The sequence below is a fragment of the Rhodobacter sp. SY28-1 genome, assembly GCF_005222785.1.
GTDB lineage: Bacteria > Pseudomonadota > Alphaproteobacteria > Rhodobacterales > Rhodobacteraceae > Tabrizicola.
In genome coordinates this window covers 553406-609489 of record NZ_STGH01000002.1, presented here as the reverse complement: position 1 = coordinate 609489, position 56084 = coordinate 553406, and the positions used below count along the sequence as shown (strand labels likewise).

49 protein-coding genes, 1 tRNA gene and 3 pseudogenes (1 of these 53 cut by a window edge) are annotated in these 56084 nt (G+C 61.2%); 29 read left to right on the top strand and 24 right to left on the bottom strand.

Going from position 1 to position 56084, the window contains the following annotated elements; genetic code table 11:
• Nucleotides 1-36: 36 nt before the first annotated feature.
• From E8M84_RS12005 to E8M84_RS11995, 3 genes are read right to left on the bottom strand one after another with little or no spacing between them, the layout of a single operon-like run.
• Nucleotides 37-921, bottom strand: coding sequence for an MBL fold metallo-hydrolase (locus E8M84_RS12005; protein WP_137111418.1), 885 nt, complete (start codon nt 919-921; stop codon nt 37-39).
• A gap of 15 nt (nt 922-936) precedes the next feature.
• Nucleotides 937-1368 carry a DUF6691 family protein gene (locus E8M84_RS12000; RefSeq protein ID WP_137111417.1) on the bottom strand — a complete coding sequence of 144 codons (432 nt, stop codon included), beginning with the start codon at nt 1366-1368 and terminating at the stop codon, nt 937-939.
• A 1-nt stretch (nt 1369) separates the two neighbouring features.
• Nucleotides 1370-1801 carry a YeeE/YedE family protein gene (locus tag E8M84_RS11995; RefSeq protein ID WP_394347422.1) on the bottom strand — a complete coding sequence of 144 codons (432 nt, stop codon included), beginning with the start codon at nt 1799-1801 and terminating at the stop codon, nt 1370-1372.
• A 240-nt stretch (nt 1802-2041) separates the two neighbouring features.
• Here E8M84_RS11995 and E8M84_RS11990 point away from each other — a divergent pair, with 240 nt between their 5' ends.
• Complete coding sequence (locus E8M84_RS11990) at nt 2042-2812, top strand: hypothetical protein (RefSeq protein ID WP_137111415.1); 771 nt, start codon at nt 2042-2044, stop codon at nt 2810-2812.
• 63 nt (nt 2813-2875) lie between these two features.
• Here E8M84_RS11990 and E8M84_RS11985 read toward each other — a convergent pair whose 3' ends face one another.
• A complete protein-coding gene (locus E8M84_RS11985) occupies nt 2876-5308 on the bottom strand; it encodes an FAD-dependent oxidoreductase (protein ID WP_137111414.1) in 2433 nt (810 codons plus the stop codon).
• A gap of 166 nt (nt 5309-5474) precedes the next feature.
• Between E8M84_RS11985 and E8M84_RS11980 the strand changes: the two genes are divergently transcribed.
• Nucleotides 5475-5565 (top strand) — tRNA-Ser (locus E8M84_RS11980).
• Between the two features lie 630 nt (nt 5566-6195).
• Here the strand turns inward: E8M84_RS11980 and E8M84_RS11970 are convergent.
• Both E8M84_RS11970 and E8M84_RS11965 read right to left on the bottom strand, forming a co-directional pair.
• Nucleotides 6196-6675 carry a helix-turn-helix transcriptional regulator gene (locus E8M84_RS11970; protein ID WP_346763691.1) on the bottom strand — a complete coding sequence of 160 codons (480 nt, stop codon included), beginning with the start codon at nt 6673-6675 and terminating at the stop codon, nt 6196-6198.
• 232 nt (nt 6676-6907) lie between these two features.
• Complete coding sequence (locus E8M84_RS11965; RefSeq protein ID WP_137111412.1) at nt 6908-7930, bottom strand: LacI family DNA-binding transcriptional regulator; 1023 nt, start codon at nt 7928-7930, stop codon at nt 6908-6910.
• Between the two features lie 277 nt (nt 7931-8207).
• On the opposite strand from E8M84_RS11965, the gene E8M84_RS11960 reads away from it, so the two are divergent.
• The 8 genes from E8M84_RS11960 (at nt 8208) to iolG (ending at nt 15228) form a co-directional block, all read left to right on the top strand.
• Nucleotides 8208-9224, top strand: coding sequence for a sterol desaturase family protein (locus tag E8M84_RS11960; RefSeq protein WP_137111411.1), 1017 nt, complete (start codon nt 8208-8210; stop codon nt 9222-9224).
• 103 nt (nt 9225-9327) lie between these two features.
• Nucleotides 9328-10299, top strand: coding sequence for a substrate-binding domain-containing protein (locus E8M84_RS11955; protein WP_170971919.1), 972 nt, complete (start codon nt 9328-9330; stop codon nt 10297-10299).
• Nucleotides 10300-10376: 77 nt separating this feature from the next.
• Entirely contained in the window at nt 10377-11381 is a 1005-nt protein-coding gene (locus E8M84_RS11950) for an ABC transporter permease (protein WP_137111410.1), read from the top strand.
• A complete protein-coding gene (locus E8M84_RS11945) occupies nt 11381-12196 on the top strand; it encodes an ATP-binding cassette domain-containing protein (protein WP_137111409.1) in 816 nt (271 codons plus the stop codon). Before E8M84_RS11950 ends, E8M84_RS11945 begins: the two co-directional genes overlap by 1 nt.
• Nucleotides 12197-12297: 101 nt before the next feature.
• Entirely contained in the window at nt 12298-12609 is a 312-nt protein-coding gene (locus tag E8M84_RS11940) for a MocE family 2Fe-2S type ferredoxin (protein ID WP_137111408.1), read from the top strand.
• A 1-nt stretch (nt 12610) separates the two neighbouring features.
• Nucleotides 12611-13384, top strand: coding sequence for a TIM barrel protein (locus E8M84_RS11935; protein WP_137111407.1), 774 nt, complete (start codon nt 12611-12613; stop codon nt 13382-13384).
• A 2-nt stretch (nt 13385-13386) separates the two neighbouring features.
• Nucleotides 13387-14196, top strand: a complete 810-nt coding sequence (locus E8M84_RS11930) for a 3-methyl-2-oxobutanoate hydroxymethyltransferase (RefSeq protein WP_137111406.1) — start codon at nt 13387-13389, stop codon at nt 14194-14196.
• Nucleotides 14197-14226: 30 nt separating this feature from the next.
• Nucleotides 14227-15228, top strand: coding sequence for an inositol 2-dehydrogenase (iolG, locus tag E8M84_RS11925; protein ID WP_137111405.1), 1002 nt, complete (start codon nt 14227-14229; stop codon nt 15226-15228).
• Nucleotides 15229-16656: 1428 nt separating this feature from the next.
• Here the strand turns inward: iolG and E8M84_RS11920 are convergent.
• Nucleotides 16657-17688: a GlxA family transcriptional regulator gene (locus tag E8M84_RS11920; RefSeq protein WP_240790364.1), complete on the bottom strand. Its 1032-nt coding sequence runs from the start codon at nt 17686-17688 to the stop codon at nt 16657-16659.
• A gap of 112 nt (nt 17689-17800) precedes the next feature.
• Between E8M84_RS11920 and E8M84_RS11915 the strand changes: the two genes are divergently transcribed.
• From E8M84_RS11915 to E8M84_RS11905, 3 genes are all read left to right on the top strand, one after another.
• The gene (locus tag E8M84_RS11915) at nt 17801-18010 is read left to right on the top strand and encodes a hypothetical protein (RefSeq protein ID WP_137111404.1); all 210 of its coding nucleotides are present in this window, start codon (nt 17801-17803) and stop codon (nt 18008-18010) included.
• Nucleotides 18011-18022: 12 nt separating this feature from the next.
• The gene (locus E8M84_RS11910; protein WP_205914602.1) at nt 18023-19417 is read left to right on the top strand and encodes a hypothetical protein; all 1395 of its coding nucleotides are present in this window, start codon (nt 18023-18025) and stop codon (nt 19415-19417) included.
• Between the two features lie 106 nt (nt 19418-19523).
• Nucleotides 19524-20912, top strand: a complete 1389-nt coding sequence (locus tag E8M84_RS11905) for an MATE family efflux transporter (RefSeq protein ID WP_137111403.1) — start codon at nt 19524-19526, stop codon at nt 20910-20912.
• A gap of 43 nt (nt 20913-20955) precedes the next feature.
• On the opposite strand, the gene E8M84_RS11900 is transcribed toward E8M84_RS11905, so the two are convergent.
• Nucleotides 20956-21459 (bottom strand): cytochrome c, encoded by a 504-nt coding sequence (locus E8M84_RS11900; protein ID WP_170971918.1) that lies wholly within the window; start codon nt 21457-21459, stop codon nt 20956-20958.
• Between the two features lie 768 nt (nt 21460-22227).
• On the opposite strand from E8M84_RS11900, the gene E8M84_RS21955 reads away from it, so the two are divergent.
• Nucleotides 22228-22341, top strand: coding sequence for a hypothetical protein (locus E8M84_RS21955; RefSeq protein WP_394347421.1), 114 nt, complete (start codon nt 22228-22230; stop codon nt 22339-22341).
• A 79-nt stretch (nt 22342-22420) separates the two neighbouring features.
• Here the strand turns inward: E8M84_RS21955 and E8M84_RS21950 are convergent.
• Nucleotides 22421-22927: pseudogene (locus tag E8M84_RS21950) on the bottom strand (FAD-dependent oxidoreductase); the annotation flags it as partial.
• Between E8M84_RS21950 and E8M84_RS21455 the strand changes: the two are divergent.
• On the top strand, nt 22926-23180 hold the full coding sequence (locus E8M84_RS21455; protein ID WP_170971916.1) for a hypothetical protein: 255 nt from the start codon (nt 22926-22928) through the stop codon (nt 23178-23180). The pseudogene E8M84_RS21950 and the gene E8M84_RS21455 sit on opposite strands and share 2 nt — an antisense overlap.
• Nucleotides 23181-23293: 113 nt before the next feature.
• On the opposite strand, the gene E8M84_RS11890 is transcribed toward E8M84_RS21455, so the two are convergent.
• Entirely contained in the window at nt 23294-24661 is a 1368-nt protein-coding gene (locus E8M84_RS11890; RefSeq protein WP_205914601.1) for a GAF domain-containing protein, read from the bottom strand.
• A complete protein-coding gene (locus tag E8M84_RS11885; protein WP_170971915.1) occupies nt 24661-25191 on the bottom strand; it encodes a hypothetical protein in 531 nt (176 codons plus the stop codon). Before E8M84_RS11885 ends, E8M84_RS11890 begins: the two co-directional genes overlap by 1 nt.
• A gap of 11 nt (nt 25192-25202) precedes the next feature.
• On the opposite strand from E8M84_RS11885, the gene E8M84_RS11880 reads away from it, so the two are divergent.
• Nucleotides 25203-26426, top strand: a complete 1224-nt coding sequence (locus tag E8M84_RS11880) for an NAD(P)-dependent alcohol dehydrogenase (protein WP_205914600.1) — start codon at nt 25203-25205, stop codon at nt 26424-26426.
• Nucleotides 26427-26551: 125 nt separating this feature from the next.
• Complete coding sequence (locus E8M84_RS11875) at nt 26552-27433, top strand: alpha/beta fold hydrolase (RefSeq protein ID WP_170971914.1); 882 nt, start codon at nt 26552-26554, stop codon at nt 27431-27433.
• 98 nt (nt 27434-27531) lie between these two features.
• On the opposite strand, the gene E8M84_RS11870 is transcribed toward E8M84_RS11875, so the two are convergent.
• The 6 genes from E8M84_RS11870 to E8M84_RS11845 all read right to left on the bottom strand — a co-directional run bounded on the left by E8M84_RS11870 (nt 27532) and on the right by E8M84_RS11845 (nt 32651).
• On the bottom strand, nt 27532-28287 hold the full coding sequence (locus E8M84_RS11870) for a hypothetical protein (RefSeq protein WP_137111398.1): 756 nt from the start codon (nt 28285-28287) through the stop codon (nt 27532-27534).
• Nucleotides 28284-29513 (bottom strand): cytochrome-c peroxidase, encoded by a 1230-nt coding sequence (locus E8M84_RS11865; protein WP_137111397.1) that lies wholly within the window; start codon nt 29511-29513, stop codon nt 28284-28286. Before E8M84_RS11865 ends, E8M84_RS11870 begins: the two co-directional genes overlap by 4 nt.
• Nucleotides 29514-29524: 11 nt before the next feature.
• Nucleotides 29525-29971, bottom strand: coding sequence for a FixH family protein (locus E8M84_RS11860; protein WP_205914599.1), 447 nt, complete (start codon nt 29969-29971; stop codon nt 29525-29527).
• Nucleotides 29972-30053: 82 nt separating this feature from the next.
• Entirely contained in the window at nt 30054-30842 is a 789-nt protein-coding gene (locus tag E8M84_RS11855; RefSeq protein WP_137111396.1) for an AraC family transcriptional regulator, read from the bottom strand.
• A gap of 178 nt (nt 30843-31020) precedes the next feature.
• On the bottom strand, nt 31021-32412 hold the full coding sequence (locus tag E8M84_RS11850; protein ID WP_170971913.1) for an MFS transporter: 1392 nt from the start codon (nt 32410-32412) through the stop codon (nt 31021-31023).
• Nucleotides 32412-32651, bottom strand: coding sequence for a DUF2798 domain-containing protein (locus E8M84_RS11845; protein ID WP_137111394.1), 240 nt, complete (start codon nt 32649-32651; stop codon nt 32412-32414). Before E8M84_RS11845 ends, E8M84_RS11850 begins: the two co-directional genes overlap by 1 nt.
• A 112-nt stretch (nt 32652-32763) precedes the next feature.
• Here E8M84_RS11845 and E8M84_RS11840 point away from each other — a divergent pair, with 112 nt between their 5' ends.
• The 3 genes from E8M84_RS11840 to E8M84_RS11830 all read left to right on the top strand — a co-directional run bounded on the left by E8M84_RS11840 (nt 32764) and on the right by E8M84_RS11830 (nt 36690).
• The gene (locus E8M84_RS11840; RefSeq protein WP_205914598.1) at nt 32764-33666 is read left to right on the top strand and encodes a LysR family transcriptional regulator; all 903 of its coding nucleotides are present in this window, start codon (nt 32764-32766) and stop codon (nt 33664-33666) included.
• Nucleotides 33667-33781: 115 nt separating this feature from the next.
• A complete protein-coding gene (locus E8M84_RS11835; protein ID WP_205914597.1) occupies nt 33782-34552 on the top strand; it encodes a DUF4386 domain-containing protein in 771 nt (256 codons plus the stop codon).
• A gap of 1211 nt (nt 34553-35763) precedes the next feature.
• Entirely contained in the window at nt 35764-36690 is a 927-nt protein-coding gene (locus E8M84_RS11830) for a recombinase family protein (protein WP_137111393.1), read from the top strand.
• Between the two features lie 137 nt (nt 36691-36827).
• On the opposite strand, the gene E8M84_RS11825 is transcribed toward E8M84_RS11830, so the two are convergent.
• Nucleotides 36828-37355, bottom strand: a complete 528-nt coding sequence (locus tag E8M84_RS11825; protein ID WP_137111392.1) for a hypothetical protein — start codon at nt 37353-37355, stop codon at nt 36828-36830.
• 605 nt (nt 37356-37960) lie between these two features.
• Here E8M84_RS11825 and E8M84_RS11820 point away from each other — a divergent pair.
• Genes E8M84_RS11820 through E8M84_RS11805 form a run of 4 tightly spaced genes read left to right on the top strand, consistent with a single transcriptional unit; the run spans nt 37961 to nt 45194 of the window.
• Complete coding sequence (locus E8M84_RS11820; RefSeq protein WP_137111391.1) at nt 37961-39436, top strand: ATP-binding protein; 1476 nt, start codon at nt 37961-37963, stop codon at nt 39434-39436.
• Between the two features lie 4 nt (nt 39437-39440).
• On the top strand, nt 39441-42170 hold the full coding sequence (locus E8M84_RS11815) for a Z1 domain-containing protein (protein WP_137111390.1): 2730 nt from the start codon (nt 39441-39443) through the stop codon (nt 42168-42170).
• Nucleotides 42163-43110, top strand: coding sequence for a PD-(D/E)XK motif protein (locus E8M84_RS11810; RefSeq protein ID WP_205914596.1), 948 nt, complete (start codon nt 42163-42165; stop codon nt 43108-43110). Before E8M84_RS11815 ends, E8M84_RS11810 begins: the two co-directional genes overlap by 8 nt.
• Nucleotides 43110-45194 (top strand): AIPR family protein, encoded by a 2085-nt coding sequence (locus tag E8M84_RS11805; RefSeq protein ID WP_137111389.1) that lies wholly within the window; start codon nt 43110-43112, stop codon nt 45192-45194. Before E8M84_RS11810 ends, E8M84_RS11805 begins: the two co-directional genes overlap by 1 nt.
• A 3-nt stretch (nt 45195-45197) precedes the next feature.
• Here the strand turns inward: E8M84_RS11805 and E8M84_RS11800 are convergent, their stop codons facing one another.
• Nucleotides 45198-46688: a DNA cytosine methyltransferase gene (locus E8M84_RS11800; protein WP_137111388.1), complete on the bottom strand. Its 1491-nt coding sequence runs from the start codon at nt 46686-46688 to the stop codon at nt 45198-45200.
• Here E8M84_RS11800 and E8M84_RS11795 point away from each other — a divergent pair.
• Complete coding sequence (locus E8M84_RS11795; RefSeq protein WP_346763690.1) at nt 46687-47244, top strand: DNA mismatch endonuclease Vsr; 558 nt, start codon at nt 46687-46689, stop codon at nt 47242-47244. The two genes, E8M84_RS11800 and E8M84_RS11795, sit on opposite strands and share 2 nt — an antisense overlap.
• Nucleotides 47245-48160: 916 nt before the next feature.
• On the opposite strand, the gene E8M84_RS11785 is transcribed toward E8M84_RS11795, so the two are convergent.
• Nucleotides 48161-49405, bottom strand: coding sequence for a site-specific integrase (locus tag E8M84_RS11785; RefSeq protein WP_137111386.1), 1245 nt, complete (start codon nt 49403-49405; stop codon nt 48161-48163).
• An 816-nt stretch (nt 49406-50221) separates the two neighbouring features.
• On the opposite strand from E8M84_RS11785, the gene E8M84_RS21450 reads away from it, so the two are divergent.
• Nucleotides 50222-50374: a hypothetical protein gene (locus E8M84_RS21450; RefSeq protein ID WP_170971911.1), complete on the top strand. Its 153-nt coding sequence runs from the start codon at nt 50222-50224 to the stop codon at nt 50372-50374.
• Nucleotides 50375-51039: 665 nt separating this feature from the next.
• On the opposite strand, the gene E8M84_RS11775 is transcribed toward E8M84_RS21450, so the two are convergent.
• Genes E8M84_RS11775 through E8M84_RS11765 form a run of 4 tightly spaced genes read right to left on the bottom strand, consistent with a single transcriptional unit; the run spans nt 51040 to nt 54631 of the window.
• On the bottom strand, nt 51040-52143 hold the full coding sequence (locus E8M84_RS11775; protein ID WP_137111385.1) for an SGNH/GDSL hydrolase family protein: 1104 nt from the start codon (nt 52141-52143) through the stop codon (nt 51040-51042).
• A gap of 41 nt (nt 52144-52184) precedes the next feature.
• On the bottom strand, nt 52185-54029 hold the full coding sequence (locus tag E8M84_RS11770) for a carbamoyltransferase (RefSeq protein ID WP_137111384.1): 1845 nt from the start codon (nt 54027-54029) through the stop codon (nt 52185-52187).
• A 1-nt stretch (nt 54030) separates the two neighbouring features.
• Nucleotides 54031-54180: a DUF5989 family protein gene (locus E8M84_RS21445; protein ID WP_170971910.1), complete on the bottom strand. Its 150-nt coding sequence runs from the start codon at nt 54178-54180 to the stop codon at nt 54031-54033.
• Between the two features lie 43 nt (nt 54181-54223).
• Nucleotides 54224-54631 carry an SxtJ family membrane protein gene (locus E8M84_RS11765; RefSeq protein ID WP_137111383.1) on the bottom strand — a complete coding sequence of 136 codons (408 nt, stop codon included), beginning with the start codon at nt 54629-54631 and terminating at the stop codon, nt 54224-54226.
• Nucleotides 54632-54904: 273 nt separating this feature from the next.
• Between E8M84_RS11765 and E8M84_RS11760 the strand changes: the two genes are divergently transcribed.
• From E8M84_RS11760 to E8M84_RS21940, 3 genes and pseudogenes are all read left to right on the top strand, one after another.
• A complete protein-coding gene (locus E8M84_RS11760) occupies nt 54905-55600 on the top strand; it encodes an IS6 family transposase (RefSeq protein WP_137111382.1) in 696 nt (231 codons plus the stop codon).
• A 179-nt stretch (nt 55601-55779) separates the two neighbouring features.
• A pseudogene (locus E8M84_RS21945) lies at nt 55780-55930 on the top strand (IS5/IS1182 family transposase); the annotation flags it as partial.
• Between the two features lie 136 nt (nt 55931-56066).
• A pseudogene (locus E8M84_RS21940) lies at nt 56067-56084 on the top strand (transposase) (its annotated part continues 246 nt past the right edge of the window); the annotation flags it as partial.

Below are 56084 nucleotides of genomic sequence, written 5' to 3'. Positions count from 1 at the left end.
GGCCAGCCGCGCCAACCGGGTCCGGACGGCGGGCTGTCAGAGCCCGTTGATCGGCACCTTCAGATACCGGTTTCCGTCCTTGTCGGCCGGAGGCAGATCGCCGCCGCGCATGTTCACTTGCAGCGACGGGATGATAAGCTTGGGCATGGCAAGCGTCTTGTCCCGGGCGGTGCGCATGGCGACGAACTCTTCGCGCGTCTTGCCCGCGCCAACGTGGATGTTGTGGGCCCGCTCATCGGCCACAGTGGTTTCCCAGCGAATGTCGCGACCGTTCGGGCCGTAGTCGTGGCACATGAAAAGCCGCATCTCGCCCGGCAGGGACAGCACTTTCTGGATGCTGTCATACAGCTGGCCTGCGTCCCCGCCCGGGAAATCCGCACGCGCCGAGCCGCCGTCGGGCATGAAGAGCGTGTCGCCGACAAAGGCCGCATTGCCCATCAGATGGGTCATGCAGGCCGGCGTGTGCCCCGGAGTGTGCAGGGCCGTGCAGACCATCGCGCCGACCGTATAGGTATCGCCGTCGTCGAACAGCCGGTCGAACTGTGATCCATCGCGCTGGAATTCGGTCCCTTCGTTGAAGACCTTGCCGAAGGTGTCCTGCACAACGGTGATGTTGCGCCCGATGCCGACCTTGCCGCCAAGCTGCCGCTGGATATAGGGCGCGGCCGAAAGGTGATCGGCATGGACATGCGTCTCGATCAGCCATTCGACCTTGAGGCCATTCTCGCGGACATAGGAGATGATCTCGTCCGCGTGGTCATAGGTGATGCGACCAGCGGCGTAATCGATGTCCATCACCGAATCGACGATGGCGCAGGCAGTCGAGGCCGGGTCTTTCACCACATAGCTGATGGTGTTGGTCGCCGGGTCGAAGAAGCCCTTTACCTCGGGTTTCACGGAGAGATCGGGCGTGACGGTCATGGTGTCCTCCATCGCTCAGGCCGGTTTGCGGGAAAGGCCTCGCCGTTGCATGTGACGCGCGATCAGGAGGCCAAGGATCAGGGAAAGAATGAAGACGAAGACGTCGAGGCTGCCGGTACCAAGGGCGGGCAGGGCGCCGCCCGGGCAGAAGCCCGCGATGCCCCAGCCCACGCCGAAGGTGGCCGAGCCGAGCACCAGACGGCCGTCGATGATGCGGGTGTCGGGAAGCTGGAAGCGGGTGTCGAGGGCCGGGGCGGGCTGGCGCAGGACGAGCCGGTAGCCGGGGATGGCGACGGCCAGCGCGCCCCCCATCACAAAGGCGAGGCTGGGGTCCCAGGTTCCGGCAAGGTCGAAGAAATTCAGCACCTTGGCGGGATTGATCATGCCCGAGACAGCAATCCCCAGGCCGAAGATCAGGCCGATGGCAAAGGCGGACAAGAGGCGCATCTCAGGCCCCCAGCAGGTGACGGGTGACGAAGACCGTGGCGAAGGCCGTGGCCATGAAGGTCACGGTGGCCACCATCGACCGGCGCGCGAAGCGGGCATTGCCGCAGACGCCGTGGCCCGAGGTGCAGCCGCCGCCGTAGCTGACACCGATCCCGACGATCACGCCGCCAAGGATGACTTCGGCCAGCGAGACGGGCAGGTCGATCGCAGGCATCGCGCCGGTTACCAGAAGGAAGACCAGCGGCCCCGCGGCCATGCCCGCAACCAGGGCTGCGCGCAGACTCCAGTCAGCCGGATCGTCAAGGCGCAAGAGGCCGCTCAGGATCCCGGTCGCCCCTAGGATGCGCCCATGCAGGCCCATCAGCAGCACCGCTGCAAGTCCAATCAAGACGCCCCCGCCAAGCGAGGCCCAGGGCGTGAAGTCCGTTTCCATCATGTGATCCCAGAAAGCATTCCACCCGCATCATGACATCATCCGGCACGGCTGCCCAGAGGCCGCCGGGCCCACTTGAGGGAACCGGCTTCTGCCTGCGGCGGGAACCCGGCAACAGAATGCCGCGAGCCTTTCAAAGAATGGCCACATTGCCCGGTGCAGAGCTTACGCAGCTGCAGTACAGCGCCACGCCCATATCCTGTTCGATCCCGCGGGGTCGAATGACGACCGGAGTTCAAAATGATGCATTTCACCACCCGACCCGCAACCCGGATCAGCCGTCTGTCCGGCATCGTTGCCCTGTCCGCCACCTTGTCCATGATGGCTGCGCCGTCGGTGCAGGCCCAGGCGTTCCGGACTGAAGCCCTGCGCGTGCCACAGGTAACGGCGATCAAGATCGAGGCTACGAACCCCGATATTGTGCGCGTTCTTGCCAAGATCGCCGCGATCCGCGCCGACCTGCAGCTTGGACTTCTGTTCGCCGCCGATGGACTGAGCCATCCGGAGGGGTCGCACTTCACGCATCCCCGCAAGGAGGCGTGGCCGGAGATCAAGGATGCGTTTGTCGCCGCGGGTGGGGCGGACCTCGCCCCCTTGCTTGAGACGCTGGAAAAGGCGTCGACGGGCGATGAGATCAACGCCGCCTTCAAGGCAGTGGAGGCGGAACTTGCCAAGACCCGCGTCGCCTTGAACCCGACCGCCGAAGATTCTGTGATGTCGCTGCTGGCCATGGCGCGATCCGCTGCCGACGAGATCAACCCCTCGGGTCCGACCGAAGTCTTTGCCTATCAGAATGCCTGGGCGATTCTGATGGTGGCGCGCGGCGAGCTTGATCTGCTGGCGCGGAACGAGGACCCGGCCATCGCCAAGTGGGCGGCCGAAGCGGCCCTGGCTTTCGACGATCTGATCCTGTCGATGCCCGACCCCAATCTGGCCGGACCGGTCGAATACGACGTCGCCCCGATCAACGATCTGATCTCGCGGCTGGAAAACCTGAGCGAGTCGGCCTGAGGCGTTTCGCCTGAGCGCCCCCGTGCAGGCAAGTTCTGCATCGGGGGCGTGAGAGCGGAGACCTTACGCCCGGATCCTTGCGCCTTCGGCATCATAGAGCGGCGCAAGAGCCGGATCTGCTGGCGTTTCCTCACCGGCGACAACCAGGGCGTAGTGCCCTTGGCTAAGCCAGTTGTCGGTGACCCCTGCCTCGTTGCGCACATAGCCTAGGCCGATGCTTGCCCCGACGGTGTAGCCATAGCCGCCCGAGGTCAGATAGCCAACGGACTTGCCATCGCGCAGGATGGTTTCGCGCCCGACCAGAACGGCATCCGGGGCGGAAACGACAAAACTGACCAGACGCTTGGTCAGCGGTTGGCTGGCCTTCGCCTCCAGCGCCGCGCGGCCGAGGAAGGGCATGCCGGATTTCATCTTCACCGCCCAGCCGAGGCCCGCCTCGAAGGGCGTGTCATTGGGCGTGATGTCCGAAGACCAGGCGCGATAACCTTTCTCCAGGCGCAGGGATTCAAGTGCGCGGTAGCCGACTGGTTTCAGCTGGGGGTCGGCGGCCATCAGCGCATCGTAGACGAGCCCGAGCGCCGCGATGGGGATGTGCAATTCCCAACCCAGCTCGCCCACATAGGTGACGCGCAGGGCCCGGACCGGGACGCCCGCCACGGTGATCTCGCCGGCCGATCCGAAGGGCAGGGCGCTGTTCGACACATCCGCGTCGGTGACCTTGGCCAGAATGTCCCGCGCGCGCGGCCCCATCAGCGACAGGGTGCCCCAGTCTTCGGTCACGTCGGTGAAGGTCACGCCCTGGGCGGGCAAGTGGTCGGCGATCCAGCCGAAGTCATGGGTGCGAAAGCCGGTGCCGGTGACGATGTAGAAGTGGTCGTCAGCCAGCCGGGCGACGGTAAGGTCGCATTCGATCCCCCCGCGGGTGTTGAGGAGTTGGGTGTAGGTCAGGCGGCCCACGTCGCGCGCGACCCGGTTCGCGCAGATCGCTTCCAATGCTTCGGCGGCCTTGGGGCCGGAGAGTTCATACTTGGCGAAGGAGGACTGGTCGAAGACCCCGGCATCGGCGCGGACGTGGAGGTGTTCCTGGCCCACGGCGTCGAACCAGTTCTGGCGGCCCATCGAGTAGACGTCCTTGGCCTCGGTTCCGGGGGGCGCGAACCAGTTCGGGCGTTCCCAGCCGAGTTTCGACCCGAAGACCGCGCCTGCGGCCTTGAGCCGGTCATAGAGCGGCGAGACGATGCGGGGGCGGCCGGAGGTGTATTCCTCATGCGGGAAGGCGACGGTGTAATGCTTGCCGTAAGCCTCCAGCGTGCGTTCAGCCACCCAGTCGCGGTCGCGGTGAAGCCCGGAAAACCGCCGGATGTCGACAGCCCAGAGGTCAAGCGGTGCCTCGCCCCGCATCACCCAGTCGGCCAGGACCCAGCCCGCGCCGCCACCGGAGGCGATGCCGAAGGCGTTGAAGCCCGCGCCGACGTACATGTTCGCGCATTCCGGGGCGGGGCCGAGGATGAAGTTGCCGTCCGGCGTGAAGCTTTCCGCGCCGTTGATCATCTGCTTGACACCGACTTCGGCCAAAGCGGGGACACGGGCGATGGCCTGCTCAAGGTGCTGTCCGAAGTGGTCGTAGTCGTCGTCGAACAGCCGGAACTCCCAGTTCTCGGGAATGTCGCCGGTGACCCAGCCCTGCGGGTTCGGCTCGTAGCCGCCCATGACCAGGCCGCCGACTTCCTCCTTGAAGTATGTCCGCCGATCCGGGTCGCGCAGGGTGGCGGCGTCGTGGGAGAGGCCGGGGATCCTTTCCGTGACGATATACTGGTGCTTCACGGGGTGCAGCGGCACCGCGACGCCCGCCATGGCCCCCACCTGCCGCGCCCACATGCCGCCGCAGTTCACGACCTTGTCGCAAGCGATCACGCCCTGGTCGGTCTCGACATGGGTGATCCGGCGGCCGTCCATGCGGAAGCCGGTGACCTTGACACCCTCGACGATCCTTGCCCCATGCATCCGCGCGCCTTTGGCAAGGCTTTGCGTGATATCCGAAGGGCTCGCCTGTCCATCCGTCGGAAGCCAGGAGGCGCCGATCAGGTCCGAGGTCTCCATCAGCGGCCACATCCGCTTGACCTCCTCGGGTCCGATCAACTCCATCTCCATCCCGAAGCTGCGCGCGGTGGTGGCGAGGCGCTTGAACTCAATCCAGCGGTCGGGGGTGGTTGCCAGGCGCAGGCAGCCGGTCATCTTCCAGCCGGTGTCGAGCCCGGTCTCGGCGGCGATGCCCTTGTAAAGATCGACCGAGTACTTGAGCACCTTGGTGATCGAGGCCGAAGAACGCAGCTGCCCGACCAGCCCCGCAGCGTGCCAGGTGGAACCGGAGGTGATCTTGCCCTGCTCCAGCAACAAGACGTCGGCCTTGTGGTCGCGGGCCAGGTGATAGGCCGTCGAACAGCCGATGATGCCGCCCCCGATGACGATGATCTGGGCGTGGGTTGGCACGGTCATTTCGAGTGGTTCCTGCTGTTCCTGCGCCCGGGTTCGGGCCGTTCTTTCGCCAAACCTAATGCGGGCTGCGTGGGACCGGAAGGATTCTCTGCCCTCTTGTCCCGTCGCGGACAGGGCCGCAGCTTTCCGCTTGCCCCCGCTGCCTTGCCCCGATAAACGGGCAAGCGGAGACGTGGCCGAGTGGTCGAAGGCACGCCCCTGCTAAGGGCGCAGACCTCTAAAGGGTCTCGAGGGTTCGAATCCCTTCGTCTCCGCCACCCATCCTCTCAAGCTGTTGATTTTAAGGCATCTTATCGGATGCGTGTCGACAACACCAACATAAATACCAACAATCGCAAAACGCTGGGCGAAGTGTCTGTCGCGATGCTTCAGCTTTTCGAACTTCTCGTCGATCCCATGCCACGGACTATGACCTGCTGCGTATGTGAATTCATACGGCGCTAATTTCTTGCGCTCTTCATCAGGAATCACTGAAAGCATGAACCAAGTTGTCCCGCTCGAAAACCTCTTCCTCACGGACAAACAAGTCGCTGAGAGATACGGTGTCTCCACCGACAGTATCTGGCGTTGGAAGCGGCAAGGGAATTTCCCCGCCCCGGTCCGGGTCGGGCCGAACTGCACGCGCTGGCGCATGGCTGACCTCCTGGAGCATGAGAGCCACCTTCAAGCATGCTTCGTTATGCGCCTCGACGAGCGGTGGGCAGCCTGATGCTGCCAGGATCGGCTGCCCTCCCGTGGGGTTGGGGAACGGCGGACAGTTCCTCCGTTCCCGTTTCACGTTGTGTCGAGCAACAGCCGCAGCGCCCGAACGCGCGCAGGTGTTGCCCTTGGGTCCGAACCGTTCGAGATAACGCGGTTGAACTCGATCCAAGTCAGCTCGTTCTGGGTCAGGTGGTCCCACAGTCCCGCTTCTGGGGCCGTAGGCAGCGCGAAGATCGGATCGACTTCTGAGCCGGTCGTTTACCGAACATCGCGCGAAGTGCTGCGCGTGACCGTGCGGTGATGCGCGGATCGGAATTGTCCGACGCGTCGCGCAACTCGTTCAGCCAGCCCCGCTCGTTCTCGGTAGCGGGCGTGCCGAAGATGTCGGTGATCGCCTTGGCAGCAGTCGCGCCGACAGCCTGGTCGAGAGCAAGTCGCATGAGATACGCCGGGTCGACCTCGAGTGCCTTCGCGAGCGAGGGCACTCGATCCAGAGGAACCTTGTTCCGACCGTTCTTCAGGAAGGTCATCATGTTCGCGTTCGGGAAGCCGGCCTCGCTGGCGATTTCTGCTTGGGTCTTCTTGTGCGCGAGGTAGCGAATGCGGTCAGCGATCAGTCGCGCGGTTGCGGTATTCTGATATGGGTTAGTCATGTTGTCTCTCATGTGGTTGGTCACATGAGATACTTACCTGCGTGCATCAGCTCGATCGGGTGGGGACTGCGTGGTCAGCCTTGGGACTTCTGCGAAACCGAAGTCCTAGAGAAGCGTTCTTTCTTCGATGGGGATGCTTCTAGCCGCAGCCGGTCGGGGATGACTGAACTTTCCACTCCCGCTTCGCTGGCGCCGTTCTCGAACCAAAGCTGTGGTTCATACGCAGAACAGAAGCGTCTCCTGATCAAATGTTCTCCCGCGTGTAGATATCGAAAGGCACGATACTGGTCTGATTGCTACCTGGATGCGCACAGGCACGGACCATGCCGTCGATCGCCTCGCGGGCAAGTCGTTCCAGAGGGTGCGAGATGACGAGGGTCATCGCTCCATCAAGAAGCGCGGCGCGGGTGACGTCCATCAGGTCGTAGCCGACGACGACCATTGAGCCTGCCCTGCCGCTCGCTCGCAGGGCGGTGAGCGCCCCGCTGATCCCGCCGCCGGAGATGTATAGACCAGCGAGGTCGGAGTGATCGGCAAGGAGCTTTTCGGTCATCTCCTGAGCCACGGCCGCAGACTCAAAGGTGGACAGGGGCTCCAGCAGAACAAAATCGGGCGCAGATTCGCGGAAGTAGGACCGGAAGCCGGTCTCGTTCATCTCCTGGTTCCGGTAGCGCGGGTTGCCCATTAGGATACCGATCTTGCCGGGCGCCTTGCAGATGTTGGCAAAGGCCCAGGCGGATGTGCGCCCGACCTTCCAGTTGTCGAGCCCGACGTAGGACATTTGTCCAGTCACCGAAATCTGCGAGATGAGCGCGAAGACCGGGATGCCCTTCGCCTGGACCTGTTCCAGCGCCTCGGTGACCACCGGATGGACGGCTGTCGTCACGCAGATGGCATGGCAGTCCTGCGCAAGGGCCAAGGCACGGGAGGCGACGTTGTGCGGGGAGAGGTCCTCGAGAAACTCGATCCGAAGTTCGACATCGGCCCCGGTGGCTGTCGCGGCGGCCTGCTCCAGACCTCGGGCGACGTTCTTGTAGAAGGGGCGGTGCGGTTGCAGCAGCAGAACCCCGAACCGCAAGTGCGGGCGCGCGGCGGCAACGCGGGCTTGGATGCTGCCAAGACCGTAGAAGCCGATCTGTTCGGCGGCCATCTGGACCCGTTCTCGCGTGGCCTGCCGCACGTTGGCAGCGCCGGAAAGCACCCGGTTGATCGTTGCAACCGAAACTCCAGCCGCCTCGGCGAGGTCTGGGATCGTGGGGCGGCGCATCGAGTTCCTGATATCTTTCGTATCAAAAAACTGGTGACCTGATACGAATGCGACATTTTAGTGTATCCGCTATCATGGCGGGTTGATTTGATTTCCGTCAAGGCGCTTATTTTCCCGCATCAAGACCGGGTGAGAAACTGAGTCTCTCGCCCTGCGGAGGAAGACAGCACAAGAGCGAAAAACGCGGTCCCAAGTGGCCCGCAGCCAAGGGACATTTCCCTGGGTGGAAGCGCTTGTGCCGCCTGATCCAGCACCGGAACGCGAAGGGAGGACCAGGATGGACGATCTGCAATTCGGCACCCGCAACAAGCGCGGCGACTGGGCACCCACGGCCCATTTGGAGTTGCCGCCCTTCTGGCGCCGTCCATTCAGCCTGCCGAAAGTTCTGGCCTGGATTCCCGAATACCTGTTCCCGTGGAACGCCTTCCACATGGCGACGGCACTGGTCTGGTGGTTCTTCGTCGTGCCGGATGTGGCCACGATGCAGACCCTGTCCTGGGGTTGGGCGCTTTGGCTTTACGCCGTGAACGCCACCGCCATCTTTGTCTTCTACGGTTCGGTTGAGCTCTTCTGGTATGTCCGCCGCAAGCAGGGCACGCGGTTCAAATACAATGGCAAGTTCCCGTCGGATCAGCCCTCGGATGTCTTCTGGTTCAAAAGCCAGAACATCGACAACTTCCTGCGGTCGTTCTTCGTGTCGATCCCGCTGTGGACTCTGGTCGAGGTGCTGTTCCTCTGGGTCTTTGCCAACAGCTGGGCTGTCTGGCTGCCGTGGGAGACGCATTGGCCTTGGCTGGTGGTGCTGGCGCTGATCAGCCCGGCGATCCACGAGGTGCATTTCTTCTGCATCCACCGGCTGATCCATGTGCCGATCCTGTATAAATGGATCCACTCGGTCCACCACAACTCGGTCAACCCGTCGCCTTGGTCGTCGCTTTCGATGCACCCGGTGGAAGGGTTCCTCTATCATGCGGTCGCCTTCTGGCACCTGATAATCCCGTCGAACCCGCTGCTTGCGATGTATCAGTTGCACCTTGCGGGTTTTGGTGCGGTGAACGGCCATATCGGTTTCGACAAGCTGGAAGTGACCGAAAGCACCCCGCTCGATAGCCACGCCTACGCCCATTACCTGCACCACAAGTATTTCGAGGTGAACTACGGCGGCGACGGACTGATCCCATTGGATAAGTGGTTCGGCTACTGGCACGACGGCTCGAAAGAGGGCGAGGCGCGGATGAACGCGCGCTTCCAGAAGAAGAAAGAGCGGTTGAACGCCAAGGCGGCCCGCACCTAACCCATCACAGCATTCCACCGGCCGGTCGAGGAGGCAGGCCAGGTGGTGAACACCCAGGATCAACAACCCGCCAAAGCGGCGGACCAAGGGAGGAGACAGACCAATGAGCTTCATGAAAACCATCGCCAAGGTTCTGGCGACCACGGCGCTGGTGTCGGCGGGATCGGCTGCGATGTCGGCGGAAATTGCTGTCATCGGCGGATCGAACGACGACGCCTTCTGGAACATCATCAAGAAAGGCATCGACGACGCCACCCCGGCGGTCGAAGCCAATGGCGGCAAGGTGACTTACCTGCGTCTCGTGAACTACGACAACTTCGCGCCTGACGTGGTTCAGTTGATCCGCACCGCGATTTCCATGGAAGTCGATGGCCTGGTCATTCCGAACTGGGTGCCCGAAGCCGAAGATCCGGCGATCAAGGAAGCCATCGCGGCAGGGATCACCGTGATCCTGATGAACGCAGGCGGCGCCGACAAGGCCACCGAACTGGGCGCGATCAACTATGTCGGGTCGGATGAATATGTCGCCGGTCTGGCGGGCGGCGAATATTTCGGCAAGGCCGGCAAGAAGAACGTGATCTGCGTGAACACCCTGCCAGGTGCGGCCAATACCGAAGCGCGCTGTAAGGGCGTGATCGAAGGCGTTGTCGCTGCGGGCGGAAAGGGCACCCAACTGCCGCTGCCGACCACGAGCTTCGGCGATGCAACGGCCGTGGCCGAGGCCATCAAGGCAGAGCTTATCAAAGACGCGACGGTTGATGGCGTCATCACGATCTCGGCCGGCGATGCGGACAGCGCAGCGATTGCGGTTTCCCAGGCCGGTCAGGCGACCCCTGCCATGCTGGGGTCGTTCGACATGAACCAGGCCGGTCTGGACCGCATCAAGGGCGGCACGCAGGGCTTTGCCATCGACCAGCAGCCCTATCTGCAGTCCTTCCTTGCGGTAAGCCTTCTGGCATCGGCCATCGACTTCGGCACCGATCTGCCGGTGTTCCCGGTGCTGACCGGCCCGGGCATCGTCGATGCGTCCAACATCGACGCCACGCTGGCCGGCGTGAAACTGGGCGCGCGCTAAAGCGCCTCTACCCGGTCCGCTCATCGATGCGGGCCGGGTTTCGCCGAACTTTCCCAACTCAAAACAGGGGGCAGCCGATGTCCAGCATTTCCCTTGGCGGGCTCTTGCGCCGCCCCGAGGCCGGGGCCGCGCTTGGCCTGGTCGCCGTCCTGATCTTCTTCGCCATCTTCGGCGGTCTCACGTTCCTGAAACCCGCCGGCATGTCGAGCTGGCTGAACGTCGCCGCAAACCTCGGCGTCATCGCCATTCCGCTGGGCCTGCTGATGATCGCCGGAGAGCTTGATATCTCAGTCGGTGCCATGGTGCCGTTCGGAGCGATGACCGTGGCCGTCATCTCGGGTCACTATGGCCTGCCGATCTGGCTGGGCATCTTCGTCGCGCTAAGCTTTGGCGTCGTGGTCGGCCTGGTGAACGGATTTCTGGTCATCAAGACCGCAGTGCCGTCGCTGATCGTCACCCTTGGCAGCCTTTTCGCCGTGCAGGGCATCGTGCTGGGACTGACGGTGCTGATCACCAAATCGACCTCGGTCGCGCTGACCACCGAAGGCCCGACCAAGGCGATCTTTGGTGACTTCGTCATGGGCGGTCAATTGCAGGTGATGGTGCTTTGGTGGCTGGCCCTTACGGCGCTTTACATCTTCTTCGTCCACTTCAGCCCGTTCGGAAACTGGATCTTCGCCATGGGAGGCGACAAGGTTTCTGCCCGCAACGCAGGGATCCCGACCGACCGGCTGACGATGATCCTGTTCGTCCTGTCGTCCACCTCGGCGGCCTTCGTCGGCATGTGCCAGGCGATCCTCTACAACTCGGCCCAGGTCGCGGGCGGGCAGAGCTTCATCTTCAACTCGATCATCGCGGTCGTCGTGGGCGGGGTGCTCTTGACCGGCGGCTTCGGCTCGGTGGTGGGCATCTTCTTCGGCACGATCACCTTCGCGGTGGTCACCCAGGGCATCTACTATACCGATTTCGACCGGAACTGGTCCTCGCTCATCATTGGCGTCCTCCTCTTAGGCGCGGTTCTGATGAACAACACCTTCCGCAAGATGGCGCTGTCCTATGCGCCGAAGAAAGGAGCCAAGTGATGGCCGCTCCGATCCTTGCCCTGCGGGGCGTGAACAAAAGCTTCGGCCCCATCGATGTTCTGCATGACATCACGCTGGAGGTCCGCCCGGGCGAGGTCCTGTGCCTTCTGGGTGACAACGGCGCGGGCAAGTCGACGCTGATCAAGATCATGTCGGGTGTGCACCAGCCCTCGTCCGGGGTGATCGAGATGGACGGGGCACCGGTCAGCCTGCCCACCCCCCGCGCGGCGCAAGAGGCCGGGATTTCCACCGTCCACCAGTTCGGCGGCACCTTCCCGCTGATGTCCATCGGGCGGTCGTTCTTCGTCGGCGTCGAACCGACCAAGGGCTTCGGTCCCTTCAAGGTCTATGACCGGAAGACCGCCAACGGTGTTGCGGTCAAGGCCGTGCAGGACATGGGCATCACCCGAATTACCGATGGCGACCGACTTGTCGGTGGCCTCTCGGGCGGCGAGCGCCAGTCGTTGGCAATCGCGCGGGCCGTCCATTTCGGTGCGCGTGTCCTGATTCTGGACGAACCCACCGCCGCCCTTGGCGTGAAACAGGCGACCCACGTCCTGCGCATCGTGAACGAGGCGAAACGCCGGGGCCTTGCCGTGATCTTCATCACCCATCAGGTGATGCATGCGATGGCCGTCGGCGACCACTTCGCCGTTCTGATCCGCGGGGCGGTCGCCGCCGACTTCAAGAAGGGCGAGAAAACCCGCGAAGAGATCACCGACCTGATGGCCGGTGGTGCCAGCATGGCCAGCCTTGAAGCCGAGATCGAAGGCTACATGGCTGCCCACGACGGCCACCCGCCGCCGCCTGCGTAACAGTCTCCCTGTCGGTTGCCCGGATTGCCGCCCGCGCGCCGACTTCTGCCCCGGCCTAGCCCTTCCCTTTGGCCGGGGCATTTTCAACCCCGAGAGAAGCCATGCCCAACTGGATCCGCGCCTGCGCCACCGACGACATCGACCTTGATGACCTGATCCGCTTCGACCACGGGTCGCAGACCTTTGTCCTTGTCCGATCCGAGGATGACACCTTCCACGCGATGGACGGAATCTGCAGCCACGAGAAGGTCCATCTCTGCGATGGCCTTGTCATGGAGGGCACCGTCGAGTGCCCGAAGCACAACGCTACCTTCGACTACCGCACGGGTGAGGCGAAACGCGCGCCGGCCTGCATCAACCTGAAAACCTTCCCCGTCCGCGTGCAGGACGGCGAAGTCTGGATCGAGGTCTGACATGACATTCCAACTCGCCGCCTGCGCCGAAATGCTGTGGCGCGACCGCCCCATCGCCTGGCGCACTTCACGGCTCAAGGAAATGGGCTTCGGTGTTGGCCTTTGGAATTGGCCGAACTGGGAGCTGGCCGCGCTGGAGAAGACCGGGGCGACCTTCACCATCATGAACGGCTACCTCCAGGGCCGCCTGACGGATGCCGAAGGGTGCGAGATGCTCCTAGCGTCTGCGAAGGAAACCGCAAAGGTCGGCAAGCGCCTCGGCGTCCACCGTCTCAACCTGCACGGCACCGGCCTTGGCGACATGGGCATCCCGATCCCGCAGATCGGGGCCTTCGCCCCCGGGATGGAACAACGCGCTCGCGACACGCTACACCGCATCTGCGATCTCGCCGAAGCCGAGGGCCAGGTCTTCACACTGGAAAACCTGAACCCCATTGACCACCCGGGATGCCCCTTCGGCTCCACCGCCGCCGTCCTTGGCCTCGTCTCCGCCGTGAACCGCCCACAGCTGCGCATCAACCTCGATCTCTACCATACGCAAATCGGCGAGGGCGATCTGATCCGCTGGTGCGAGGCTTGCCTCCCGTGGATCGGCGAAGTGCAGGTCGCCGACAACCCGGGCCGCTGCGAACCGGGAACGGGAGAGATCAACTACTACGGCGTCGCCCAGGCCCTGAAAGCCATGGGTTATTCCGGCCCTGTCGGCATGGAGGCCATCGCCAAGGGCGATGAGGAGGCTGCCCTGGAAGCCTTCCGCACAGCCTTTACAGTGTAATCATGGTCCACAAAGCCAACCGCCCCACCGTCCACGACATCCGCGCGATGAAAGCACGGGGGCAGAAGATCTCCATGCTTTACGTCACCACTCTGGAAGAGGCGGCGGCAGCCGACGGGGCAGGCATCGACATGCTGTCCATTGAGTCCCGCTTTTTCACCCCCGAAATGCGCGAAGCTGCCGGGCGCTGCTTCGTCCAGGTGGGCCTGCCCTTCGGTCCCTACGGCAAACTCGCCACAGCCGAGGATTACCTCCGCGCCGCCTTCCACTTCACCGCGATGGGCGGCGACTGCTTCTACTGCGCCGCCAGCTTGGACATCCAGAAGGCGCTTTGTGACAACCACATCCCCATCGTTGCCCATGTTGGCCTGATCCCCAGCTTCATCACCTGGACCGGCTGGCGCGCTGTGGGCAAGACCGCGACCGAGGCGCGGACCGTCTGGGACCACGTCAAGCAACTGGAAGCCATCGGAGCCTTCGGGGCGGAGCTTGAGGTCGTGCCCGACCGCCTTGCTGCCTTCATCAGCGCAAACACGTCGATGATCATGCTGGGCATGGGCGCAGGTCCGGGAGCCGACGCTCAGTATCTGTTCGCCGAAGACGTCCTTGGCTGCACCGACGGCCACAAGCCCCGCCACGCCAAGACCTACCGCAACTTCGCCGCCGAATACGCTCGGCTGGAACAGGAACGCATCAACGCGTTCAAGGAGTTCATTGCAGACGTTAACTCCGGTGGCTACCCGCAGCCGCAGCACAACGTCGCCATGGCAGATTCCGAATTCGAAACCTTCATGGCCGGTCTCAATCAATAGTCTCGGTCACCAACCTCAAGGAACTCAACCATGCTGAAAGTCGGCCTTCTCGGCGCCGGGCGTATCGCCGGCGTCCACGCTACCGCCATCACCACGAACCCCGGATCGACCCTTGTCGCCGTATCTGACATCAACACTGAGGCCGCCGCCAAGCTGGCCGCGCAATACGGGGCCGAGGCGCGCACGACCGACGCGATCCTGAACGACCCAGCCATCGACGCGGTTTTGATCGCGACCTCGACCGACACCCATTCCGACCTGATCGAACGCGCGACGAGGGCAGGAAGGGCAGTGCTGTGCGAAAAGCCGGTTGATCTGTCGCTGGCCCGCGCCCAAGCGTGCCAAAAGGTCGCCACCAAGAACGGCAAGCCGGTGATGATCGGCTTCAACCGCCGCTTTGACCCGAACTTCGCCGCGCTGAAAGCCGCTTTGGACAAGGGCGAGATCGGAAAAGCCGAGCTTCTGTCGATCACCTCGTTCGACCCCGCGCCACCGCCGGTCGCCTACATCAAGGTCTCGGGCGGGCTTTTCCGCGACATGATGATCCATGACTTTGACATGGCGAACTTCCTGATGGGCGCGGCCCCAGTAACCGTCAGCGCCGTCGGTACCTCGATCGTCGATCCCGGCATCGGTCAAGCCGGAGACGTAGACACCGCTGTAGTGACCCTCACCTACGCCGACGGCCGCATCGCCGTGATCAAGAACTCTCGCCGGGCCGTCTATGGCTACGACCAGAGGGTCGAACTATTGGGCTCCGAAGGGCTTCTTCAGGCGCAGAACATGCTGGAGAACACCGTGGTGAAATCGACGACTGCGGGCGTTACTGGCGCGAAGCCCACCTACTTCTTCCTCGAACGCTACATGCCCGCCTACGCGGCCGAGTGGGCTGCCTTTGTGACCGCGGTAAACGCAGGGTCGGCGCTGCCCGTGACACTCGACGATGGTGTGGCGGCTCTGGCAATGGCCGAGGCCGCAACCCAGTCGGCCAAGTCGGGTCAGCCGATGAAGCTGGCGAGCGTTTTGGGGTAAACCCTGGCCCGTCCTGGTGTCAGCCGGGACGGGCAAGCTCTGCCGGGGTAGCACCGGCGCGAATGCTACAAAGAACGAAGGGCCGCTTTCCGCCCATGGCCAACGCAGTAATCGGCGTCCAAACCGAAACGAGTGCGTCAAGATCTGAGCGTGTCGGGTCGCCGAAGTGGCTGATCGGCGGAAAGCCACAGAGCAAACAACCTGGCTATCGGGTGGCCCTCAGAACCCTACCCCGGTGTTGATATGCTCGCACGGACAACGTTCAAGACGTCGATAATGGGAGCAATGAAGCTGGTTTACCTCGGCAACTTCGAGACGCCAGAGGCCGCGAACGAGGCGTTCGAAGCTGCAAAGGCAGCCGCTGAAGAGGCTGCTTGAGGGCTGCCGAGGGTTTACCACCGGTCATTTTCGGGTTGACGTAGGTAAACCCTGAGGCCCGAAAATGGCCCAAAAGGGTTGTCGTCGACCGTGTTTTTGATTCCGAAACGGTCGAAATGGGCAACCCTAGCGTTGACGGCAACCCTCTCCCAGGTTGTCGAGGTCAACCCAAAACCCAACAAAACAAGGGCTTCGCTGAGCAGAGGGTTGTCATAGGGTTGACAGATCTGACCTCAAAACCGAATTTTCTCCGAGAGACGGATCTCGGTATGAGTTCGCACAAGCAAACGAAACCCGAGCCACCAGGATTTCGAGCCGGAACGGTAATCAATGCTGACCTATCCCGCGGTCCGTCTCTCGTAGAATACGTTAACTTCCCTAAGAACAAATACATATACTATTAGGAGAGACGGACCGGGATGACCTCATCCCAAAACACGAGATACGTTTCCGGTTCAAGAACCTCGTCCAACCCACGAAAGACGCTCCTATAGCGATCCAACCACGTGCCGGGTCACCTGGATACCGGAGCGCCCGAGACACCCACCAGAAACGCTCCCCACGAAGCCAGGCGCACCGGTCTACCCTAGCTCCCAAGCTAACAGGCAGACCAGCTATCCAGCTAGACCCACAAAGGACCTCGGCCACATACGCCTCATCGTGAGCAAAGCAATCGGATATGAGCAGTTTCGCGAGGCGGACCTTAACCTGCGTGGCGAGACTTGGACTTTGGCTAATGAGCGACGACAGTGGGCCTAATTGTGTCCTGGTCCATCGCGCTGGAAGGCCGCCAGACGCTTGCTTGTCTCCACCGCACCGCACCCACCACCCGGGTCGCGGATGCAGGTCAGCAGTCGCCCTATCGAGCCTGGCGTGGTGTAGAGAAGTAGTGCGACAAGGATGGTGGTGGAGTGGCGGTCGCGTCTCGAAAAGGGAGCGGAATGATGAGCAGCTCCGACGACCTTGGACGCGCCGTCGCGGGGACCTGAAACATCCGGTCCGCCTCACCGGTGGAGAGTATCCGTTAGCAGCTCCCCTTGGCGATCACGACTACATCACGGCGACGTGGCGAAATCGCTGTCTGAATTGTAGAGGTGAGATCCCGGTGAACCGCTTGAAGATGCGCCGGAACGCTGCGGGCTCGGTGTAGCCCGCCTCTAAAGCAACATGGTCGATAGGATCATCGGTAGACTCGAGCATCTGCTTCGCTTCTTCGACGCGCAGCGACTGCACGTAGTCCAGGGGTGAGTAGCCCGTTGCCGCTTGGAACCGCCGCTTGAAGGTGCGCGCGGTCAGGCCTGAGGCCAGAGTCATGCCCGCCACCGGATTCGCGGCGGCGTAGTTGTCCGCGATCCAGGCCTGCGCTGCGCCAACGGCCGCGTCGTCGTGCTGGGCCGGACGCACCCGGGCCGCGAAGGGGGCCTGGCCGTTGCTCCTGTCCCCAAAGAGGAAGAGCTTGGCGGTGCGACGAGCTTCGTCCTCGCCACAAAACCGCGCGACCAGGTAGAGCGCGAGGTCGGTCCATGAGGCGTTTCCGCCGGAGGTGACGAGGCGGTGCTCTACCCCGGAGGAGACAAGAACGCGCTCGGGCCGTAGGCGGACTGCCGGATAGCGGCTGCGGATCTGGTCGCTTGCGGCCCAATGGCAGGTTGCCTCTTCTCCGTCCAACAGGCCGGCCTCAGCCAGCAACAGGGACCCGGTGCAGACCGAACAGATCAACGCACCCTGTGCGTGCTGTTGACGCAGCCAATCCACCACCTCCGGCCATCGACCGTGCGTTTCTTCGTCTCGGCCAACGGCCAAGTCCGCGATGATCACGATATCGGCCCGCTTTGCTTCGGCGAAGGTCAAATCGGGTGCAATTGGCAATCCGGCCAAGTTTCGAAACGGCTCATGGCTGCTCGCGACGACCTTGGGAAGAAAGCGGCTCGGTCCCGGCGGCCACCCCGTCAACATCTCCCAGCCGAAACCGACGAACGAGAAGACCTCGAAAAGCCCGTGCAATACGCCCGCTGCAGTCTCGGGGATTGCGACGAGGCAGACAGAAATCTTCTTGGGCGCAAAAGGTGTTGGCATATCCATGCATGGCACATTTAGACCGTTTCTGTCGAGTCCGTGCCTCACCGTCCTCTGAGCTGCCGTGCGATCTGCCATTCATCGCGGCCATAGGGCCCAGACGTTGAAAGGACGACCAATGACCGAAACCACCCTGACCCATCCTGCCAAGGACCGCTTCGCAAGGCGGCTTTGGCTTTGCCTCTTCCCGCCCCGTCGCCGGCTCGCGCGACCGGCCGACCTCGACACGCTGTCCGACCACATGCGGCGCGACATCGGGATGGAGCGTGATCCGCTGGACCAGATGTCCATCCGGACCGCCCACGACGCCATGCGTTTTTCGGGCTGAACAGGCAGAGCGATGACGTTCCGTTTCACCCGACGCCGACTCTTCGGCACCACCCTGGCTGCCACCGGCGCAGTCCTGACCGGCTTTGGCTTTGCCCAGGGCCAGACCCTCACCACGAAAGGCAAAATGATGCTTGATGGCTATTCTCCCGTTTCCCGCGGTCTTGTGGAGGCCGCGACCTTCCCCTTGATAGAAGCGATCCACGGCCGCAGGTCGCGGCGCTTTGCCAAGGGGGCCAGCATCCCGAACGGGCCGCTGGCCTATACCTCGACTGAAGCACCCCAGGCGCTGGACCCGACCGAACAGATGCTCCTGATCTCGACCGTCGCGGGGAACACTGGCTGGGTGAACCTCTTTGCGCATCACCCCAACTATGCGGGCAAGCTGCCGAACTACACTGCGGCGGCGGGCGGACGCAGCTTCCCGTCCTCTGCCGGCTTCAACACCACCGAGTTCTTCTTCACCGACGACACCGGCGTCTACTTCCTGCCAACGCGGGACATGGTGCCGGTGGCGACCGACGGCAGCCTGGATCTGAAGGATTGGACCGAAGCGCACCGGAAGCGGATCGTGAAACTGGCCGACGGCCGGCTGAACATCCCGGCGGCGATGCCCTATATGGAAGGACACAACACCTGGTGCGCCAATGTGCCCGGCTCGACCCTGATCTGGCCGGTGGCTGACGTGGCGCAGCACGTGATCCTGCTGCTGCTCTACCTGATCCAGAACGGGACGGGAATCTACGACGATGTAAACGGACGCCAGATCCCGGGGCTGGAAAAGTTCTCGCACCGGCTGAACATGTCTGTCGCCTATCCGATGACCTTCCTGGAGCAGGTCGCGATGACCGATGTTGCGACCGAGACGGGGACGGCCTGCTACGCGGGGGCGCTGATGCTTCAGGCCCTGGGTCTGGGCGGATGGATGTATACCGGGATCAACCCCTTCGTCGTCCTTGGCGCTAGTGGGGATCCGGCTGTTCCAGGCCTCGGCTTCCAGTTCCAGATGCTGGAAAGCAACCCTCTTCCCTACATCACCGGTCTGCCGGGAGTGTTCGAGGCGCATGTTCCGCCGCACCACGCCGACATGGGCGCAGCAGTGAGGGCCGTCGTCGCGCGCAAGTTCGGCAAGGGAGGGCCTTTCGATCCGGGCCAGGGGGGACAATACCGCGAAACTGCAGCGGTGCGCGGTTCCGGGGCCGAGATCGACGATGAAGCAGTCGAGATCGCCACGATCATGTCGGACTATGTGTTCTCGACCTTCGGGCGCTTCCCGGCCACGGCTCCGGCGGTGTTCATCAACACCTACCTGCAGGCGCACCGGTTGGATACCGGGTTCTACGACACGCATTTCCGACCGGGTGCCTATCTGCGGACCCACGCAAACCACGACCAGAACTGGGGCTGACCCCACCAGACCGGCGCGGGCGGCATGCCTGCGCCGGGCGCATCCCCTGATCCAGTCTGTCTCCAAGGGGCAGGACCCGGAGGAATTCTCGTTCAGGACCTTAGCCATGACCTACACAACCCTTCCCCCCGTGCAAGGGCGCAATCCAGCTCTGATCGTTCGTTTGCGAGGTGCCCTCGACGAACCGCTCGCGATGTTGCGGCTGACCGTGCCAATCATGCTCATCGCCCTCATCAACATGGGCATGAGCATCACCGACACGCTCATGGTCTCCTCCAGCTTTGGCGCCGAAGCACTTGCGGCTTTGGCAGTCGGCAGCGATTTCTATTCGATCCTCTTCTATCTGGGGGCAGGCACGATTGGCGGGCTTGTCCCGTTCTATACGGCCGCCGTCGCCCGGGCCGACCACGCCCGGCGGTTGCGGCTGGAGCAGGTGGGCCGCTCCATCGTCCTTCTCCTCTCCGCCGTGCTGGTCCCAATCGTCTGGACGGCACCGGACTGGTTGGTATTCCTCGGTCTGGACGCGGGATTGCTAGAAGCAGGGCGCGGCTACACCCGGTCGATGGCGCTGACTTTGGTCCCGATGCTGGGCGTGATGCTTTACCGCACGATGCTGACGGCGTCCGAGCGCCCTAGGGTGTTTCTCTATGTCACTGCGGCGACGCTGCCGCTGAACGCGGTCGGCAACCACCTTTTGATGCACGGCTTCGGCCCGATCCCTGCTTTAGGTCCGACCGGAGCAGGACTGTCGACACTGATCGTGGCGATTGCCAGTTTGGCCACGCTGACGCTGATTGCCCGCCGGTCTGCACCGCAGGCGCGAACCGAGTCTGGTCGCATCGCCTGGAGCGATCTAGCCCCGGTCCTGCAGGTGGGACTGCCCATCGGCATCGCGACGGTTGCCGAACTAGGCATCTTTTTAGGAGCCACGCTTTACGCCGCGACTTTGAGTCCTGCAGACGTGGCGGCCCATACGCTGACCTTGCGTTTAGCGGGGGTTGCCTATGCGGTGCCCGCCGCTTTGCTGCAGGCCGCGATGGTGCGCATGGCGCGGGTCGAAGCGACCGGCGACTTGGCCCATCGCCGCCGGGTGATTGGCGCCGCGCTGTGGCTATCGGGGCTTTCCGGTTTGTTGCTGTTCCTTGGCTTGTGCGCGGCGGCAGTTCCACTGACCCAAGCCTTCTTCGAGCCGACCGCTGTCGGCGTTGCAGCAACCGAATCTGCGGTCATGCTGCTGATCTTGCTGGGCGCGATGGAACTCGTCGCCAACCCAGGCCTCGGCGCGTCCGGCCTGTTGCGCGGGCGCAAAGACACTCGTGTTCCGATGGTTTACACGCTGGCCGGTAACTGGTGCGTCGGAGCGCCGCTGGGCCTTTGGTTCAGCGCGACATGGCTTGAAGGCATTGCAGGCGTCTGGGCGGGCCTCATGGCCGGAACGCTGGTGACAAGTTGCTTGATGCTGGCAAGGCTTGCAAACCGCAGTCGGTTGTCTTGAGCGTGCAGCCCGCCCGACGATGGTCAGGCGGGCCGCCAGCAGTTCATCCGCCCGGAGGGACGACGCGCATCACGAAGGATGGTGCTGGCTCGCCAGGTGGAACCGGCCCAGGCACATCATTGGCCACCGGATCGAGCGACTTCAGGTAGGCCGCGATGGCGTAGGCGTCGTCGTCACTCAGCGTCGAGAGGTTCGGCCAGGGCATGACCGGCACCAGGCCGCGACCGTCGGGTGTAGCACCAGTGCGGATCGCGGCGACGATCTGATCCTCGCTCCAGGTCCCAAGGCCGGTGGCGTCGTCCGGGGTCAGGTTCGGCCCGTAGACAATCCCGATACCTGGAATCTCGAATCCGACCTCCGACCCGCCAAGAAATCGGCTCAGATCCGGCTTGCCCAGAAAGTGGCCCGGTGTGTGGCAATCGCTGCACCCGGCGATCTGGACAAGGTAGCGACCGCGCTCGATTTGCGTCTCGTCGGCCCGGGCGCTGCCAGGCACCAGAGTCGCAAGCAGCACCGAGATCAGCGTGGCGGTCAGTTCAGGGCGCATGTCCTTTGCGCCCCGGAGGGATCTTTTCAACCTTTTGTTCATGGCTTTGGCTTCCCTCTCTGGCTTATTCGGCTGCTAGTGCGACAGAGCCCTGGGCGGCAGCGTCACGCACGGTGTGATTGCCGAACACGCCCTGCGGATCATAGGTCGCGGCAAGCGACGCGATGCGGATGCGGGCTTCGGCGCTGTAGCAGGCGTCGATCCGCCCGGGGCGTGCCAGATCGGCATGGCCGACGTAGCGACCCTTGGTCACCGGATCGAGCGCGTCCATTCCAGCGCGCAACCAGACCAGGTTCTGCGCATCGTCCTCGGGCAAGGTCCAGGTCCCGTGCATGATCCCGCAGACCGAACCGATGACGGACAAGGCCGCATCCGGCAGGCCGCGGTGCAGGGCCGAGTTGCGACCGTAGATCACGCAGATGGCATTGGACTGGACCGATGGAGCCTCGGCGACCATCCGGGCAAGGCCCGCAAAGGTGGCATCGGCATCTTCGCTCCACACACAGTCCACACCGTAGCGTCCACCATCGGGGAAGCTTTGGTCGACGATGCCGTAAAGCGCCGCAAAGGTGATGGGCGTGGTCGGCGTGTGGACAACCGCCCCCTCGGGCACCAGATCGCCGACATTCCGGGCCAGACCGGTGATTTCGGTCATCGAGCCGCCATAGACCGTCAAGATCACTGTCGCGAATTTCGCGTCACCCATGTCGGCTGCGGGCGGAGCCGCGGCAAACGACAGCGAGGCTTCGGCAAAGCTGGGCAGGACATTTGCAAGCCGCTTCATGCTGGCCGTCACCTCGGCCACCCGTGCAAGAGGGTAGGTCCAGGTTGTCACTGCCATCGCCGGGGGCAGCGGCATCAGGCGCAGCCAATAGCGCGTGACGATCCCGAAGAAGAGCGGACCTGCGCCACGCAGCGCCCAGAAGATGTCGGAGTGGTCATTTGCGCTGACCATCACGACGCTCCCATCGGCAAGCACAACCTCGGCCTTTTCGATCAGGTGGCAGGCCGGGCCCCAGGTGCCCTCGTTCCAGCCAAAGCCGCCGCCCAGCAGATAGCCACCCATCGCCACGTCACCACAATGACCGACAGGAAAAGCCAGCCCTTCGGCGGTCAGCGCGATGGCAAGGGCAAGGTTCTTCGCCGCAGGCCCGACTTCCGCGATGCGCTTCAGGCGGTCAATGGTGACAGTGTTCAGAGCGCTGAGGTCGATCGCAACCCCGTCCTGCAGGGCGATGCCCGACCAGTTGTGCCCGCTGGACCGGGCCGAAGCCTGATAGCCGTTCGCCGCGGCATAGCGCACGGCGGCCTGGACGTCGGCAACAGTCGTCGCCTGGACAATAACGCGAGGGGTCGCCTCAGGCTTGCGCCCGTTCCAGACAAACCCCTCGCGCGCGGCGGTGAAACCCGCCTCTCCCTCAGCGATGACATGGCCGCTGACCTGAATGCGGAGATCTTCGATATACATGGTTCTGTTCCTTCTTTTCCAATTCGTCATGCCGGGCAATGCCGCGCCGGCCAGCTTCCTGCGGCCGCAGCCCAAAGCGGGATGCGGGCTCACCATCACCGCAAAATCCAGGGCCAGCCCGAAGCCCGAAGGGTGTCAGGTCGTGCCAGTGTTTGTCCGCCTTTCAACGGCTCTGGATTTTGGAAACGGAAGCATTCCTCGCCAACCGGGTCAGTCCCTCTGGCGCTTTGCCGTCCGCATCACGGTGTTCTGATGAACGAGTGCACATCTACTGTGCGCGGATGCTGGATGCTCGCTAAGTGTTCCCTCGCGAAACCTTAAAAGCTTCTTAAACGGGGGAAACCCGGGCGGACATAGACCCGTGACTCACTCTTCCTGCACGGTGATCTTGGCCTGAACCACCAGCCGGAAGCGCCCGCGCCCGGTCTTTTCCATCTGGATCGGCAGGGCCTTCTCCCGCAGTCGGCGCTCCAGCAAGACAAGCCGTGCCTCCAGATTCTCGGCATGGGTCGGCAAGCGCAGTTCCGGCGAAAGTCGAAGCTCCCTATTGGAAAACTCAAAGGTTCCGGTCGCGACATGGGCGCGCACCAGTTTCCACAGGATCGCGCCTGCGACGCCCTTGATCACGTAGTCGCCGTCCGCAAAGACGCTGTCATCGGCCGCGAAATGCCGCATCGTCAGAGTGGTGTCGAAGCTGCCAGCCCCGAGCGTCTTGGGTGTTTCGGCAGGGTCGTCATCCGCCGCAAGCGCCGCTGCATGGGCAGCAAGCGCTGCAGCGATACAGGAAAGAGTGTCTTCCTCTTCGTGCCGAAACCGCAAGGGCAGTGGGCTTTCCGCGAAGAGCACTCCGGTCAACCTGCCCTGCCATATGATCGGAAGCGCGATCTGGCTTTCCGGATGCACCAGGCCCGGAAAGGCGACACCCCGGCTTTCGGCTGCGCCCGGTCCCGCCTCGGCCCGAACGCGGTCGCGGACCGCCGTCCCGTAAAGATAATCGGTCGACATGTGGTCAATCCGGATTGCCACCCTTTCGCGCGCAGCCACACCGATGACCCCATCACCAAGCCGCACCTCAGCCCCGATGCCCGACGCCGCGTAGCCCCATGTTGCAACCGCATCCAGTGCCCCACGGGTATTGTCGGGGACGAGGATCATCAGATTGGTGATCCCGAGATGACGCGCGATGGCATCAAGTGCGGTGTCGTAGAGCTCGCCCAATGTGCCAGCCCGCGCCATGTCGGCAAGGACGCGGCACAGCGCGGGAAGCATGGCAATCTGCGGCACGGGACGCGGAACCACCGGCGGCAGCATCTGACGGATCGCCCGGACCCGAAAGATGTCGGCACCCATCAGCCGAAACACCCCCTCCATTCCGGTATGCGAGGCGATGCCGGCCAGCTTTGCCTTCATCGTTTCGAACAGAGGCCCCTGGGCTTCGGTGGTTTCGAAGTCGAGATCGAGCTGGTAGAACGCCGTGGTCAGAGGGTCGACAACTTCGACCGCGGCGGTGCGGGTCGACAGGATGTTGCGCCGCGTCTTGTTGAAGAACTGGTAGCTTAGTGCCACGCGGCCCGGATCGACGTATTGGATCTGGCTGATGTAGGACACGTTCGGAGTGCCGTCGGGATCGACGGTTGCCAGAACAGCGGGCACTGCACCCTCAAAGCAATCGCGCAGGGCATCCAGCGTCAGGACCGGCGTTGCGTCGTCTTCGGACCTGCCAGACATTTCCATCACAGTTTGCGCCCCGCACCCGGTCCCGGCGTCTGTTCAAAAGCCGCATTCGGCAAGAAGCTCAGCACGCAGAAGCTTTGAGATCTGCGCGCGCAGAACGCCCTGACGAACGATGGCGCATAACCGATTGTGCGAAGAACAGCTGCGAAGGCATCGGTCTGGTGCGTCAGGCTCTTCAAGTCATCTGCTTCAGGTTCCTCGGCCCTGGTGGACATTGCCTTCAGCTGGATCGTCCGGTGCGACATCGGCGCGCTGAATGTCACGGCGATCGGCCCGCCCGACTGTGCCGTGTCGCTGATCGCGGAATTGCCCTCGGCGGGATAGATCAGGCGGATCGCGCCGCCCGCCAAAACCCGCGATGCCAGCGCCCGCCCGCCCCGAGCCCGTCCATCCGCACCAACCACACCGACAATGATGCTTACGCCGCTTCCGATGAAGTCCACGACCTCATCCGACAGCAAGATGGTGCCGGGTGCCTCGGCCGATACCATGCTTTGGTTCATGCCTTCCTCAGTCTTGGGGGGCTTCATGACAGCGACGAGTGGATCGCCAGAACCTACGTCACTGCCAGAGAATCGCAAACACTGTCGTATCATCCCAGTCCGAACGCCAACTCTTCCTTGATCACCTCACACGGCCCGCCGGGGAAGTCCCCAGCGACCCGCGGCGCTGCGGGCAAATAATAGCCGCTTCGTTCAAGCCCGGACTGAGTTTCGTGACTATTCATTCGCCTCGTTTCACATCCCATGCCCCAGACGGGCGACGGGCCCAGATCACGGAGAGCGAAATGAAGGCGATGACCTATCGCAGGTATGGCGGCCCCGATGTCGTGACACTCGCCAACGTGCCGAAGCCAACTCTCAAGCCAAACGAGGTCTTGATCCGCATTCTCGCCACGACCGTGACCTCTGCCGACTGGCGGGCACGGAGCCTGAGCATGCCAGGGGGCTTCAGTCTGTTTGGACGCCTGGTGTTCGGACTGCTTCGCCCGCGCCAGCCGATCCTCGGAACCGAGCTGGCGGGGATCATCGACGCCATCGGTCCCGCGGTGTCGCGCTTTCGGGTGGGGGACGAGGTGATTGCATTTACGGGCGGTCGTTTCGGTTGCCATGCCGAATACCGTGCAATCGCAGAAGACGGAATGACCGCGCTAAAGCCTGAAAATCTCAGCTTCGAAGAGGCCGCGTCGCTGTCGTTCGGTGCAATGAATGCGCTGCCCTTCCTGCGCGACCAGGCGCGGATCAGGCGCGGGGATCATGTGCTGGTGGTCGGCGCTTCGGGTGCCGTCGGGACCGCGGCCATTCAGATCGCCAAGCATTTCGGCGCGGTCGTGACTGGGGTCACAAGCACGGGGAATGTCGCCCTGGTCCAGTCGATCGGGGCAGATCGGGCTATCGACTACACCAAGGTGGATTTCGCGACGACCGGAGACAGCTGGGACATCATCCTTGATACAGCGGGAACCGTTCCGTTCAAGAGGTGCGAGATGTCGCTCAAGCCCGGGGGGCGACTGGTCGCCGTCCAAGGATCGTTGGGGCAGTGGCTTGGGTTGGGCAAACCGTCACGGAAAAGCGGAAAGCGCGTGATCACCGGAGTTGCCGCACCCACGCCCGAAGATCTTCGCACCATTGCTGACCTCGCCGCGAAGGGTGAGCTGAAGCCGGTGATTGACCGCGTCTATCCTCTGGAGGATGCAGCCAAGGCCCATGCCTATGTCGATACCGGCCGCAAGCGCGGCAGTGTCGTGCTCCGGGTGGTGGGTTGATGAGTAGGGTCGGAAGCCCCGTCGACTTTCCCAGGCGCAAGCGTCGGTGGTGCGGAATGCTTCGGATATTGAAGGGCACAACCCTTGCCGTTGCGGCCCTATCCTCTGCTGGCGCGGGGTATGAAATGCTCGCGGCATCCGGTGATGCTGTGCGCTATCCGGTGCCGGGACAGCGTGTGGATATCGGCGGCTATAGCCTGCATCTCCTTTGCCTGGGCCAGGGGAGCCCCGCTGTCATTCTGGACGCTGGGCTGGGCGGCACGTCGCGGGACTGGGTGCTGGTCCAGTCCAGGCTTGCGGCCGACACGCGGGTCTGCGCCTACGATCGCGCGGGCATGGGTCACAGCGATCCGGGGCCGGAGCTACGCTCACCCGCCCGGATAGCGGATGAACTGCAGAGGCTTGTGAAGTCTGCCGGTGTCCCCGGCCCCTACGTCCTTGTAGCGCACTCTTTGTCCGGCAAGAGCGCACGCTTGTTTGCCGCCGCCCATCCCGACGTTGTGGCAGGCATGGTTCTGGTGGATACGAGAAGCGAGAAGATCGACGCAGCGACGCCACCGGACGAGGCCGAGGCCTTCGCGGTGGCCCTCAAACGACGAGCGAACCTGCTCACACTAGCGCGCAAGTTGGGGCTGGTGCGGCTCCTTGGGTCAATCTTGACGGACGTGCCGAGCTTGCCGCCGGGCGTTGCGACGGAAATGGCGCTGTTGCAGACCCAGCCGCAATCGCTGCGGGCAACCACAGCCGAAGGGCTGGCGCGATCAACGGACGACGCGGCGCTCAACAGCGTTTCCTTGGGAGAAATTCCGCTCGTCGTGATCGCGGCGGGAGACAGCATGGCGAGCATCCCCGGCTGGGCCGAGGCGCAAGAGGAGCTTTCGGCGTTGAGCCGCGAGGGGCGGTTGGTGGTGGCGGAAGGCAGTTCCCATCTGGTGCAGATCGATCAGCCCGAGATCGTGATCGACGCAGTCCTCTCGGTGCTGGACGCGGCTCGGAAGGTTGAGTGAGCGTTGCAAAGACCTAGCCGCACCTGACAGACAGAAAGGCGATATGGAAACCTCAGGATTTAAGTCCCGCGTTTGTGTGAGTGCAACGGGCGCAGCGATCAGGACTGGGGTTTACCCGGCGTGTCCGCCTCTGACGCTTGATCGGCAGACAGCGGCGTTCCATCCAGGAAGTCCGCCGCTGGGGAGTCGACGAAGAACCAGCGGATCTCGCGCACCTTGTTCATCGGCATGGTGACGATGGCACGGTCTTGCGCGATCAGCACATAGGCGGAGGTCACCCGCACAATCCGACCCTGGATCACGCCGCGGTCGGTTTCGATTTCCGACATGGCGCGCGACGGATCGGTCGCGGTGGCGCTGTCGGTCATCCCGAGGACCGTCGGGATATAGAGAAGCGACACCACCAGCCAGACGTTCGCCGTGTGTCGCCAGTTGATCAAGGCATTTGCGCCTGCAGCGATCAATCCAAGCACAAGGTATCCGCAGGCCATGTGTCCAAGGGTTGACTGACTGGGACCAGAATAGAAGTGGAAGAAGCCGAAACTGGTCACCGCCAAAGCCGGGATACCCAAAGCCAAGGCGGTGGCCTTGTTCGACGGCGCAAGGACGATCAGGCGGCCAAGGACGACAGCCACGGCGGCCGAAACCACCATCGGGATCGCGCCAATGGCTGACCCGATCAGCAGGTCTTGGACCGTGAGCAGGGAAATCAGACTCCATTCGATCGGGGCGAAGAAGCCGAGGTTGTAAAGCGTGGCCCCGGCAACGGCGATCGCGGTGAAACCTGCGGCCAATTCGGTGAAGGTCCGACGCTCAAGCGCCAAGTGCTCTTTGATGACGGTTCGGGTGATCATCGCTGGACTTCCTTTGCGATCGGATCAAGCGCACCCAGGAACGCCTCCAGGGCCGCAAGCTCGGCGGAGTTCAGGTTCAGCGGCGCAAGCTCGCTATGGCCGTCCGGGGCGGCGGGCGCGGTGTTGTAGTGGAACAGAACTTCGCCCAGGGTCGCGATCTGACCGGCGTGCATGTAGGGCGGACGGCTGGCAACCCCGCGCAGCGATGGCGGCTTGTAGGCCCTGATCATCTCGTGCCCGGCCTTGCCCAGAAACTTCAGCTCGGCGCAGTCGCCTGGTTCAGCGTCGCTGTAAGGTCCCAAGCAGTTGAAAGGATCGGCCAGGACCTGATCAACCGCCAAGCTTCTCCCAACATCATCAGGCAGACCGGGAACGGCGGCGACGCCGGTGTTGTGGAAGAAGTTGTCGGTCATGAGCGGACCATTGTGGCACTTGGTGCATTCGCCCTTCCCGACAAAGAGTCGCAGCCCGTCTTCTTCTTGGCCACTCAGAATCCCCGAGGTGTCCTCGCCCGCGGCAAGGCGGTCGACATAGGCGTCAAAGCGCGAGGGCTGCGGCGTAATCGTGCGTTCGTAGGCGGCGATTGCCTTTCCCACATTGGCAAATACGCGGTTGATCGCGTCCTTCTGGATGTCGTCTAACGCAAGCCAGTCATCTAGCACCGTGCCAAAGCCGTTAGGGCCTGCATGATCCGGCACCGCGTCAAGCGTCGGCAACGGTCCGAACAGCGCGGCGTATTGATCGGCATAGTGAACCCCGATAAGATGCGCGATGTAGGCCCTGTCGGTTCCATGCTCGACCGCGCTTTCCAGCGGACCAAGGGCCTGCGCCCATTGGCTGTCCTTGCGTCCGTCCCAGAACAGCCAGGGGCTGTAGGCCGTGCCTGCAATCGGCATCGTCCGGCGCGCCGTCTCACCCACACCCTTTGCACGCGGCAGATCGTCCTGGAACTGGCGCTCCGGCAGGTGGCAGGTTCCGCAGGAGACCGTGCCGTTCGCGCTGAGTCGGGTGTCGAAGAACAGGGCCTTGCCAAGCGACGCTGCATCCGGGCCATCGGCAACGGCATTCGACGGGTCCGCGGGCAGCGGCGGCAGGCTTGCAAGCCCAAGCGACAGGACAAGCCTGGTCTCTTCCTCGGTCCAAGTCTGCGGCTTGGTCAGGGTCCAGTAGGCAGCCGCTGCCGATCCGATGGCTAGGGCCGAAAGGATGGCGGTCGAGGTGCGCATTGTCTGCCCCCCTACAGGACAAGGTTGAAGGTGACGGTGTCCGGTCCGTCGGGGCCATCGACCGACAGGTTGACCACCCACCAGCCGGGCATGTTGAACTTCATGCCCTCGACCTGATAGCGACCCTCGCCAAGATCGGCGCTGACCTGCGGTTCGGTCGGCAAGCCATGACCGTGCTGTGGCATCCCGCCATCAACGGCGATCCTGGCGTGATCGACCGGTTTGCTGTCCCGGGTGCTAATCTGGACCACCCAGCCATGCATGGTTCCGACAGAGATGGGCGACAGGCCCGGTTCGACCGATACCGTGTAAAGCCCTTGGTCGGTGGACTTCGCTAGCGACAGGTCAAGGTCGGCCGGCGGGGGCTGCATCATTTTCGCGACGGCAATGCCACCAACTGCAAGAAGGGCAACCGGCACCGACCAGAAGAGGCGCCGACGGGTGATGAGGTTTGACATGTAGGGCTCCATTCGTTTGCGATAGCCAGAGACTTACGCCGGTGTCGCGGGCATCGCTTGAACGAAGGGGCTAATCTTGTTTTCAGGCCGTCAGAGCGGCGTGGGACTGGGGGGATTCGATCCTTGCCCGTGTCGGCGCAAGGCCGAACATCCGCTGGCAGGTGCGGGACAGATGGGCGGAATCGGCGAAGTTCGCCGCGTAAGCCGCCTCGGTCCAGGATGTTCCGCCAAAACCAATGGACAGGGCCCGGTTCAGCCGTTCCCACAGAAGGTAGCGGCGGAAGGACACTCCGGTCTCGGCCACAAACAGATGGCGCAGCCGTCCCGGTGACAGACCGATCTTGCGCGCCAGCGCGGGCAAAGTCACAGGCTCGTCCAGATGCGCCCGGATCTCGGAAATGGTTCGCAAGACACGAACATCGGCGACGTCCCTTTGCGCATCGACACCCGAGAAGCTTGTCACCGCCTGCTTGGCGAGCGCAATCATCGACGCGTCATCGGTGCCAGCGAAATAGGCCCGGCCAATCGGCCGGGCGAGCGCCCGGGCCTCTGATGCTGGCAGGAGATGAAGACCGGACCGGCCAAACCGCGCCAGAACGCCCCGGCCCACAGCGGACTCCGGCTCGAAAAGGATGTTTGCAGCCACGCTGCCGGGGGCATGAAACACATGAGGCACATCCGGCGCGATCACCGCTCCTTCGCAGGTGATCCAATCGCCTTCCGGATCCGTCTTGAACTGCGCCGTCCCTTGGATCGGCAGGCAAAGCTGGATGGCATGATGCTCATGCCAGCCCATGGTTCCGGTGATCAGCGCCAGCCAAAGGCTGCCGCCTTCCCAGAACAAGACCCTGCCAATGCCTGCCGCTTCCATCGGAAAATGCTACGGCAACCCAGAATTTCTTCAAACAGGATTCATGTGGAGCAGGTTGTCCCCGTGATATGAAGCAGTCCGCAGAGAGTGCCGCCCATCCAACCGTCCAGATTTTGCTGGGTAGAGGGACGGGCAACAAGCTGCTTCTTGCTTCGGGGCCCTGGACAAACGACGGAGTTCAGCGCTTGTATCGATGCTTTACGGTGATGCCGATGGCGGTCCCGGCAAGGACTGTGGCAACGATGAAGGTGGCTGTCAGCCCTGCCTGATTGCCCATTGGGATGCCAAGATTCTGCGCGATGTTAGGACCGAAGGCATAGACCGTCCCCATTGCGGAAGCGCCTGAAATGAGGCCCAGGTTGCGGGACAGGCCCAGCAACGCCGATGTTACACCCCGACGGTCACTTGTGGCTCGTTGCATGACAGCCGTCGTGTTAGCAGCCTGGAACAGGGCGTATCCGAAGGTGATGACGACAAGGCCGCTCAGGTAGCCGCCAACCCCCAAGGATGATGGCAGAGCGGTCATCAGAACCGAGCCGGCAATCACGGCAACAAGACCTCCGGACGTTACCGGAAAGGTTCCGATGCGATCCACCAGCCGACCTGCCGGAGCCCCGGCGAGAGCGGCGACGATTGGTCCGACTGACATTACAAGGCCGGTCTTGAAGGACCCGAGACCCAAGCTTCCGGACAGATAGAACGGGCCCACGACCAGGGTTGCCATCACGATGGATGATACGAGCATAAGGGAAACCAGACCAGACCTCAGCCCGCCATCGCGCAGAAGGTCGAGCCGAACAAGTGGGACTGGCGTCCGCGCAATATGCCAAATCAAGGCGGCAAACCCAATACACGCAACGGCGGCAACCGCTGAAAGTCCGAGGGTTGACAGTCGGGCCCCAAAGGTCAGCGCGATCATTGCCGCAAGGAGCGCCAGCACCAGCAGAACTGTGCCTGTGCCATCGAATCCTGATGGTTTCTGCGAAGGCGCCAGATCCCTTGGAAACAGGGCACGGCCGACCAGCAACGCCAGGACTCCCATGATCGCGAGGAAGGCAAAGACTGCAGGCCACCCGAGCAAGGCGATCATTGCGCCACCCAGCGAAGGGCCAAGTGCCGTTCCCACTGCCGAAACTGTGCCGAGGAGGCCCATCGCACTTCCGGTGCGGTGCTTTGGCACGAGGTCGCCGACCATGGCGATCGTCAGTGACATCATGATGGCAGCTCCGGCGCCCTGAACCGCACGGGACACCACCAGCATCCAAAGGCTGGGCGCAATAGCAGCCGCAGTTGACGCCACAGCGAAAAGTCCGATCCCGATCAGCAACAAAAGCCTGCGCCCGATGATATCGCCCAGTCGTCCTGCGCTGACGATCAGGCTGGTGACAGCCAGAAGATATCCGATCACCACCCACTGCACCTCGGCCATGGTCGCCTCAAGTGACGTAGCCAAGGTCGGCAAGGCGACATTGACGATGCTGATGCCAAGGGAGGGAAGCAGCATCGCCAGCGACAGCGCCGCGAGGCGCGGCCAATAGCGCTCCTCTTTCAAAGGTGCGGCTTCCGTCATCACCGCACCTGAGCGGATGGGGTTTTGACCAGCTTGCCGACAAGTCGACGAGCCACCGGCGCCACGATCAGGACAGTCGGGAAGGCGATGAGCCATGACAGAAGCCAGGCACTGATCCAGAGGCCGAGGAAGCCGTCGACAAGGCCGGCATTCCGCATTGTCGCAACACCGGACACGATGAGGGACATGAGGGCCGACAAGATGAAACCAAACAGGACTGGGGCTAAGCGGGGTGACATCGTGATCTCCTTTTCTGTTGTGGAAGGACACATAGACCCCAACAAATCACTGCATAAGGCGCACCGTTCTCATGTTATACTTGCGTTTGACGCCATGCTTTTGAGGCTCGGGATGCCCGACTTGAACCTGCTGGTCACTCTTGACGTGCTGTTGTCCGAAGGCAGCGTGGCAGGGGCGGCGCGGCGACTGCGGCTCAGCCCTTCGGCGATGAGCCGGGCCCTGGCGAGGCTGCGCGAGGTGACGGGCGATCCACTTCTCGTGCGGGCGGGCCGCAACCTTGTTCCTACTCCACGGGCGATCGAGCTACGCAGCCAGGTCGGGCCTTTGGTCGAGGGGGCGAAGACGGTGTTGCGTCCGGCCGAAGCGCTCGACCTGTCACGGCTGCCCCGTCGGTTCACCTTGCGCAGCAGCGAAGGCTTTGCCGAGACATTCGGGCCACGGCTGTTGTCCGAGATTGCCGCGCAAGCCCCGGGCGTGACCCTGCAGTTCCTCACAAAGCCGGACAAGGACAGCACGCCGTTGCGTGCGGGCGAGGTCGACGTGGAGACCGGCGTGCTCGACGAAGGCACCGCCCCGGAACTGCGCGTCGTTCCATTGTTTAGAGACCGGTGGATCGGGGTGGTCCGTGCTGGTCACGCCCTGGTCCAAGGCGCAGATTTCACGGCCAAATATGGCGGCCTTGGCCATATCCTCGTCCTGCGCCGTGGCTTGCGCAGCGATGAGATTGACGAGGCGGCGCTCTCCGCCGGCATGAAACGAAGGGTCGCCACGGTTGTCAGCGGCTTCTCGACGGCGCTGGCACTGGCCCGCAAGACCGATCTCGTTGCTACCGTGCCGGAGCGCCACACCGAGGGTCTGCGAGATGGCCTGCACAGTTTCGACCTTCCGTTTGAAGTGGTGCCCTTCACGATTTCCATGCTGTGGCATCCAAGGATGGATGGCGACGCCGCACATCGGTGGTTGCGGGGATGTATCCGCAGTGTCTGTGCCGAGCGATCGGGCGGAAGGCCATGAACCAAGCCAGCGTGCATGGCGTCTGATGCATGGATAACGTGCAGACGCGGCGCGTTCCGCAATAGTCGAACAAGGCGCAGGATGGCGGACATTCCCCAACCGATGCGAGGTATCCATGACTATGACGCATTCTGCTTCTGCGGTCGCCCCGGGCAGTTCCGCAATCTCCGAACCTGTTTCGAGTGCAGCGTCCGGGGAGCAGCGCCTTGCGCGACTGACCGGTCTGCTGTTCCTGATCACGTATGCAACATCCATCCCACCAGTGCTGACCTTCTATGTCCCGGCGCTGACCGACCCGGCTTTCATTCTTGGCGAAGGTTTCGATACCGGCATTTCCGTCGGCGCCCTGCTGGAACTGATGCTGATCACTGCAAATGTCGGCACAGCGTTGACCGTTTACCCCGTGCTGCGCAAACAGAGTGAGATGCTGTCCTTGGGCTATGTGGCTGCCCGGCTCGTTGAAAGTGGGTTCATTGCAATTGGGATCGTAGCCCTGATGGCGCTCAATACCCTGCGGACAAACGCCGGTGATGCGGATCCGGCCGCCCTGGTCGCCAGCGGGCAGACCCTTGTCGCACTGCACGACTGGACGTTCCGTCTTGGCCCGGGTGTTGTTGTCGGGGTCGGCAACGGGCTGTTGCTGGGCTATCTGATGTGGAAGAACCGGCTTGTGCCAAGGGCGCTGTCCTTACTTGGCCTGATCGGTGGACCGGCCCTACTTGTCGCAGGCGCTGGCGTTGTCATGGGCTGGATCGAGGCGGGCTCTACCGCTCAGATCATCGCCACTGTGCCTGAGTTCTTCTGGGAACTGTTGCTGGGGCTTTGGTTGCTGGTGAAGGGATTTGACCGGAAGGCACTCGAAAGCCTGAACGAGAATCCGGCATAGCCCGGAGTAACTGACGTCCCTTGAATTGATGCTCGATCTGGGGACCAGATACCTGAAAGGCTAATCCCCGCCCTGGACGTCTCATGATGGCGGTCTTTGATGATGTGACCGCCACCCGACGGCATCGATGTGTCAAGCTCGGACCGCAATGAATGCTTCGTTGTCCGCACGTCGCATGGTCAGAACAGCAGCTCCAGCAGGAGGAGACGACCGGAGTTCTACAAGCGTGGATGAGGTAGACGACCGCGCCGGAGGAAACCCATCCCGATCCGTCTCTCCAGTAGAATAGCAAGTAACAGACAAAAAGTAGCATATAGTATATAGGAGAGACGGATCGGGATGAGGTCATCCCAGACCGAAGTTGCGTCTCCGGCTCGGAACCAGATGTGCCCGCCAAGCAAGCTCTCCCAGGTGTCCCAGACCGTCTCCGCTAGCTGGACGTCCAAGAACCCAACAGCACGCACCGGCCCGTCTTTCCTGGGGCGTTCAGCACGACCAACCCGCTGACCGAGCAGCCGGTCAGCTAAGAAGCCACGCAGCTATCTAGCTAGATCCAAAGTCGTGGAGCACGAGCATGCCAGCCTGGACAATTGCGAACGACGACGAAATGGGTCTGCGGACCCGGCGCGTATGCTGAGTCCAGGGCGACCGCTGGAGGCCGCCTCTGTTCCGGCGCACCTCGGGCACCTGAAGAGATGCGGATGCGTCTCAGCGGTCGCCCTATCGAGCATGGCGTGGTGGTTGCAGGGTGACATTGTTCGCCAGTGTCGATGCTCCTTGCTTTCGAAGTGCAACGTCGGAGTAGAAGAGTGCCAGGTGCCTGCGGTTCTGCCGTCGGGTGGAGGTTCGGCCCAGTCCGCCACCCCCCGACCAACGAGCTGGCCAGAACCGTCCCCAGCGCTGGAAGTGAACACGGTCCAGGGCTTGGCGACGATCCCGGGGAGCGACCAGACCTGAGGACCCGCCAGCTTGAAGCGAAGCAGGCCTGACTGCAATCACTCTACGGTGGCGGGGCGCCGCAAAGGTGCTCCACGATCCACGGGTCGACGGGGGGACGAGATCCGGAGTCGAAGGCCGCATACCCTTGCGTCTGCGTCGAGAATTGCGCATTATGCTAATGGCCGAAAATACGTCGGATAGCAAAAGGCCGAGACTCGCTCGCTGGCGAAACCGGCACCAAATGACCACCCCTGGAACACATCAACGAAGTCATGACCATTAGCAAAGAGAAGCCCATCAAAGCGGTGGGATACGTCCGCCTCTCGACAGAGAAGCAAGCCCTTGATGACGTAGATCATCGGAAGCAGACGGAGAGGATCAGGAAGGCCTGCGAACGCCGTGACTTCACCCTGATCAGCATCTATGCTGACGTGGCATCGGGGGCGGATCCACATGGCGCCACGCGCCGTGGGGATCTCTCTACCGCCGTTAGGCACGCGCAAGCCGAAGATGCTGTTCTTGTCATCCCTGAACCGACCCGTCTCTTCAGGAACGTGGACGCTGCGCGCGAGTTTCTGAAGACGCTTGATGTCCCCGTCTTCTCGGCTCGCGTCGGACGGTTCTTGAAGTCACCTGCTCTTCTCCGCGCCATCCAGCGGGGTGAAGATGCTGTTCGCGCGATCAGGAAAGGCACCTCAGCGGCGCTCAAGAAGAAGCAAGCCCAAGGCATGGTGTTCTCGGATGCCGGTGGCCGACAGAAGGGTGCCTTGAAGTCTGGGAAAGTTCGCGGTGACAAAGCCGACAGCATCGTGATGCAGGTCGTCGCCATCCTTCAGCGTGACCGTGCCTACCGTGATCTCTCGCACAGGGCGCTCGCCGATCTTCTCAACAGAAATCGCGTCCTGACCGGCTGGGGGCTGGCCTGGACTGAGAACAGCGTCAGGAAGGTTCGCAAGAAGGCCGAAGGGGTTCTTCAGATGATCGAGGAGATCGACAACGAGGGTGATCCTTCCTTGGGCCTGTCTTCAGCTGGGGATATGCCTCGACCGCCCTCTGAACCGATCGCGGCCGATCAACTTGGTCCGGTAGCTTCTAGCGTGGAGACGCCGACGCTCGCCGACCTCGCACCGGTTGTCATGACTGACGAGGAGCGGATTCAGGCGGAACTCCAGGCGATCCCGGGATACGGGGCGTTCTAGGCGCTCGGTCATCATTTCGGCGCTCGGCCTGGCCAGTAGAATTCTACCCCTCCCGAAACTCTGATGTAGTTCCGGGCCACGGGGAACGGCAGCATCCTGGGATCGACCGTCGAGACACGGACTGCAGCACGGTGCCTTCACTTCGTCGCGTGTGCTGCCACCCAAGTCTCCAGCGCCACAATCAGCTCATCCTGAACCAAGGTTCCTCGCTGCAGGGCCATGCCGAGCGAGGCGTTGCGTGCGTTCAGCCCCATCTCCCGCATGACATCGCCATTCTTCAGCCGACGGTGAGCAATGATCCGACGCACCTCGGCCTCAAGCGCCGGCGGAAGATGCACCTTGCCTGTCGCCAGACGGGCGTTGCCAGGGGCTGACGCTTGGCTGACCGCGAGACCAGACGGTGCCACTGACACTGTCGTGGTCGCTTTCGATGCCGTGCAGCCTATCTCGCCCTTGAACGCAGACTGCTCGGCAGACGAAGCCTTCGACCAGGCGGATCTCAATTGATCGAGCGGTGATTTCCGTCTGCGTAAGCCAGCTGCGACGAATGCCTCGGATGAGTTTTTGAACTTCCCGGTCCGCAGGTCGGCGTAGATGGCGGGGTGGTCCGACCGCAGCCGGTCGAGGTAGTAGTTGTTGTCGCGCTGCTGGATCTTCTTGGTCATCTGTCCGGTTCGTGTGGTGGAGTTACTGAGACGCCATCAGCCAAAAACCAAAGCAAGTCGAGCGTCACGAACAACGTCTTCGTTCTCGAGCGGGGAAAAAGACCATTGAGTGAGAGGGGCGCAAAGTCGACCTGTGTTGAGAAGTGGAAGGCTCGGCACCAGCACCTACTATTGTCGGCCCCTCGAGCAAGACCCTCGACAGTCTACCTGAAGGCCATCTTGATCTCATGCCGGCGTGGTCGTCAGCCAGCTCCGTGCCTTGTCCCAAAAAGCGGGAAACGGCAGCAGAGCGGGGTCGATCGTCGGAATGCGTCTGAGGCCCTAATCGCGCAAGTCGGCTTCTTCATGACGAGGTCTGCTACCAAGACCAAGAATCACAGCCAAGTCTCGCACCTGACACCGTGGTTCATCGCCGGCCCGAGTCCCGTGTTGAGCTTGCCCACGGAATTGTGGTTTCGGTCGCCGAACTTTACCTCAACATCCGTCCCCAAAATCGCCTCAGGGTTGTCGCAGTCCGGTCCAAGACCTTTGTGACGAAGTCGAGCCGAGCTTGACGCCGGACGTTGAATTGGCTGACCTAACATATTGAAGTAACGAGAAGCTCAATGATCCAACGCCGCCTCGCTGATGCCACTCCGCATGCCGCCTCCCTGATCGAGGGCATGCGCGATTTTGGGTATACGCTTTCCACAGCCATGGCGGACGTCATAGACAATTCGATCACTGCCGGAGCAGGTCTGGTCCAGATCCTCGCTGACACCATCTCGGATGCTCCCTGGATCGCCATCGTCGATGATGGGTCGGGCATGTCAGAGATCGATTTGATCGAGGCGATGCGCCCCGGTTCAAGGAACCCGCTCGACGCCCGAGAGGGCCATGACCTTGGCAGGTTCGGCTTGGGCCTCAAGAGCGCGAGCTTTTCGCAGTGCCGCCAGCTCACAGTGGCGACGCGAAAAGATGGTGTGACCTCCGTGGCCACTTGGGATTTGGATGAGGTTTCACGGACAAACCGGTGGGAAGTCCTGTTGGAGGGGTATTCGTCAGATATCCCCGGCATCGACCGTCTTGGAGAGACGGGGACTGTGGTCATCTGGCGCAAACTTGATCGACTCGCTTCGAGCTACCGTCATGATGGAGCGAAGCGCTCAGCCGAGATCAATGCGGCGCTGACTGAGGCGGAAAAGCACCTCCGGCTCTGCTTCCATCGCTACATGGAGGGAACGCGACCCGAGCTTAGGCTTACGCTAAATGATCGCAAGCTATCACCGATCGATCCCTTCGCTTCCGCCAACAAGGCGACCCAGGTCGACGACGAGGAGTTGCTCCCACTGGCGAATGGGACGGTGGTCACGCAAACCTTCACCCTTCCACATCATAGCCGGATGTCGAAGGCCGAATGGGATGAGGTAGGGGGGCCGGAGGGGCACCTTCGGTCGCAGGGGTTCTATATCTACCGCGAGCGTCGGTTGATCATCGCGGGCGGGTGGCTCGGCCTTGCCCGAGCAACCGAGCTGACGAAGCTGTCGCGCGTCCGGGTCGACATCCCCAACACTATGGATGCCGACTGGAAGATCGATGTCCGCAAGGCCTCGGCGCAGATGCCACCGATAGTTCGTGAGCGCCTGCGAAAGATCGTGGAGCGGATGCAGGGCACTTCCAAACGGACCTATCAGCGACGCGGCCGCAAGTTGGTCGACCAGGCGAACCTTCCTCTATGGAGCAGGTTTCAGAAGGACGGCGCCATCATCTACCGACCGAATGGGGAGCACCCGGCGATCGCTGGGTTCATGGCGTCTCTACCCGAGGAGTTCCAACACGGATTCCGGACGTGCATCACACTTCTTGGTGCCGGGTTGCCTGTCGGGGCACTGCACGCTGACATGCTCGGTGCAGCCGAAAGCGTGGAGGCAGATCCCGCGGAGTTCGCGGAGATCGCTGAATCGGTTGAGCAGGCCGTCCGCACCCTTCTCTCGACTGGGATGTCGGGAAATGACGTGGTCAACGCGCTATGCTCGGTAGAGCCATTGCTCAGGCATCGGGACAGCGTCCAGCAGCTGATTGAAGATATTGTAGAAGGTTGAACACATGACGGCCCAGATCGCCCATCTCGACTCGGTGGTATCGCAATCTCTTGCGCATCAGAGGAAGACCGGCGCCGAGCTGAGAACCTTAATCGCCACGATGAACGGCGCGTTGAACGTGAACGCAGCGCCCGACGAGCTGGAGCGGCTTGCAAAGGAGATTGAGGCCCGCTTGGGGGTGTCGATGGGCCTTGGCGCCGTGGTGGACGACGCCAGCTTCCGCCCTTGGCTCGACGAGGCCAAGGCTTCGATCGAACCCTTCTACTGGGAGCGCTACAAGAAACTGCTTCTGAAGAATGGCTTGCCGCAGGATGTCGTCACCTCGACTGACATCGTGACGGACCGGATTCTCTCTCGGCTGGGCAATCCCAAGCTCGAAGAGAAGTGGGACCGCCGAGGCATGGTTGTCGGTCATGTGCAGAGCGGCAAGACGGCGAACTACTCCGGGCTGATCTGCAAGGCGGCCGATGCCGGATATCGACTGATCATCGTCATCGCCGGGATCCACAACAACCTTCGCAATCAGACACAGGCGCGGATCGACGAAGGTTTCATCGGCCGCGATACCGCGAAGGCTGGTCAGAAGAAGGGCGACCATGCAATCGGCGTCGGTCTTTTTGATGATCGCAACGTGCCAGTCAGCCTGACCAGCGCAAAGCGCGACTTCCACAAGGAAACAGCCTCCACCAACACCAGTCAGATCGACTCTTACAAGGTGCCCGTCGTCCTGGTCATCAAGAAGAACCCCAGCACATTAAAGAACCTCCTAGACTGGCTGCGCGACAACAGCGCCAAGGGGGACGACCTAATGATCGATCAGCCCATGCTGCTGATCGACGACGAAGCAGACAACGCCTCGATCAACACCAAATACGCCAAGGACGAGGTTACGAAGATCAATGCGATGATCCGCGATCTGCTCGCGACCTTCCACCGCAGTTGCTATGTCGGCTACACGGCAACGCCCTTCGCGAACATATTCGTCGATCCCGACCAGTATGACGATGCGCTGAAGGAAGATCTTTTCCCGCGCCACTTCATAATCGGACTGGACGCTCCCACGAACTACTTTGGCGCCAGCAAGGTGTTCATCGACGGCCTACCCGAAGACGGCCCGCCTACCTGGCTGCGACAGATTGACGACAATGGGGACCTTCTCCCCATGAAGCATCAGATCACCCAGAACATCGCCGATTTGCCCCCATCGCTGATCCGAGCCCTCCGCGCCTTCCTCGTCGCACGCGCGATCCGGAATCTGCGTGGACAGGGCTCCAAGCATTGCTCGATGCTTGTGAACGCGAGCCGTTTCACGGAGGTCCAAGGAAAACTCCGCAATCGAATTCATGAGCGTCTCGTCGCCGTGCAGAACGCGGTCCGAGTGAATGCCTCTCTCGGCAAGGCAGGGTTGGCTGATCCGGAAATTGCAGCTTTACGCGAGGTCTTTGAAGCGGAGTATCAGAGCTGCGGCTTCGACTGGGCGCAGATCCAGGCGGCTCTTTTTGATGCAATCGCCGCGGCGAAGGTGGTCGAGGTCAACAGCCGGGGCAACGGTCTCGACTATCCGGCGACTGGCGACGTCGGCCAGACGGTGATCGCTGTCGGTGGTTACTCGCTGTCGCGTGGACTTACCCTGGAAGGCCTGACCATCACATGGTTCCTTCGCAACACCATGATGTATGACACGTTGATGCAGATGGGCAGGTGGTTTGGCTACAGAGGCGGATACGAAGATCTCTGCCGCATCTGGATGCCGCTCGACGCGATCGATTGGTATGCCCACATCGCTGAGGCCACGGCCGAACTGCACCGCGAACTCAAGAACATGGAGAACGCGAAGCTGACGCCCGCCGACTTTGGTCTGGCGGTGCGAAGCCACCCAACCGCGCTCATGGTGACGGCGCGCAACAAGATGGGATCAGGCCAGACGGTCGTCCAGGTAGGCCTTTCCAACTCCTGGGTGGAGACTGCGAAGCTCGGCCTCAAGGATATCGACAAAAACATTCAGCTGGCGAAGGATTTTCTTGACCAGTTGGATGCGTCTGGTCATGGGGCAGCGACTGCACAACCTGTCAGCGGTGGGATGTTCCTTTCAGGCATATCCGTTGATCTGATCGATCGGTTCCTGATCGGCTGGAAGAACCACGAGGCTGCGTTCCTGACCCAGCCAGGACCGATTAGGGCCTATATCAACGCGAGGAAGGACGATGAGCTGCGCGAATGGGACGTGCTGATCGCCAGCGTCCGCAACGATCTTCCTGCGTTCGAGCACGGCTCTTGGCGGATCGGCCCCCAGGTCCGCAGGATCGACCTCGATGATCTGGCGCGAGATCTGCTTTCCATCAGTGGCAAGAAAGCGAGGATCGCTTCGCGCGGAGTGGAGAAGGTCGGGGTTGAGCCGGCCGCTGCAGCTGCTGCCGAAGCCGCATACCGAAAGATGGAAAACAAACCCGCCGATGGGAGTGTGAACTACCCGGACAGCATCTATCGAAAGGTGCGAACCAAACCCCTATTCATTCTTCAGATCGTCAGCATCCGCGACAAATACAAGAACGCTGAGGGCTCACCTCGCCCGCTTCCACAGAACTTTCCGAAGTCGGTCGTCGTCGGATGGGGGATGAGTCTGCCTGTTTCGGCAACGCCGGATGAGCGTGTCGAGTATGTGGTCAACAGCCAGAAGTTCCGCGAACTCTATGGCGAGCTGGACCAGGATGAGGGAGCCAATCTCGATGACTGACACCCCTTGGGCCGGACTCGCGCCCGACATCGGACGTCGTGTCGACAGTCACGGACGCTACGATTTCTTCTGGGCGGCGATGCCGAACGGTCTTCCTGGGCTATTGCTCAAGATGCCGGAAGGCACGACGAAAGTGCATCCGCTTCCCGTCCTGCGAAACCTGTCGTTGTCCTACAGAAAGGTCGATGGTCGAGATATCTTCTGCATCAGTCTCGAAGATCGCAGTCAGGTCGAGATTTTTGAGACGCTGTGTCGCGACGTGGTCGCCGCGGGCGAGCAGGCGGACACTGCCGACTCAGTTCTGTCTCGGGCCATCCATCGGACGATGCGCTGGCACCATCTGCTCCGCGCGGGCTCGGCCGAAGGACTTTCGATCGAAGAGCAGCGCGGCTTGGTGGCCGAATTGGCGGTGCTGCGTGACTTGGTTGATCGTCGTGGCGCGCTGACGGCCATAGGGGCATGGATGGGCCCGACCGGCAGTCCGAAGGACTTCGAGCTCGCTGACATCCATATCGAGGTGAAGGCGCGTCGTGGAGCCGCCCATCCGAAGATCACGATCTCCTCTGCCGCTCAGTTGTCGGCGGTAGAAGGCTTCGCACTCTATCTGCGGGTAATTGATGTCGACACGGCGCTGGCGGAAGAGGGGACGACTCTAGCGGATCATGTTGACGCCACAGCGGCCTGCTTCGCGGGAGACCCTGCAGCAGCCAGCCTCTGGGAGCAACGCTTGGCGGCAACCGGCTATCTGTTCGAACAGGTGGATCTCCACCGGGTTTGGAAAGTCGGTCATGCGCGCATCTACGAGGTCGTCGAAGAGTTTCCCCGCCTGATCCCCCCTCTGCCTGAGGGCGTGGATGACCTGAAGTATTCCGTCAGTTTGGCCGCCTGCGCACCGTTCGAAATTTCGGACGAGATTCTATCGCCCGTAAGGAGTTCGTGATGTCCGATCTTGAGGAATTCCACCGCGACTTCATAGCACAGATCCAGGGAAGCGCGGATGCCTTGGCCACCTATGTCCAAGAAGCCTTTTTCGAACGAGTGGGAGAATTCCTCACCGAAGCGGGCGAGGTTGAGCAAGCCGACTATGCGCATTATCGCGGCACCGGTGAGAAAGGGGTGAATCTACAGGTCACCGGCTCGGGAGGAGATCCCGCAAACGGTGACGACATCCTGTCGCTGATTCTGTGCGATTTTCAACTCACCGAGAATGTTCGGACGACGAACGCCACGGACCTCAAGGCGCAGTTCAAGAAACTCGTAGAATTTCTACGACACGCCCGAAAGGAGAGCTTCCGCAACGCGTTGGAGGAGACCAGCTTGGGTGCAGGGCTGGCGGACATGATTGCCACCCGCTGGACCCGCATCGCGAAGATCAAGTTGATCTTCGTCACCAACTCGGACAACCGCGCCACAGTCGATGCCATGCCGGCCGGATCGATTGATGGCAAGCCGGTCACATACAACGTCTGGGATCTTAAGCGGCTGAAGGCTTATGCCGAGCAGGGCAAGGCGCGCGCAGACCTGACGATCCGCTTCGCAGAGGACTTCGGAGCGGGGGTTCCTGTCCTGAAGGCCTCCGGCTCAGATGCCTCTCTTGAGAGCTACATCGCCGTCATTCCAGGCCGACAGTTGGCCGCGATCTACGACGTGTGGGGCGCTAGGCTACTTGAATCCAACGTTCGCAGCTTCCTGCAGGCCAAAGGCGGCGTGAACAAGGGCATCCGAAAGACGATTCTCGAGGAGCCTCACATGTTCCTCAGTTACAATAATGGGCTTGCCGCAACGGCGGAAAAGGTTGAGGTCGTGAGGACGGAAGAAGGTTTGCTGCTCATGTCCGCCGACAACCTCCAGATCGTCAATGGCGGCCAGACGACCGCCTCGCTGCACGCTGCAGCGAAAGCCGCTGGGAAGGGGATGGATGACATTTTCGTCCAGATGAAGCTCAGCATCGTGCCGGCGGTCCTGTCCGAGTCCGTCGTCCCATTGATCTCCGAATTCGCGAACAGCCAGAACAAGGTTAACGCCGCCGACTTTTTCGCCAACCATCCCTTCCACGTCCGCATCCAGGAGCTGTCGCGCAAGATACTCGCACCGGCCGGTGAACATGGCTATCGCGAGACGAAATGGTTCTATGAGCGCGCTCGCGGCCAGTTTGCGGATGAGCGTGGCAAGTTGACCGACGCGAAGCGCAAGGTTTGGGATGCGGAGTATCCAAAGACCCAGTTCTTCACAAAGACCGACCTTGCCAAGTTCGAGAACACCTGGAGCGGCCGTCCCGATACGGTCAGTCAGGGCGCCCAGAAGAACTTCGGTGCGTTTGCAAAGTCGATTGAGAAGGTCTGGGGCAAGAACGGCGACAGAATCGACGACGGCTGGTTTCGCCGACTGATCTCCAAGGCGATCATTTTCCGAAAGTTGGAACGTCTGGTCTCGGCGCAGGAATGGTATGAGGGCGGGTATCGCGCGAACATCGTGACGTATGCCATTGCGAAAGTCGCGGCTGATGCCGAGGCACTGGAGAAGGTCGTGGACCTCTCCCAGGTCTGGAGAGCCCAAGATGTGCCTGCGGTCCTCGAGGAAGCCCTGCTGATTGCTGCGGCCGAGGCGCAGGATGCCATCACCTCGCCGCCGCCGGGCGTGCGCAATATGAGCGAATGGGCAAAGAACCAAGCGTGCTGGGAGGGCTTCCGCAAGCGGAAGCTGACCTATCCGGATGGCTACTCGGATCTGCTGATCGATCCCGCAGAAGTTCAGGAAGAGACCAAGGACGGTAAGAACGATCAGAAGCTAACGGACGATTTGACCGATCAGGTGCGGGTCTTTGAACTGGGTGGTCCCTTCTGGGCCAAAGCGCGCGCTTGGGGCCGAGAAAAGAAGCTGCTGAACCAGACGGAGTTCGGCGTTCTGGGCATTTGCGCGCAGATGCCCAAGCGCCTTCCGACCGAGGGGCAGATCAAGGTGGCGATCGACGCACTTGCCAAGCTTGAGGCAGAGGGGTTCGGCAACGAAGAGACAGCTGCCTGACTCCTAGGGCAGCAGAGTTCGGACAGCTCTGGCTATCTGTAAGGCAAGAAAGGGCGGCACTGCGTTTCCGACCTGATGATACTGCTTTGTCCTCGGGCCGCAGAAAAAGTAGTTGTCGGGGAACGTCTGAAGTCGGGCCGCCTCCCGCACGGTCAGGGACCGGCACTGGTAGGGGTCCGGGTGGATGAAGTAGTGACCGTCCTTTGAGATGTGGCTTGTCACCGTGGTCGCAACCCGACCGCCTACCTGTGTCCTGAACCGATCCGCGAACGCGCCGGTGTCGCGGTTGCGATGATCGGGCAGCAGCCAGTAGGGGAACTCCGAAAGCTTGGGCGCGCGATCCTCCGCGAGGGCAAAAGCCGAAGAAAAGAGGTAGCGTCCGAGGTCGTCCGCGATATGACCGCGGGTCTCATGATGTAGCACGATCGCTAGTCTTGGATCCAGGAGCCAGTCTGATAGGGGCGATGGAGGGCGATCATTGGTCGGAATGGAGCTGGAACGATGTTCAGGAAGTCCAGCCGTTTCGGCGACCGCTCGGGCCACTGACCTAACGCTATCAGGAAGAAAGGATAGATTGGCGATGCTCGCCGCACGGTCTCTCACCACCGCTTGCCAGTTCATGACGCTGTCGCCTGTGGAAAGCGCGCTTCTCAGCGGCGGCAGGCCGCTCAGGGCCTCGGCGACGGTCACAGTCTCAGAGGGAAGCAGCATCGGTCTCCCCTCTGGCAGTCCTCGTGCCAGGTCCGCACGGAGTCCGACGACAATCACCCGATGGCGCGCCTGAGGGATACCATGATCTTCCGCACGCACGATAAAGTCTCGGGCCGAGTTGCGACCAGCAGCGGGATCTGCGGCAACGGCAAGCGGCAGGAGCCTGTAGCCATCCGCCGCCGCCTCCAGATCGTCCAGAACCCTATCAAAGATGCCGCCGCCATCAACTCGGCTGGACAGCATGCCCTTCACGTTCTCCATCACGAAGGCCGCGGGGCGAAGACGGGTCAGTATTCGGACGTATTCCTTGTAGAGATAGTGGCGCCCGTCTTCCTCAAGAATGTATCCTTCCTTGCCCAAGTTTCGTGACCGTCCGGCAAGTGAGTAGGCCTGACAAGGAGGGCCACCGATCAGGATGGTGTCACCGTGCATCCCCTCTCGGGCTTGATCGAGGATCGGAGCCAGCTCCTCGAAGACGCCCTCCTGCCCCAAAACCAGCTGTCGCGCCTCATCACATGCCCTGCGCCAGGCAGTGGGGTGCAGTTCGTCCCACCGCGGCAGGTCGCGTCCGGTGTTCAGCGCGTCGTAATACTCCTGGGGGAAGCCGCCGTCGAAGGAACGAAGAAAGGAGCGCAGGCGAAGTGTCGAGATGGCGTGATCGTCCATCTCGACGGAAACGCGGACGCTCATCGGCGTCGCTGGCTCCTGACCGGCCCGGGAAAAGCCTTCGCCCAGCCCGCCCGGGCCCGCGAACAGGTCTATGATGGCGTAACTGCGGCCCATGTCCTCTCCTAGAAGTCTCAAAGGGGAATACAGGATGTCGCCCGCCTTTCACCAGGTCCAAACCGCCGCGTCATGCACTATATGTCTTCGTATGATGGACATAATGGACAGTCAGACCCGTTCGAAGGTCATGTCACGCATACGTGGTCGAGACACGAAGCCTGAGTTGCTGCTAAGGCGCTCCCTCCATGCGTGCGGATTCAGGTTCCGTCTGTGCCAGAGTGGTCTCCCAGGGTCGCCTGACATCGTTCTAAGGAAGTGGAACGCGGTGATCTTCGTGCATGGTTGCTTTTGGCACAGGCACTCCGACTGTCGATATGCGGCGACGCCGAAATCCCGTCCTGAGTTCTGGCTTTCTAAGTTCGAGACGAACGTGGCGCGGGATCGAGCAGCTCAGTTGGCCCTTCGACGGGAAGGCTGGCGCGTCGCGGTGGTCTGGGAGTGCGCGTTGAAGGTGGATGCTGAAAGAGCCGCAACGGAGCTGATTGGCTGGTTGACCACGGAGCCCGCGAAGGATTTTGTCGAGGTTGAGAGGCTGGAGGATAGTCAACTCTGATTTGGCAGAAAACTTGAGACTTGGCGTATTGCGGGCGCGATCGAAACCGTCGGCGACCCGTGCTACCCCTTCGACCTGCTGTGCCGGGTGATCACCGTCAGCCTAGAGACTATAAAGATCGTCAGAGCGCTGCCGCCACTGGAGATATGACATGCCCATCGTGGACGAAGCCTTGATCGCACTGGCTAGCCAAAGGCTATATGACCGTGCGGAAGCTCTCCGGGCAGTGACCCCGGGACCGACAAGTCGAAACGAACTTTTCGTTGGGCGCTCTTTGTCAGGACGCCGCTAAGCATCTCGTAGATAATTGGCTGTCGGACGAGACGTGGCCTTTTCCCAAAGAGCAGCAGGCCCTGTATGTCATCAGGCTGCCTGATGCCGCAGCCGCAGGCCGGGTGATGCAGAAGTTCCCAGAGCGAGCCAACCGAACCTTCGCCGCGCCTAAGGAAAACAAGGGCACCGAGGGATCAGCAACGCTCTATGTGGGAAGCTCAGAGGACGTGAAGAAGCGACTGCGATATCACCTTTGGCAGGCCCACCCCTTGACCTACGCCTTGCATCTCGGTCGATGGTGCAAGGAGGTCGAGGGCGAACTATTCGTAAGTGTGCAGCCGATCCTGAAAGGCGGCGAACGCGAAGTCCGGCAAGATCTGGAGGACACCGTATGGCGCCAATTGAAGCCTAGACTCGGAAAGCCTGGCGGTCGCTAGACAAGACCTATTCGTGGTGGTCCGGCCGGTCGAACTCGCGACCGGCTCGGCGGGCCCACGCGAGGGCCGTGAATGCACCGACCAGTGCGAGGCAAGGAACTGCGATGTCGAACCATGTCATCCCGGCTTCCTTCCCCTTCTTCCATGACTGCGGCCCGGAAGTGCATGGTCCAATCCATCCATGCTGCGAAAGGAAACTACCTTAATCAGCAGCCTAGGAACCTCCCCCAGTCTTCCATCATCTGTCGTCTCCTGGCAACCATGTCACCACGGCGATAAGCCTGCTCGACGGAACTGCCGACCTTGTGCGCAAGCGCAACTTCGGCAAGGTCACCAGGGTAGGCGGTCTTCTCCGCGACCCAGTCCCTGAACGTCGATCGAATTCCATGCGGAACTGCGGGCTTCTTCTTGACCTGGTCGAGCCACCCCTTTCGACCTGCCTTCAGCTCATCGGCGTGCATACGTTTCATGACGGCCGCGAGGGTCATGTCCGACATCGGTCCTGACTTGGATCCCGGAAAGATCAAATCCGTTCCGGCCATTCGCGGTAGCGAGTTTAGCAGGCCGATCATAGCGGGCGTCAGCGGCACCCGGTGCTCTTTCTTAAGCTTCATGTGTGCCGCCGGAACGATCCAGAGGTGCTTGTCGAAATGGATCTCCTCCCAGGTGGCGAGACGAATTTCCTGAGATCTGGCTGCAGTCAGGGTCAGAAACTCCATCGCCCGAGCTGCAAGACCCTCCCGTGACCTGAGAACGGAGAACCAGCCGGTGACTTCATTCACCTCGACGGCTGCATGATGGGACTTCATCAAGTCCTTCTTGATCGAAGGCATCAGCTCCTTAAGGTTGCCCTTCCAGACGGCCGGATTGTCGCCCGTGTGAAGGCCTGCGACCTTCGCCCAGGAAAACACGCTCTCCAGACGAGCGCGAACGCGCGTTGCCGTTTCGTGTTTGGTTGTCCAGATCTGATCGAGGATGGCCTTGACCTCGGCCGCACCCACGTCGACGAGGAGCCTTGTCCCGATGACCGGCACCGCATAGGTCTCAAGGGTCGAGCGCCACTGGGCCCTGTGCTTGGCATTCGAAAGCGCGTCGAGTCTGCCGCTGGTCAGGAAGATCTCTATCGCTTCAGCGAACGTTAGGCCCAGATTTCGCTCTGCGGCGAGGCGCCTGCGATCGTCGGCTCGCTCTTGCACCGGATCGACCCCGGACCTGATTTTCTCGCGCGTCGTTCTGGCCGCTTCACGAGCGGCAGCGAGTGAGACATCGGGAAAGCCGCCAAGCCCGATATCGCGTCGCTTACCGTTCACGACGGCGCGCAGGAACCAGGATCGACCGTCGCCCTCGTTGACCCGCAGGTGCAAACCAGGCACACCACCGACGGCATGGAATCCAGGCACGACAAGCCTCTTCACTTCTACGGCGGAAAGCTCTTTGGTTCGCTTCGGCATGCCGGTCCCAACATCTCTACCAACATAAATCGAGCAATCGGATACCGGCTGCTGCAACTGCCTGCAAGGACAGGTTTCGATTCTACATTCAAAATCAATAGCATGATGTGCCCTCTCAGAGGGGATGACACCCGCTGCAACACGTTTGCGGCGGACTTCGTCTCCGCCACCCACCCCTTAATATTTATGCTCTTTCCGTTCTAGCGGTGAATTCTTCCCTGTTTCCGGGGGTTACGGCGGCATGATCGCCGCGGAGACGCCAGCACCACCTGCTCATCCCTGTTTTTTCGACCGCAGTCTCCGTGCCGGGACGGCCCGGCTCCGTTTGCCCGAGACACAAGAACAGGGAAATAACAGGGAAGATCGGATTTCCAGGGCCTTTTGAGAGATTGTTCTTCCTGAATAGCGGGGCAATTTCCGTGGGTTACGGGAAAATTCCCTGCTCGCTGGAAACAGGGAAGTTAATTCGGCGTATCAGGGAAGAAAATTCGACCGATCAGGGAAAGAAGTCGGAAGAACAGGGATCACGCTGAACCTGCCATTTGGTATTGTCAGAAGAAGCTGATCTGCTAACCTGACTATCGGGAATTTCAGGGCCGATCGTGTCAGCGTGCTTGGCAAAGATTAAGCAATCTTGGAGTATCGCCAAACTGCCAAGCGAGGCGGGCACAGGACGACGCCAATGGAGCATTTCTTTGACAAAACCAGCCCGCGCGCTCCATTGAGTGCGATGACGGCCCGGCCCAGTTTGAGGCCAACTGAAGAGGGTTACGAAGGCAAAGGTACGAGTGAAAAGTAGACACAATGGAGGGATAGATGCCAACAGACCTTGAAGGTGAAGCAACCGCAGCATTGGCGGCCCGAGCGGCTAGCATTTTTGCACGGCAACAAGAATATCAAGACGACCTTAAATACTTGGCGCGAATTGTGGCGGAACTTGCCGTGCGGCTGGAGAGGCTTGGTGGATAGTAGTCAATGGTCTTTCATGCATGATATTGCCAGACCATTGTCGTGATGCAGTACGCGCGGGCACATCGAAAACGAGCATTTGGTCGTGAACACTTTTGATCATGGAAGGAATTGTATTGGGCCCTAGGTTTTCAGGCGCGGCATGTGGTGGATCGGGTCAAGGATGAATTGAATTGGCTCGGATGCCCAGATTTTGCGAGTTTATTCATAGGGCATGAGGCCGCTCAGCGTCTTGAGCCGTCGCGCGAAGTTGTAGGGTGTCAGGAAGTCCGCAAGATGGGTGCGGAGCTGGACATCGCAGTCGTAGAGGAAGCGCTTTGCGGTCGCGTGTTTGACATTGCGGGGTCATTCGTTCGAATCTGCGTGGCGCCGGAACGCGACAACCATCGCCTTCTCACCCTCGGTTAGCACGGTTAACTCCGGTTCTGTCGGCCCCGATTTCATATCCTCGACTGTCGCCCGCTTCCGCCACTTCGCACAGTCTTCGGATTGATGCCGAGCTCGCGGCACAACTGCGAGAGCGCTGCCTGCGATTGCTGTACTGCTGCTGACGGCGTGCATGGTCGTGGCGCTCCCATGACGAGCTTGTCCCATGTTGCTTACTTCGATTCCCTCGAAAGAATCGAACCATCAAGCCGTGGGATCAAACGGCTATTGCAGGAGGATTAAAAGATGCCCGCGGCAATCAATTTCTCCGAAAGGTATTTGGCTATGACTGCCGAACCAGAGGCGTTTGTGTGGATGGAGTCGTAGAAATCGCGAGTCGGGTCGAAGTCGACGTCTTCCATGAGGTCAAAGCATACCGCACCAACCGCAGTGCACTCAGCCATTATCCCGTCGGCGACCAGACGCTCAATCCGGTAGATGTCAACGCCGTTCATCGGACCAAACTGTCCGACAAGCTCGGACTCAAAACCTCCACTGACGCTTTCAACTCCGACGACGTCACCAGCGGATCGCCGCCAAGCAGCGCTTCGTTGTGTGACGAAAATTGCCTTGGCGCCGAATGCTACGGTTAGTTTGTTCAGTTCGCGTACACGCGCCCGAAGATCAACTATTGCTTGCCTAACCTCGGGTGTCTCAATTTGCCCAAGAAGTGGCTTGGTCGCGAATGGTGGCGCGTCGGCGATATTGGTGCGATTGATTGAATGGCCAAGTCCATGATCAAGATACATAGACTTAAACATGCGGTACATCTGATAGAACGCCGACTTCTCTCGGATGTATAGCTTGGCGCGCAACTTCCAGCCTTTGGCTTCGAGCGCGTCGTAACTATCTGTCTGTGCAATTCGGACCAGATCGTTGATGCCAATATAGTACAGAAAGTATCTTGTCTTAAGACCATCCACTCGATTGAACCAGGAATCGAAGTTATGAATGTGACCAAAGGTCGATTGGCCGTCGATACCTGCATTGGCAATCACGGCAGAGTGACCCGCCGCGTTGAGGAGGCGGATCAGTTCAGCCTGGTAGGTTTGACTGTCGTCGAGAAAGCGCTGATCGGTTGTACTGCCGCCAACGGTGATGATGTCGATGGCACCGATATCGCCGTTCAATCCACGAAAACCATTACTGTCGCGCGAATAGGTAGTCTCGGCAGGCTCACCGGACAACAGATTGGGACCAGTTATTACCCAATCGCGCGGCATGGTAAACTGGTGAAGCGCATGTACCTTGGAGAACCAGCTGCCAAATATTAATTCAAGGCCGATCACTAGCACCAGCAATATGCCGAAGTTAATAGCAAGAAGTCGCAGCAGGGATCTCACGTTTAAGCCTCCACTTGGCTTATGCGGTGCGTGGGGAAGATTCAGTCAAGCTCGTACTTGTTACGGTAGTCCTCCGCCAATCGGGCATCCTGCAATTCTTTGCGCAAAACCGCATTGCCGATGACAAGAAACTCGATATCAGTCCCCATGAGGCAGCGAAACGCATCTTCCGGAGTGCAGACGATGGGCTCTCCCCGTACGTTGAACGACGTGTTCACCACCATGGGGCAGCCGGTCTTTTCCTTGAACACCGAAATCAGGCGATGATACCGCGCGTTCGTGTCTGCATGCACTGTCTGAATGCGGGCAGAGTAATCTATGTGCGTAATCGATGGCACATCCGACCGTTTGACGTTCAGCTTGTCGATGCCGAAGAGAGCGCTTTCTTCTTCGGTCATCTGACGGCGCCGATCGGCCCGAACCAGATCAACCAGCAACATGTATGGGCTGTCATAGTCCAGATCGAACCAGTCGGCCATGTCCTCTCTAAGGACCGATGGTGCGAACGGGCGAAAACTCTCGCGGAACTTGACCTTGAGATTGAGGATTTTCTGCATCGTCTCTGACCGTGGGTCACCCAGGATGGACCGGGCGCCTAGGGCGCGTGGACCAAATTCCATCCGACCACTGAACCAGCCAACGGCTTTGCCGTCGACCAGCGCGGTTGCCGTCTCCTCAATCAGCGCATCTTCAGGCAGCCGTTCGAACACCGCACCCATTTTTGTAAGCCGACGTTCAATGTCATCCTGACCAAACTCGGGGCCCAAATAGGCGCCCTTCATCGCGTCACGTTGACTGGTGTCCCGTTTGCGATCATGACCCAACTCAGTGTGCCAGGCGGCATAGGCCGCGCCGACCGCTCCCCCTGCATCGCCGGCAGCCGGTTGAATCCAGATATCTTTGAAGCGCCCATCGCGCAGGATTTTGCCGTTTGCCACGCAATTCAATGCGACACCACCAGCCATGCATAGATTCGGAATACCGTATTCATCGGCAAGCGCCCGAGTCATCCGCAAAACGACCTCTTCGGTGACAGCCTGCACCGACGCGGCTATATCCATGTGAAATTGCTCCATCAAATCGCTTTCCGGCTTTCTGACTGGCATTCCGAACAAATTGGCGAACTTATCGTTTGTCATGGTCAGGCCGGTTGCATAGTTGAAATAGCTCTGGTCCAGCCGGTATGTTCCATCCGCTTTCAGATCGACAATGTTTTCAAGTATTAGATCCTTGAAGCGCGGCTCTCCGTAAGGCGCAAGGCCCATGACCTTGTATTCGCCACTGTTGACCTTGAAACCAGCGTAGTATGTGAACGCGGAATACAACAGGCCCAGCGAGTGCGGGAAGTGAAGCTCCTTGACAATCTTTAGATCGCGTCCCTTGCCAATGGCGACTGTCGTCGTTGCCCATTCACCGACGCCGTCCAACGTCAGGACGACAGCCTCGTCAAACGGTGATGGGAAATAGGCACTTGCTGCATGACTGAAATGGTGCTCAGCGAAAAGTAGTTTGTCTCTCCCCTTGAAACCTTTTTCAATCTTGCGCAGTTCCTTTAGCATCAAGTCCTTCTGGAACAGCTTCTCCCGCACCCAAATCGGAATTGCAGTCCTGAAAGATTGAAACCCACGGGGTGCATTTGCGACGTAGGTTTCAAGAAGTCGCTCGAACTTGAGGAACGGTTTGTCGTAGAAGGCAAAATGATCGATATCCCCCAGAGACAGATTTCCTGCCTCCAGCACATAGTCAATAGCATTGCGCGGGAAACGGGCATCGTGCTTCTTGCGCGTAAACCGCTCTTCCTGCGCGGCTGCCACCAGTTCGCCATCTACAAGCAATGCTGCCGCACTGTCGTGATAATAGGCGGAAAGGCCGATGACGGCGCTCATTCTAGAACAACGTGTAAACGAACGGCGCCACTGCGGAACCTTGGGTCAGCACAATCAGACCACCAAGAAGCACCAGCATGACTAGAATCGGCAATAGCCAGAACTTCTTGCGGGTCCGCATGAAATCATAAAGTTCAGCAAGGAAGTACATTCAGCACCTTCATGTTGTATCATCGTTATTGGCCACTTTGGGCCTAGAATTGTTTCCGCATCGAGCTTTCCGGCGTGGGTTCAACCTTGATCCAGTATGATTTCGCATCCTTGTCGATCTGTTGGCTCAGTAGGTCCCGACCACGGGCGCGCATGACCCATGCGGTTGGAGTAACTGTACCAAAGAAGATGATTCCCATCACAATTGGTGAAATGATCTTACTAAGTAACATTCCGAAATGAAACCAAAGCCGGTTCAGTGGATCCAGCACGGATGGTCGCGCGAGGGCCAAGCCGCCGAATACCGCACACACAACCAATGCCCAGATGCGCGGTGCATTGCCGTGCCAAAAAGGGAAAAGCGCAACGATGGCGAATACAACAGCGAACACGATTCCGAAAGAACGGGGCGATCCAATTTCAACTTCGGTGTGATCGTCGTTCTCTGCCATTATTCAACCCTAAATTGCATTACTTCCGTGAGTTTCTTCTTTTTTCAATTGTCAACTTTCCGTGGACAATTGCTTCGTCGGCATCAGTGACTTCATAGTCCTCGAATATCACTGCATGACGCAAGATTGGCAGATCATGTGATCAAATCAAGTTTTTTTTCGTCTAGGCATTCGGAGCAATGGGGGTGGTCGCGTCAGCCGGAACTGTCAGAGGGGTGTTGTCAGAGGAACTTCGCCTTGTGGCGGGACCGGGTGGCAAGCTAGCCTACGGAGATGACCGAACGCTCCCCTTTCCGGTACTTCAAGACGAGCCCTGAGATCATCCGCATGGCGGTGATGCTCTACATCCGCTTCCCGCTGTCGCTGCGGAACGTCGAGGATCTCCTCCATGAGCGTGGCATCGAGATCAGCCATGAGAGGATGCGGTACTTGTGGAACAGATTGGGTCCGATTTTCGCCGCCGAGATCCGCGGCAAGCGTGTCGAAGCAATGCGTGCGCATCGCCACTGGAGGTGGCACTTGGACGAGGTCTACGTGAGGATCAACGGGGTGACACACTACCTCTGGCGCGCGGTCGATCATGAAGGCGAGGTGCTGGAAAGCATCGCCACCAAGACTCGCGATCGCAAGGCAGCCCTTAGATTCTTGAAGAAAGCGATGAAGAGGCACGTTCGGCCGGAGATCATCGTGACGGATCGGTTGAGGTCCTATGGCGCAGCTCCGAAGGACCTGGGCCGCGGTGATGACCGCGAGATGGGGCGCTGGCTCAACAACAGGGCCGAGAACTCGCACCTGCCCTTCCGACGACGCGAGCGGGCCATGTTGCGGTTCCGGCGCATGCGAACGTTGCAGAAGTTCGCCTCAGTCCACAACCACTTTCCGACGGAGCGCCACCTCCAAGATCGCAACGCCTACAAGCAGACCCGCGCCGCCGCTCTCGCCGAGTGGCGCGGCCTTCTCGCTGCCTGACCCGACGGTGGGATTCGGGTAATGGAGACTGGTTCGCATTCGTCTGACAGCACCGCCACCCATTTCTCCAAGCCGCTAATTTTCATGTCTATTTGAGTGGGCTTTCTAGACTCAGGACCCATCAATCGGCTTTAGGCTGCCCGTTCTGCGTGAGTCAAGCTCCCAATCTTGCGGGGGTGGTGACGAGCAGCCTTCTCTGGCTTGCTGGCGAGCATTTGGCACGGTTGACGCCGTTCTTTCCGATAAGCCTTGGCAAGCCATGTGTCGATGACCGGCGGGTCCTGAGCGGTATAACCTTCATCAAATCGCAATGGGTTGAGGTGGTGCGATGGTCAAGGGTGAACCTGCCATCTGTTCGAAGGCCAGCCCGAACCGTGAGTATGGCCCGCCCAAGACGCGTTATGCAGGATCGCGGACCGGGGTCCTCCAGCCGGTGAGCGCCACCGGTTCGAGCGAACCGGCGAAGGCCAGCTGGTTCCGGGAA

What these genes read in the sequence shown, in the direction of transcription:
- E8M84_RS21445 (WP_170971910.1), bottom strand. Translation starts at nt 54,180, where the DNA reads ATGTACTTCCTTGCTGAACTTTATGATTTCATGCGGACCCGCAAGAAG.
- E8M84_RS11825 (WP_137111392.1), bottom strand. Translation starts at nt 37,355, where the DNA reads ATGACCAAGAAGATCCAGCAGCGCGACAACAACTACTACCTCGACCGG.
- E8M84_RS21450 (WP_170971911.1), top strand. Translation starts at nt 50,222, where the DNA reads ATGCCAACAGACCTTGAAGGTGAAGCAACCGCAGCATTGGCGGCCCGA.
- iolG (WP_137111405.1), top strand. Translation starts at nt 14,227, where the DNA reads ATGCTGAAAGTCGGCCTTCTCGGCGCCGGGCGTATCGCCGGCGTCCAC.
- E8M84_RS11940 (WP_137111408.1), top strand. Translation starts at nt 12,298, where the DNA reads ATGCCCAACTGGATCCGCGCCTGCGCCACCGACGACATCGACCTTGAT.
- E8M84_RS11900 (WP_170971918.1), bottom strand. Translation starts at nt 21,459, where the DNA reads ATGCGCCCTGAACTGACCGCCACGCTGATCTCGGTGCTGCTTGCGACT.
- E8M84_RS11865 (WP_137111397.1), bottom strand. Translation starts at nt 29,513, where the DNA reads ATGCGCACCTCGACCGCCATCCTTTCGGCCCTAGCCATCGGATCGGCA.
- E8M84_RS11990 (WP_137111415.1), top strand. Translation starts at nt 2,042, where the DNA reads ATGATGCATTTCACCACCCGACCCGCAACCCGGATCAGCCGTCTGTCC.
- E8M84_RS11835 (WP_205914597.1), top strand. Translation starts at nt 33,782, where the DNA reads ATGACTATGACGCATTCTGCTTCTGCGGTCGCCCCGGGCAGTTCCGCA.
- E8M84_RS11945 (WP_137111409.1), top strand. Translation starts at nt 11,381, where the DNA reads ATGGCCGCTCCGATCCTTGCCCTGCGGGGCGTGAACAAAAGCTTCGGC.
- E8M84_RS11800 (WP_137111388.1), bottom strand. Translation starts at nt 46,688, where the DNA reads ATGGGCCGCAGTTACGCCATCATAGACCTGTTCGCGGGCCCGGGCGGG.
- E8M84_RS11995 (WP_394347422.1), bottom strand. Translation starts at nt 1,801, where the DNA reads ATGGAAACGGACTTCACGCCCTGGGCCTCGCTTGGCGGGGGCGTCTTG.
- E8M84_RS21455 (WP_170971916.1), top strand. Translation starts at nt 22,926, where the DNA reads ATGGTTCTGTTCCTTCTTTTCCAATTCGTCATGCCGGGCAATGCCGCG.
- E8M84_RS11870 (WP_137111398.1), bottom strand. Translation starts at nt 28,287, where the DNA reads ATGATCACCCGAACCGTCATCAAAGAGCACTTGGCGCTTGAGCGTCGG.
- E8M84_RS11960 (WP_137111411.1), top strand. Translation starts at nt 8,208, where the DNA reads ATGGACGATCTGCAATTCGGCACCCGCAACAAGCGCGGCGACTGGGCA.
- E8M84_RS11875 (WP_170971914.1), top strand. Translation starts at nt 26,552, where the DNA reads ATGCTCGCGGCATCCGGTGATGCTGTGCGCTATCCGGTGCCGGGACAG.
- E8M84_RS11765 (WP_137111383.1), bottom strand. Translation starts at nt 54,631, where the DNA reads ATGGCAGAGAACGACGATCACACCGAAGTTGAAATTGGATCGCCCCGT.
- E8M84_RS11970 (WP_346763691.1), bottom strand. Translation starts at nt 6,675, where the DNA reads ATGAGAGACAACATGACTAACCCATATCAGAATACCGCAACCGCGCGA.
- E8M84_RS11810 (WP_205914596.1), top strand. Translation starts at nt 42,163, where the DNA reads ATGACTGACACCCCTTGGGCCGGACTCGCGCCCGACATCGGACGTCGT.
- E8M84_RS11920 (WP_240790364.1), bottom strand. Translation starts at nt 17,688, where the DNA reads ATGGATATGCCAACACCTTTTGCGCCCAAGAAGATTTCTGTCTGCCTC.
- E8M84_RS11820 (WP_137111391.1), top strand. Translation starts at nt 37,961, where the DNA reads ATGATCCAACGCCGCCTCGCTGATGCCACTCCGCATGCCGCCTCCCTG.
- E8M84_RS11785 (WP_137111386.1), bottom strand. Translation starts at nt 49,405, where the DNA reads ATGCCGAAGCGAACCAAAGAGCTTTCCGCCGTAGAAGTGAAGAGGCTT.
- E8M84_RS11770 (WP_137111384.1), bottom strand. Translation starts at nt 54,029, where the DNA reads ATGAGCGCCGTCATCGGCCTTTCCGCCTATTATCACGACAGTGCGGCA.
- E8M84_RS11950 (WP_137111410.1), top strand. Translation starts at nt 10,377, where the DNA reads ATGTCCAGCATTTCCCTTGGCGGGCTCTTGCGCCGCCCCGAGGCCGGG.
- E8M84_RS11935 (WP_137111407.1), top strand. Translation starts at nt 12,611, where the DNA reads ATGACATTCCAACTCGCCGCCTGCGCCGAAATGCTGTGGCGCGACCGC.
- E8M84_RS11890 (WP_205914601.1), bottom strand. Translation starts at nt 24,661, where the DNA reads ATGGAAATGTCTGGCAGGTCCGAAGACGACGCAACGCCGGTCCTGACG.
- E8M84_RS11860 (WP_205914599.1), bottom strand. Translation starts at nt 29,971, where the DNA reads ATGTCAAACCTCATCACCCGTCGGCGCCTCTTCTGGTCGGTGCCGGTT.
- E8M84_RS12000 (WP_137111417.1), bottom strand. Translation starts at nt 1,368, where the DNA reads ATGCGCCTCTTGTCCGCCTTTGCCATCGGCCTGATCTTCGGCCTGGGG.
- E8M84_RS11985 (WP_137111414.1), bottom strand. Translation starts at nt 5,308, where the DNA reads ATGACCGTGCCAACCCACGCCCAGATCATCGTCATCGGGGGCGGCATC.
- E8M84_RS11910 (WP_205914602.1), top strand. Translation starts at nt 18,023, where the DNA reads ATGACGTTCCGTTTCACCCGACGCCGACTCTTCGGCACCACCCTGGCT.
- E8M84_RS11845 (WP_137111394.1), bottom strand. Translation starts at nt 32,651, where the DNA reads ATGTCACCCCGCTTAGCCCCAGTCCTGTTTGGTTTCATCTTGTCGGCC.
- E8M84_RS11815 (WP_137111390.1), top strand. Translation starts at nt 39,441, where the DNA reads ATGACGGCCCAGATCGCCCATCTCGACTCGGTGGTATCGCAATCTCTT.
- E8M84_RS11795 (WP_346763690.1), top strand. Translation starts at nt 46,687, where the DNA reads ATGTCCTCTCCTAGAAGTCTCAAAGGGGAATACAGGATGTCGCCCGCC.
- E8M84_RS11760 (WP_137111382.1), top strand. Translation starts at nt 54,905, where the DNA reads ATGACCGAACGCTCCCCTTTCCGGTACTTCAAGACGAGCCCTGAGATC.
- E8M84_RS11855 (WP_137111396.1), bottom strand. Translation starts at nt 30,842, where the DNA reads ATGGAAGCGGCAGGCATTGGCAGGGTCTTGTTCTGGGAAGGCGGCAGC.
- E8M84_RS11915 (WP_137111404.1), top strand. Translation starts at nt 17,801, where the DNA reads ATGACCGAAACCACCCTGACCCATCCTGCCAAGGACCGCTTCGCAAGG.
- E8M84_RS11955 (WP_170971919.1), top strand. Translation starts at nt 9,328, where the DNA reads ATGAGCTTCATGAAAACCATCGCCAAGGTTCTGGCGACCACGGCGCTG.
- E8M84_RS11885 (WP_170971915.1), bottom strand. Translation starts at nt 25,191, where the DNA reads ATGAAGCCCCCCAAGACTGAGGAAGGCATGAACCAAAGCATGGTATCG.
- E8M84_RS11850 (WP_170971913.1), bottom strand. Translation starts at nt 32,412, where the DNA reads ATGACGGAAGCCGCACCTTTGAAAGAGGAGCGCTATTGGCCGCGCCTC.
- E8M84_RS11905 (WP_137111403.1), top strand. Translation starts at nt 19,524, where the DNA reads ATGACCTACACAACCCTTCCCCCCGTGCAAGGGCGCAATCCAGCTCTG.
- E8M84_RS11965 (WP_137111412.1), bottom strand. Translation starts at nt 7,930, where the DNA reads ATGCGCCGCCCCACGATCCCAGACCTCGCCGAGGCGGCTGGAGTTTCG.
- E8M84_RS12005 (WP_137111418.1), bottom strand. Translation starts at nt 921, where the DNA reads ATGACCGTCACGCCCGATCTCTCCGTGAAACCCGAGGTAAAGGGCTTC.
- E8M84_RS11840 (WP_205914598.1), top strand. Translation starts at nt 32,764, where the DNA reads ATGCCCGACTTGAACCTGCTGGTCACTCTTGACGTGCTGTTGTCCGAA.
- E8M84_RS11805 (WP_137111389.1), top strand. Translation starts at nt 43,110, where the DNA reads ATGTCCGATCTTGAGGAATTCCACCGCGACTTCATAGCACAGATCCAG.
- E8M84_RS11930 (WP_137111406.1), top strand. Translation starts at nt 13,387, where the DNA reads ATGGTCCACAAAGCCAACCGCCCCACCGTCCACGACATCCGCGCGATG.
- E8M84_RS11830 (WP_137111393.1), top strand. Translation starts at nt 35,764, where the DNA reads ATGACCATTAGCAAAGAGAAGCCCATCAAAGCGGTGGGATACGTCCGC.